Origin of the sequence: Occallatibacter sp., from assembly GCF_049582745.1 — a bacterium.
Taxonomy (GTDB): domain Bacteria; phylum Acidobacteriota; class Terriglobia; order Terriglobales; family Acidobacteriaceae; genus Telmatobacter.
This window is the reverse complement of sequence record NZ_JBAUUO010000171.1, coordinates 1-57,671: the sequence shown is the minus strand read 5'-3', so window position 1 is coordinate 57,671 and position 57,671 is coordinate 1. Positions and strand designations below refer to the sequence as shown.

Here is a 57,671-nt window from a genome sequence, read left to right as displayed (position 1 = left end):
CGACGCAATTCAGAAGGCACAGAAATCCGGCTTTCGCGCAACATCCGATTACTCCGAAATCGAGCGCATGGATGCGATCATCATTTGCGTCCCTACGCCCCTCAATGAGTACCATGAGCCCGATTTGAGCTACGTTACAGGCACCGTCGGGTCCTTCGCCCCGTATCTGCGCGAAGGACAACTCGTCATCCTCGAGAGCACGACCTACCCCGGAACCACAGAAGAGATCGTCGTGCCGCTGATTGAAAAAGGAAATCGCCACGGGTTGAAAGTCGCCCGCATTCACGACGATGTGGGAATTCACGTTGCATTCTCGCCGGAACGCGAGGACCCGGGCAATGAGACCGTCGCGCGCCACGACATCCCCAAGGTCGTTGGTGGCTGCGCCCCGGCTGCCGCCGAGCTCGCGGCGGCGTATTACGGCGCCATCTTCCGCCGCGTCATTCCCGTCAGCAGTCCCGCGGTCGCGGAGATGAGCAAGCTGCTCGAAAACATCTATCGCTGCGTCAATATAGCCCTCGTGAACGAACTCAAACAACTTTGTATGCGCATGGACATCGACATCCACGAGGTGATCGACGCCGCCAAAACCAAGCCTTTCGGCTTCCAGGCCTTCTATCCGGGCCCAGGCCTCGGCGGCCACTGCATCCCCATCGATCCCTTCTATCTATCGTGGAAGGCCAGGCAGTTCGACTTCCGGACACGCTTCATCGAACTCGCCGGCGAAGTCAATATCAACATGCCCTACTTCGTGATCGATCAGCTTGCCGATGGCCTCAACAAGCATCGCAAGTCCATCAACGGTTCGAAGGTGCTTGTTCTCGGCCTCGCCTACAAACGCGACATTGACGACCTGCGCGAATCGCCGTCCCTGACCATCATCGAGTTGTTGCGCGAAAAAGGCGCAAACGTTGCCTACAACGATCCGTACTTTCCCACAGTCGGCCAAGGTCGCCATTATGCGCTGAATATGACCAACACCCCGCTCGAAGATCTCAACCAGTATGACGCCGTAATGATTGTGACGGATCACTCCTCGTACAACTACCGCGCAATCGTCGAACAAGCGCAACTCGTTGTCGACACACGCAACGCCACCAAGGGCATCGACTCGCCCAAGATCGTGCGCTGCTGAAGCAAGCTGCGGAAAACTCAACCGAAGAGGCTTCGTAACAAGGGCACGGCCTTAGCCGGGCCAATAAAGAGGCTTTGTAACAAGGTCACGGCTCGGGGAACCCATTTATGGGTCGCGGGCCGATAAGGTCGGCAGAATAAGTCGGGCTTCAGCCCCTGCCAGGCATCCCGAGCTTAATTCGCTTTTCGTTTGGACTCTCGTCGCGCCGCTGAAGGCCGACGGTCACTATCGGGACACGATTAGAGCTCGCCATACGCGCCGCCAGAATTCTCTGTCCATGAATGTCGTTTATCCGCTAAACTCGGCAATCAAGCACTCAATCTCCCGCGAGGTCAAACCGCGTGAACGAATGGAAGCTGGTTCAGAAGGATTCCTCCGAAGCACTGGCGCGTTTGCATTTCTTTTCCGTCAAAAAGAGGCACGCCAGGGGCGAGATCGAAGCCCGCATCACCGTGAAAGAGTTTGCCACCGCGAAGACCAGTGACATGCAGTTCTATGCCACCGCCGATCTTGAGCTCAATCAGAAGGCGTTGCGATTCCAGCCCTGCGGATGGAGCGAAACCCTGGTAGGCGCGCTTGGCGAGTGTATGCGCAATCTTCGCAAATTCGATTACGAGGCCTTCGAGGACCCCTCTGCGTTACCATCCGATTGTGGCCGGTGACGGCCGCGCAAAGCACTACGCATCCACGCGCCGGAGCAGCACCGCAATGTTTACACCCAGAGCCATCGGATTTGTCCGCAGCCCCTACACTGACACCAAGTCCATTCCCAAGGGGCTCGGCGCAAAACACGACGCTGAGGGTGTGCTGGAGATTCTCCCGGAGTTCGAATTGGGTCTAACGGATGTCGAGGGCTTTTCGCACCTCTTTGTCATCTGGACCTTCGATCGATCGGAAGGCTTTGAACTCATCGGCAGTCCACCGTTTGACGAACGACCTCATGGCGTATTTTCCACGCGTTCTCCGCGCCGCCCCAATCCGATTGCTCTCACGGTAGTGGAGTTGCTGAGCCGCGAAGGCCGTCTCTTGCGTGTCCGCGGGGTGGATATGCTGGATGGAACGCCCATTCTTGACATCAAGCCGTACATGTCAAGCATCCCTGCGGAGAAGATTCGCCGAGGCTGGCTCGCCGAGGCCGAGGCGCGCACCCACAAATAGCCGGCTACGTTGAATCTCACGCCACCTTTCAGCACAGAGTCCTACAATGTGGCAGTTTCAACCCTGCTACCGCCTTCAACCAACAACTTCCCGCCCAGACCTCCCCTCTAAGTAGGTAACGGAAGAGAAATCTTCCTCAAAGGAGAGAGTCGACTATGGCCTTCAAGAGAATCGGCAACGAAACTCACGAATGGCAACAAGTACACTCGTGCATCAAGGGTTGTACAGGCCAAGGGAGGGAAACGCGGGCGGAGTCTCGAATGAACCACCCTATTTGTACGGTCCGAGTTGCGATCCGGCCACCGAACCGGATCTTCCAAAATTCGGAGAGCATGAGGGCGAGGTCTCGCAAGAGATCCCGCCCTTTTGCTTCGCAAGGCGTTCGGGGCGCTGTGCCATTCTGCATCTCCAGCGTCAGAAACCGACCTCATGCCCTCAAACCCGGTGGCGCGTCAACCTGCCGCCCAAGGGCCTGATCGTGTATCGTGAGTGAGTTCGGATATGGACTTGCTCACCGCCACGCTTGCTGAACCGCATAGCTTCTCGCCGTGGGAGAAGTTGCTCCTGGTGGCTTTGATTGTTGCTTCTGCAGCGCTGTTCTGGCGCAGATTCGGACCCATTCTCAAACGAATTCTCAATTCCAGAAAAGATCCGGACTTCAGCCTGACGCCTGTCGGGAAACGGGTCTGGGACTTCTTCTGGGAAGTGCTCTGCCAGGCCAAGGTCATCCGCGAACGTCCCCTCCCCGGCCTCGCTCATGCATTCGTTTTCTGGGGATTCTGCGCCTTCGCCCTCGTCACCTTGAACCACGTTGCCGTCGGGCTAGGTATTGGATTCCTGGACCCCCACGGCCTCATCGGGCGCTTCTATTTCTATTTCGCCGCAGCCTTCGCCATCGCCTGCTCTGTCGGCATCTTCGGCCTTTTCGTTCGCAGATTCTTTGTACGACCGCGCTGGCTTGGCGGCAAAGTCTCCTACGAATCAGGTGTGATCGCGCTCCTGATTTTCCTCCTCATGGTGACCTACCTCGCAGCGTTTACCGTCAGTGACGCCAGCCAGGCCGATCGCATTCTCTGGTGGACTCACACTCTTTCACTGCTCATCTTCTTGCCCATCATTCCCCACACCAAGCACCTGCATCTCGTTTTAAGCTCGGCCACCATCTTTCTATCTCGTGGCGGCTTCAGCAAAATTCCGCCCCTCGTCGGTGATGAAGACTTTGGCCTCGTCGCCGGAACCGACCTCACCCAACTGGTCAGCCTGCAGGCTTACTCCTGCGTAGAATGCGGCCGCTGCAGTGAACATTGCCCCGCCACTAACACCGGAAAAGAGCTGAACCCGAAGGAAATCATCCTCGGCCTTCGCGGCTACCTGAACGAATATGGCCCGGCCTCCCAGGAATCCCTGATCGGCAAATTCAACTCCATAACCGCCGACTTCCAATGCACCACTTGCGGTTCCTGCGAGTACCAGTGTCCGGTCGGCATCGAGCATCTTCCCATTCTCGTCGGCCTCCGTCGCGGCGCAGTCAACACCGGCACGTGGGAAGACGATCACGGCGCTAAGCTCTTCCTCGCTCTCGAGCGCGGATCGAACGCATTAGGGATGGGCGCACTCGAGCGCGACAAGTTCATCCAGAAACAGGAGCTTCCGCTCTTTGACGGTTCTCAAGAGTATTGCCTCTGGTTGGGCTGCATGGGTGGATACGATCCCAAAGGCCGCGAAATCATTGCCGACTTCGCCCGCGTGATGAATTTCCTCGGCACAAGCTACGGAGTCCTGCGCAAAGAGAAATGCACCGGCGATCCCGTCCGCCGCCTCGGCAACGACCTCCTCTTCCAGCAACTCGCCGAAGCAAATCTCGAGGCTCTCAGCCAGTCCAAAGTTAAAAAAATAGTCTCCATCTGCCCTCACTGCGTTCGCACCATTCAGGAAGATTGGAAGGAGTTCGGCACGCCGCCCGAGATCGAACACCATAGTGAGTTCCTCGCCCGCTTCGCCGACAAATTGCGGAACCAGAATGCACACATGTCAGGGCATGCCGACAGAGGTCTGCCGGAAAAGCATGAAGCATCAGGCCACCACGAAAAATCTCCTTTGGAAAAGCACGAAGCGTCTGGGCATGACTTTAGTCGTGCCGAAAACACTGCCAATGAAGGAGGGGCTTCAGCCCCTGAAATTCCAACTCCGCCAACCATCGTCTACCACGACCCCTGTTACCTCGGCCGCTATCGCAACGTCTACGATGAGCCCCGCACCGTCGTCTCGCTCGCCGGCGAACTCGTCGAAGCCCCACGCTCGCATCAACGCAGCTTCTGCTGCGGAGCCGGAGGCGGCCTCGCCTTCCTCGGCGAAGAAACCGGCGACCGCGTCAGCCACGTGCGCGCCAAAGAACTCGTCGCCACCGGTGCCTCGACCATCGCCACCGCATGCCCCTTCTGCAACACCATGTTCCGCGATGCCCTATCTTCCGCCGGCGAAGCCGCGCCGCAGCTTCTCGACATTGCACAACTAACCGCCCGCTGCCTACCTGTTCTCGAACAAGGGCCCACAAAACGAGACTCATGAAATCCTCACACGCCAGTTTTGAAAGGGCACGGCTTCAGCCGTGCCATAAACATCACAAAAGTACGACCGGCTTTCGCCGCTGAGGGACACTCCCTCCACGGTTTGCTTGGATACAAGCCATTGGAGCATCAATAAATGAAAATCATTGTCGCCATCAAACAAGTCCCCGAACGCGACGCGCAGGTTCGCATCTCGAGCTCCGGTAAATGGATCGAAGAGTCCGACCTGCAATTCGCCATGAACGAATCCGACGCCTACGCCCTCGAAGAAGCCCTGCAGCTAAAGGAGAAACACGGCGGCGAAGTCATCGTTCTAAGCGCAGGTCCTGAGCGCGCCGGTACCACCATTCGCGAAGCCCTCGCCAAAGGCGCCGACCGCGCCATTCACATCGAAGCCGACGACCTGACCCAGCGCGACGCCCTCGGCGTTGCGCAGCTGCTTGCTGCCGCCGCAAAGCAAGAGAACCCCGACCTCGTTCTCACCGGTCTGCAGTCCGACGACCTCGGCTACGGTCAGACCGGCGTCATCATAGCGGAACTGATGGGTGTGCCCCACGCATCCCTTATCCTCCATGTCGACAAGACCGACACCGGCCTCACGGTGAAGCGCGAACTCGAAGAGGGCTGGTTTCAGGACATCGACCTCCCGCTTCCTGCCGTTCTGATGATTCAATCCGGCGGCACCAAGCTGCGCTATGCCACCCTTATGGGCATCAAGAAAGCGAAGACCAAAGAGTTTCGCAAAATCAGCGCTGCCGATCTCGGTGCATCCGGTGCGCCAACCGCGATACTCGAAACAATCACGCTCCCGCAAAAACAGAAATCCACCCAGATCATTCCCGGTTCCGCCAAAGAAGCGGCGGCAACCTTAGTCGAGAAGCTGAAATTCGAGGTGCGCGTCCTATGAGCGGCGTATACGTAGTTCTTGAAGATCGCAACGGCCGCATCGGCCGCATTAGTTGGGAAGCAGTCGCAGCGGCCAATCTTCTTGCTGCCCAATCCGGCGACAAAGCAACCGCCATCGTCATCGGCGCGCAAACCGAAGCCCTCGCCAGCGAAGCCGGCACCAAAGGCGTCGCCAAAGTCGTCCGCATCGAGCATCCGCTGCTCGCCCAGTACACCTCCGACGGATACACCACGGCGCTCCAGCAATTCATCGCCGCCGAATCACCCGACTACCTCGTCTTCCCCCACACCTATCAGGTTCGCGATTACGCCCCCGCTCTCGCCGCCCGCCTCGGCCGCGTGCTCATCGGCGACGTTACCGCCATCACAGACGGTCCCGTTTTCATCCGCTCGCTCATGCAGGGACGTTTGAGTGGCAGCTATCGTCCCTCCGGCGCAGCACCATCCTTCATCTCTGTCCAGTCCGGCGCGTTCCGGGCCGGCGAAGCCCAATCCAGCGGTGCTGCGATCGCTGTCTTCACTCCGGCAATCGAAGCCGCGCAAATCCGAACGAAACCCGGCGAACCCTTCCGCGGCACCGCACAAGCCGTCGACCTTGGCTCCGCCCCATTGATCGTTGCCGTAGGCCGCGGCATCAAGGAAGCCGACAATCTTCCGCTCGTTCAAGATCTCGCCTCAGCTCTCGGCGCCGAACTCGCCGCATCCCGCCCCATCTGCGACAACGGCTGGCTTCCCATCGAACGCCAGGTCGGCAGCTCCGGCCAGACCGTCGCGCCCAAGCTCTACCTCGCCGTCGGCATCTCCGGAGCCATTCAGCACCTCGTTGGCATGAAGGGCTCGCAGTGCATCGTCGCCATCAACAAAGACGCCGAGGCCCCCATCTTCGAAGTAGCCGACTACGGCATCGTCGGCGACCTCTTCGAAGTCGTCCCCGCTCTAACCGAAGCGATCAAAACCGCCCGCCAGTAGAGTCTCGCCTTACCTATGAACCATGGGTGCCCCATCCATTCGACGTTTTTGTCGAATGGGTGGGAATCCACGAACCCAAATCACAATCTGTCATTTCGACCGAAGCGCAGCGAAGTGGAGAAGCCCGCAGTTGCTTTTCGCCAACGCCCCGCTTCGGACTGACCCCACCGAAATCGATCCCACCCATTTGCTTCCCACCCGCCACTCCGCGTATCGTTCTCAGTTGCACCAAAACACATACAGGGGCATCTGATGTTTCTCCCGGAAACATATCAAGTAACGCTCGCCCTCATGATCCTCAGCATGCTCTGCTGGGGATCCTGGGCAAACACACTCAAACTTTGCCCGAAATTCCGCTTCCAGCTCTTTTATTGGGATTACGCGGTCGGCCTCTTCGCAGGTGCGGTCCTGCTCGGATTGACGGCGGGATCCTTCGGCCGCTCCGGCACACCCTTCCTCGCAGCGGTTGTTGAAACCGCCCCGTCGCGTATTCTCTGGGCCATCTGCGGCGGAGCTATCTTCAATGTTGCAAATCTTCTCCTCGTCGCCGCCATTGATGTTGCCGGACTCGCCGTCGCCTTCCCCGTAGGAATCGGCCTCGCCCTCGTGGTCGGCGCAGTCTCCAGTTATCTCGTCAGCCCCGCCGCCAATCCCCTGCTTCTTTTCGGCGGAGTGGCACTTGTAGCCCTCGCGATCATCGTTGACGCCGCAGCCTATCGCAAACGCGAATCCACCGCAAAAGCCACCACAACCCGCGGCATCGTTCTCAGTCTTGTTGCCGGCCTGCTGATGGGCAGCTTCTATCCCCTGGTTGCTCACGCCATGCGCGGCTCCGGTTCTCCAGGACCCTATGCCATCGCGCTCTATTTTGCGATCGGCGTCCTTTTGTCGACCATCCCCGCCAATCTCCTTCTTATGTGGACACCCCTGGACGGCAAGCCTCGCGTCAACGGATTCGATTACTGGCGCGTTCCCATCGGCTGGCATTTGGCCGGCATCTTCGGCGGTGCCATCTGGTGTGTCGGCGCCGTCGCCAACTTCGTTGCCTCGGGCGCGCATTTTGTAGGACCCGCCGTGTCCTACTCCATCGGCCAGGGAGCCACCATGATTTCCGCCTGCTGGGGCATCTTCGTCTGGCGCGAATTTGCCGGCGCACCGCGCGCCGCGCACATGCTCCTCGTACTCATGTTCGTCTTCTTCATCCTTGGCCTGGGTGCTGTGGCCATGGCTCCCCTCTACTGAGGTCTTCATGCAAGAGGCTTGCAAACCGATTGTCGTCGTCGGCAGCGTCACCATGGATATGGTGACCTGCACTCCCCAAATCCCTCGCATCGGCCAGACCATCATCGGCACCAGCTTCTCCACCACGCCCGGAGGCAAAGGCGCCAACCAGGCCGTCGCTGCTGCCCGCCTTGGCTATCCAGTGCAATTCGTCGGCATGGTCGGCGACGATATTTACGGGCCCCAACTAATCCAGAATCTCGCCGACGCCGGCGTCGATACATCCGCAATGGAAACCACCTCCGGCCCTTCCGGACTCGCTCCGATATTCCTCGCCGCCAACGGCCAGAACGCCATCGTGGTCGTTCCCGGAGCAAACGGCAAGGTCGACTCCACATATGTCGACAAACACATCGACGTCATTCGCAACGCAGGCATGGTCCTGTGCCAGCTTGAACTGCCCATGGCGACCATCGACCACACTCTGAACGTCTGCGCGGAACTGGGCGTGCCCGTCATGCTTGACCCCGCTCCCGCAGCCGGGCTCAGCGACTCCGTTTGGAAACAGGTCGCATGGTTCACGCCCAACGAAACTGAAGCTGCCTTCTATCTCAACGATGGATCCTATCCTGAACTCATTGCGCAGGAGCTGCTCGAACGCGGCCTCCGCGGCGTCGTCCTCAAGCGCGGCGCCGAGGGTGCTTACGTTGCAATCGCAGGCGGCGCCGCCGGCTGGGTAAAACCATTCGCTGTTGACGCCATCGACACCGTCGCTGCCGGCGACTGCTTCAATGGCGCTTTCGCCGTCGCACTGCTCGAAGGCAAAAGCCCGCTGGCTGCCGCGCGGTTCGCCTGCGCAGCATCCGCTATCTCCGTTACACGTCGCGGCGCACAGGCCTCCATGCCCACATATGCAGATCTCAACGCCTTTTTGGCCGACCGCGGCGAGACCATGTAGTTCGATCCGCACTTCTCACGAAAACGCCCGGAGATGAGCCGAATGATCCAAAAGCTATTTCTATCAAGCATTCTTGGAGCACTGGCGGTTACCGCCGCCGCGCAGGACACCCTCTACCAGCCGCGCGGCCAGCAAATCCCTCCACCCATCTGCATGAATCTCCATAACGCCTGGGAAGGTCCGCAAATAATCTGTCTGCCCTTCGCCCATGAGCGTTGGCTGGCTGACCTGCGGCACTGGCGCACCGAGCGCCGCATCCGCATCGCTTACGATCCGTCCCGCTACGAATTGCCTGCGCTCAAGTGGACACAGTCCAGCTTCATGCAGCCCCAGATGATGGTCCACGATCGCTACTTCTACGATCCTGTGGCCGGCCGTTACACCGTCGATCGCTATCTTGACGATCTCGAAAAACGTTACGGCGGCATCGACGCGGTTCTCATCTGGTCCACCTACCCCAACATGGGAATCGACGATCGCAACCAACTCGAAATGGTTGCGTCCATGCCGGGAGGCATAGAAGGCATCCGAAAAATGGTCGCCGACTTTCATCGGCGCGGCGTGCGCGTCCTTTTCCCCATGATGATGTGGGATGAAGGCACACACCAGCCCCCGCAACCATGGCCGCAAGCCATTGCAGAGCTGATGAAACAGGTCGATGCCGACGGCATCAACGGCGACACGCAGGACGGCGTTCCGCTTGGCTTTTCGCTCGCTGCCGATGCCATCGGCCATCCTCTCGCCTTCGAGCCCGAAGGCGGCCCCAGCGACGAAGCGCTGGCGTGGAACGTCATGACCTGGGGCCAGTATGCGTTTCCCTTCGTCCCCATGGTCGACCGCTACAAGTGGATCGAGACGCGCCACATGGTCAACATCAGCGATCGCTGGGCGACCGACCATACCAGCGACCTGCAGTTCGCCTTCTTCAACGGCGTCGGCTGGGAGAGTTGGGAGAACATCTGGGGCGTCTGGAACGGTATCAATCCACGCGACGCCGAGGCCACGCGCCGCGTCGCCACCATCGAACGCGCCGTCGCTCCCTTTCTCGTCAGCTCCGACTGGGAGCCGCTCTACGCAATGCACAACTTCGGCGTCTATGCCAGTCGCTGGCCCCTCGGCGATCAGACCGTCTGGACCATCGTGAATCGAAATCCCTACGACATTCCCGGCCGCCAGATGGACGTAGAGCTCAAACCCGGCATGCGCTACTTCGATCTCTACCACGGTGTGGAACTCAAGCCCGAGACCGATGGTCCCGTCTCCGTCCTCAGCTTCAACATCGAAGCCAACGGCTACGGCGCGATTCTTGCCACACCCAACGAACCATCCGAAGCCATCAAGACGCTGATGCAGCGCATGGCCGTATTGACGGCCAGTCCGCTGGTCTCCTTTTCGCACGAACAGACCGTCCTGCAACAGCATCTCGTTGAAATCGCACCAACCAAACCGGCCACCGAAAATCCCGAAGGAATGGTGAAGATTCCCGCCGGCACTTTCGTCTTTCGCGTGCGCGGAACCGAGATTGAAGGCGGCTCCATGAACGGTGTCGACGTGCAGTATCCGTGGGAAGGTTCGCCGCGTCGCTTTCACGAACACACGATGACCATCAAACCCTTCTTCATCGACAAATTCCCCGTCACAAACGCGCAGTTCAAACAATTTCTCGACGCCACACACTATGCTCCACGTGATCCCGGCGACTTTCTCCGCGATTGGAAGAACGGCGCCTACCCGCAGGGATGGGACAATCGCCCTGTCACCTGGGTTTCTCTCGAAGATGCGCGCGCCTACGCTGCATGGGCCCGTAAGCGCCTTCCTCACGAGTGGGAATGGCAGCTCGCGGCGCAAGGCCCCGACGGCCGCGCCTATCCATGGGGCAACGACTGGAACCCGGCAAATGTTCCCACTCCCGACATCGGTCGCACCATGCGCGGTCCAGAGCCCGTCGGCGCGCATCCGCAGGGCGCGAGCCCCTACGGCGTCCAGGATCTTGTTGGAAACATCTGGCAGTGGACCGATGAGTTCGAGGACGATCACACGCGAGCGGCGATCGTACGCGGCAGCAGCTACTATCAGCCGCAAGGTTCTATCTGGTACTTCCCGCAGGCCTACCGCAACGACGAGCACAGCAAGGTTCTGCTCATGGCTCCCTCCTACGATCGCTCCGGCGGCGTAGGATTCCGTTGCGTCCGCGATGCGCAATGAGGCGTCAAACAACGCACCCAGCGAAATCAGGCAACCACATTCTCCAGCGTCCCGATCGGCTCGATTGTGATCCGTATCCGATCTCCGCTTGCCAGCGAAAACGTGCTCTGCGGCACAATCCCCGTCCCTGTCATCAGGAACACACCGGAAGGAAAGCTATTGTCGCGCAACAGATACTCGACCAGCGATTGCGGATCGCGCTTCAACTCCGCCAACTCCACTGATCCCGCAAACTCCACGCGATCGTTGCGCAGAATCTTCAACTCGATCTCAGTCGCATGCGCCAGCGGACTCGCTGTCACAAGGATTCCCGGCCCCAGCGCGCAGCTCCCGTTGTAAACCTTCGCCTGTGGCAGATACAGCGGATTCTCGCCTTCGATATCGCGCGAACTCATGTCGTTGCCAATTGTGTATCCGTTGATCCGACCCGCCGGACTCACCACCAGCGTCAACTCCGGCTCCGGAACCGACCAGTGCGCATCGCCGCGAATTCGCACCATGCCGCCAGTTCCCACGGTCCTGCTCGCAGTCGATTTAAAGAACAGCTCCGGGCGTTCTGCTGAATAAACACGGTCATAGAAGTTTCCGCCACCCGCGTCCTTCGACTCCTCCATGCGCGCGCCACGGCTCCGATAGTAGGTCACACCTGCAGCCCAAACCTCTTGCCCGGCGATCGGCGCCAGCAGATCTCCCTCACGAAATCCCGCCAGCGGTCTCGCCCGCTCCACAAAACCCGCCAGAAATTCCGGCAGATCGTCGCGCGAAAGCAGCCCGTCCCAGCCGTGCTCCGCAACCAGGTAATGCTGCCCACCCTCTTCGACGAAGACTCCGCCCGTAGTGCGAAAGAGCTTCATGCATCCCCCTCATTCGCTTTCATCCTACACGGCTACTCAGAAAATCCTCGATCACCACGAGATCCGGTGCCCCATTCATGCCGCAGTTTTATCGCGGCATGAGTGGGATACCACGATCCTCCGCGGCATCGATTCGCGCTATGCCGGGTGCCCCATCCAAGACGCGGTATCGTCGCGTCTTGGGTGAGAAAGCAACAAACCCTCCCAGCAACTACTCCCGCCACCCATCCAACTTCCCGCTCCGGATCGCCCCCGCCAACGCCTCGATATCCGGCGCCAGCACGCGATCCCGCTCCAGCCGCGGTACAACCTTGCGCACTGCATCGTGCGCCTCTTCGATCCGCGCACTGGACTTCAATGGACGGCGAAACTCCAGCGCCTGCGCCGCGCACATTAGTTCAATCGCAAGGATGCGCTCTGCATGTTCCACGATTTGTCGCAGCTTGATCGCTCCCGTCATTCCCATCGACACATGATCCTCTTTGCCGCCATCCGTCGGTATGCTCCCCGTTGACGACGGATGCGACAGCACCTGGCACTCGTTGATCAATGCCGCCGCAACAATCTGCGCAATCATGAACCCCGACGAGAGCCCCGGATCGGTGGAAAGAAACGCAGGTAGCCCTTCATTGATATCGGGATTCAGCAGCCTGTCGACGCGCCGCTCCGTGATGCCCGCCAGATCCGTCATTGCCAGCGCCCCGTAATCGAAAGCGTAGGACAGCGGCGCTCCATGAAAATTCCCACCGGAGATCACCGCACCGCCCGTACCTGATTCGCCCGGAAACACCAGCGGATTATCCGTCGCCGAACCCGCCTCCGTCTCAAGCACCGCCGCCACATGTTCCAGCACGCCGCGCACCGCTCCGTGCACCTGCGGCATGCAGCGCAGGCAATAGGCGTCCTGCACCCGCGAATCATGCTCGCGATGCGACTCGCGAATCTCCGACCCATCCATCAGCCGCAGTAAGTGCGCCGCCGATGCGATCTGTCCCGCATGCGGCCTGGCCTTGTGAATCCGTGCGTCAAAAGCCGCCGGCGTTCCCTTCAACGCCTCCAGTGACATCGCCCCTGAAAGATCGCAAAGCTCCACAACCCGTAGCGCGCGCGACGTTGCCAGCGCGCCCACCGCCGTCATCGCCTGCGTTCCGTTCAGCAGCGCCAGGCCTTCTTTCGCTGTGAGATGCAACGGCTTCAGCCCGGCGCGTCGCAGCGCCTCTCCGCCGACGATTCGTTCGCCCCGATAGAACGCCTCCCCCTCGCCGACAACCACCAGCGCCAGATGCGCCAGCGGAGCCAGGTCGCCGCTTGCACCCACCGAACCTTTTTCAGGAATCACCGGGTGTACGCCCGCATTCAGCAAGCCGACGAGTAACTCCAGCAGCTCCGCGCGCACACCGCTGAAGCCCTTCGCCAGCACGTTTGCGCGCAGCACCAGCATGGCCCGGGCCTCCGCTTCAGCCAGCGGCTCGCCTACCCCACCCGCATGGCTGCGCACGAGGTTGATCTGCAGTTCCGCAAGTTTATCCGCGGGAATGCGTACATCCGCCAGCTTGCCAAACCCCGTGTTCACCCCATACACGGTTTCACCCGCAGCAAGAATGCTCTCGATCAGGCTGCGACTCTCCGTCACCCGCCCGCGTGCATCTTCTGCCACTTCCACACGGCATCCACCCAACGCAACGGCTTCAATCTCGGCAAGCGTCAATGCCTGCCCATTCAGAATCAACGTATCCATATCTGCAATCTTAGGCGGCAGCACAGGTGAATGACAGACCAATTCACCGCCGTTTACGCCAAACACCGCGCTTTCCAACTATCATGGTTCATTATGGCAATGGATTCCACGGCTTTACTCGACATCTATGGACGAAAGCTGCTCCATGAACTCCAGGCGAATGCGCGCCTCAGCCTGGCCGAACTGGGCCGCCGCATCGGCCTCTCCCCCACTGCGACCGCGGAACGCATCAAGCAAATGGAGGAAACCGGCATCCTGCGCGGCTATACCCTCGACATCGACCGCGAAGCCCTCGGCCTCGATGTCCTCGCTTTCATCCGCATGAGTTGCGGAGGCCAGAATTACTACCGGCTGCTCGAATACATCCAGACCCTCGAAGAGGTTCGCGAGTGCCACCACCTGACAGGCGGTGACGACTTTCTACTCAAAGTCACTACGACGAGTCTCGCCGATCTCGAGGCTCTCATCGAAGCCCTGCTCCCTTACGGCAATCCCGTCACTAGCCTTGTCCTCTCATCTCCGGTCGAACACCGCAAGTACTCCGTCCTCGGCAAACTCACCACCGTAAGCAAAAAACGCACACACCGCCGGTAGACAGCGTGTACCTCATACAGTTTTGTACTGAAAGAACCGAAAAGCGGCCGCGCTCAGCCTTCCGCAGGTTTCTGGACGTCTTCTGACGCCGGTGCAGGTTTGGCCAATCCCAGGACCCTGCGATTCTTTTCTGCATCGGCCCCCGATCCGGCGAAATCGTCGAAGGCCTTGTCCGTCACTCGAATGATCCACTGCTTGATCAACGCAGCGCCTTCTGCCGCGCCGGCCTTGGGATGCTTGATGCAGCACTCCCACTCCAGCACCGCCCAGCCTGGATAGTCGTATTGCGCCATCTTGCTGAAGATTGCTTTAAAGTCAATTTGCCCGTCGCCCAGCGAGCGGAATCGTCCCGCACGATCGATCCAATCCTGGTATCCGCCGTAGACGCCCGACCTTCCGTTCGGTCTGAACTCCGCATCCTTCACATGAAACGCGCGTACCCGATCGTGGTAAAAATCCAGAAACTCCAGGTAATCCAGCTGCTGCAAAATCATGTGGCTCGGGTCGTAAAGAATATTCGCACGTTTGTGCCCGTTCACAGCTTTCAGAAATCGTTCGAACGTCACGCCATCGTGAAGATCCTCGCCAGGATGCAACTCGTAACAGACATCCACGCCCGCTTCATCAAAAAGATTCAGGATCGGCATCCAGCGGCGCCCCAGCTCCTCAAACGCATCTTCGATCAAGCCCGCAGGCCGCTGCGGCCATGGATAGAAATACGGCCACGCCAGCGCGCCCGAGAACGTTGCATGCGCAGTCAGTCCCAGCCTGCTGCTTGCCACCGCAGCCCACTCCAGTTGCTGCACGGCCCACGCCTGTTGCTCCTTCGGCCTGCCCGCCAATTCTGACGGTGCGAAACCATCGAGCAGCACATCGTACGCGGGATTAGAGGCGACCAACTGTCCCTGCAAATGCGTTGAAAGCTCCGTCAGCTTCAAACCGGCCGCGTCGAGAATTCCAAGAATTTCCTCGCAATAATCACGGCTCTCGGCCGCCAGCTTCAAATCGAAGAGACGCCGATCCCACGAAGGAATCTGCACCCCCACGAATCCAAGCTGCGTGGCCCAGTGTGCCATCCCTTCCAGTGAGTTGAACGGCGCCTGGCTATCCGCAAATTGCGCCAGAAATATCCCAGGTCCTTTGATCGTCTTCATCGCGTGCCCCCAAAATCAATTCTCATGTTTCAAAACTCAACCCAGCTCTCGCTTTTGCTGCTCGTGATAGCTCGATCGATAAATCGCATCCCGCGCACGCCGGCTTCGATCCCCGGCAGCGTCGACGGAGTTTCATTCGTTCGACTCTTTTGCCACGCAATCAGCACATCGGCAAATTCGCGATAGAGTACCGCAAACGCCTCCAGGTAACCTTCCGGATGTCCGCCGGGCAGCCTCGTTACCGCGCGCGCATCCTCGCTCAAATAGCCGCCCGCCGCATGGCGAATCTCCTCCGGCCCACCCAGCCATTTCACGCGGAGCCTATTCGGGTCTTCCTGTCTCCAGTCGAGCGATCCCCTCTCGCCATAGACGCGCAGGCGCAGCCCGTTTCCCTCGCCGGCTGCAATCTGGGAAGCCATCAGAACACCCCGCGCCTCATTGTCCATCCGCAGCAGCGCCGTACAATCGTCATCGAGTTTACGGCCCGCCACCACTGAAAGCAGCGATGCATTCAATCCCACAACCTTCAACCCTGTCACATACTCCGTCAGGTGAAACGCGTGCACTCCAATGTCGCCGATGCAACCACCCAGTCCGCTCTGCGCTGGATCGGACCGCCACGCCGCCTGCTTCTGCCCCGTCGCCTCAATCGGCTTCGTCAACCACCCCTGCAGATATTCGACAGCGATCTTGCGAATTCTCCCCAATTGCCCCGCCGCACACATCGCCCGCGCCTCGCGCACCAGCGCATAGCCCGCATAGGTGTGCGTCAGCCCATAGGGCAGCCCACTCCTCAGGACCGCTTCCTCGAGTTCTACCGCTTCCTCATAGGTCGCCGTGGCCGGCTTGTCGCTCATCACCGGGAACCCCGCCGCGAGCGAAGCAAGCGCAACCGGCAAATGCAGATGGTTCGGCGTAACGATGGCCACAAAATCGATCGCATCAGCCCGCTTGCGCTCCGCCTCCAGCATCGATCGGTAATCCGCATAGGCGCGATCGGGGTCGATCTTGTACGACTCGCCAGCCAGGCGCGACCGCTCCGCCGATTGCGAAAATGCTCCCGCAACCAGTTCAATCTTGCCGTCGAGTTCGGCCGCCATCCGATGTACCGGCCCTATGAAGGCGCCGGGGCCGCCGCCTACCATGCCCATGCGCAGTTTTCGCTGCCTGGCCATTTCAATCCCTCATGATCTGGATCATCTTGTTTTCAAAAGTCTCTGCCCGATGGGATCACCCGTCAAGATGCGATCTTTTCTCTATTCTGTATATCCGACAAACAGCCCGCCAGATGCCGAATACCGATGAATTCACGTTTCAATCATGACGATAGTCACGGAAGGCCATGAGAAAGTGCCGAGCTTTCCGCTGATTTGGCTGTTCAGTTGCCCGCCAGCTCCGCCCGCTTCAACCCCGGCGCCAGCGTTCTCAGCAGCACAAGCGCAATCAGGTATGCGCAGCCCGAGTAGATAAACAGGGGAACGAAGCCCGACTGCGTGTGCAACTCGTGCGCCCGCTGCAGAACGTCGCCCGCGATCGGCTGAAAGATTGCACCCCCAAGCGCGCCCGCCACTTGCCCGAAACTCACAACTGTCCCCACGTGCTCTGAGGGAAACATGTCCGACGCCGTCGTAAAGATATTCGCCGACCATCCTTGATGCGCCGCCGCAGCCAGCGAAAGCAACCCCACTGCAATCCACTCGGAGCTGAGGTTGCCCACCATCACAACCGGCAAAACACAGCATGCACACGTAAGCATCGCTGCAAGGCGCGCAGCCTTCAGCTTCATCCCCAGGCGAATATAGCCCTTCGGCAGCCATCCGCCGCACACGCTGCCAATCGTCGAGACTACATACACCGTGGCCAGCGGCGGCCCCATGTGCGTCAGATCGAGCCCAAACCGCGAGTGAAAATACTGCGGTAGCCAGAACAGGAAGAACCACCACACCGGATCTGTGAGGAACTTGCCGATCATGAATCCCCAGGCCTGCCGATGGCGAAGCAGATGCCACCACGGCAAAACGTCCGCCGATGGGGCCACCACCACCTGACCCCGCGTCCAGTCCATGGTTTCCTGCGGTTTGCGGTAGCGAATCGACCACCACACAATCCACACGACAGAAAAGAATGCAGTCACCAGAAACGCGGAACGCCAGCCAAAATGTATCGCCACCCATGGCACTACCAGCGGCGCAACAATCGCACCCACGCCCGCACCCGAGTTGAAGATCCCCGTCGCAAGCGCTCGCTCCTTAGGCGGAAACCACTCAGCCGTCGCCTTGATGGCCGCCGGAAAATTCCCGCTCTCTCCCAGCCCCAGAAAGAACCGCGCAATCCCAAAACCCATCACCGACTGCACCAGTGCGTGCGCCATCGCCGCCAGGCTCCACAGCCCCGTCACCAGCGGATAACCCCTGCGACAACCGAGCCTGTCCACCAGTCGCCCGGCGAACACGACTCCCAGCGCATACGCCACCTGGAATCCCGCCAGGATGTATCCATATTCCCTGTCGGTGACATTGATCGTGGTTTCCAGCGACGGCCAACCCGAAAACAGCGGCTGCAGGTGAATCACCTGGCCGTGCAAGATCGGCTTCAGGATCGACAGCACCTGACGATCGACATAGTTGATCGTCGTCGCCATAAACAGCATCGCGCAGATCGTCCACCGGCCTCGCAGCGCCGGCGGGTCGTCCGCGCCGTCCGTCGCATCTGCTCGCATATCCACCGGCTTCGTCGGGTCTGCCATGGCCCTACCAGTCTGTAAGAGTCCCGTCGAGTTTCCGGTTCACCGGCAGATACGCGCGCTGATACGGATACTTCGCCGCCAGTTTTTCATCCAGATCCACACCCAGCCCCGGCACATCGCCGGGGTACATCACCCCGTCTTTGAACGCATAGCGATGTGGAAACACCGCGTCCGTCTCGTCCGTGTGCGGCATGTGTTCCTGGATACCGAAGTTGTGAATCGCTGTGTCGAAATGCAGCGCCGCCGCCATCGTTACCGGAGACAAATCCGTCGCTCCGTGAAATCCCGTCCGCACGTGATACATCGCTGCAAAGTCCGCTGTCTTTTTCAGGTGCGTGATCCCACCGCCATGCACCACCGTCATGCGCAGATAGTCAATCCACTGGTTGCGAATCAGATCGTGCGCATCCCAGACGGAATTAAACACTTCGCCCACCGCAATCGGCGTCGTCGTATGCTCCCGGATAACCTTAAAGCCTTCCTGTAATTCTGCCGGCGTAGGGTCCTCCATCCAAAAGAGATGAAACGGTTCCAATTCGCGTCCAAGTCGCCCCGCTTCGATTGGAGTCAGCCGGTGATGGCAGTCATGCAGCAGGTGCAGTTCCTCGCCAAACTCCTCACGCACCCGCGCAAACAAGCTCGGCACATGCCGCAGATACAGTTCGCTTGACCACTCATATTCATGCGGTAATCCGCGCTCTGCCGGCTCGTATCTCCCCGCCCCCTTTGCCACGCCGTAGGTGCTTGCTAGCCCCGGAATCCCGCTCTGCACGCGGATCGCCTTGTAACCCAGCTCCTTGTGCTTCGCCACATCTTCAAGCGCCGCATCCACATCTTTGCCGTTGACGTGCGCGTACACCAGCACGCCTTCCCTGCTCTTGCCACCCAGCAGGTTGTATACCGGAGTATTCAGCGCCTTGCCCTTGATATCCCACAGCGCCACATCCACGGCGGCAATCGCCGTCATCGTTACCGCGCCGCGCCGCCAATATGCCCCGCGATACAGATACTGCCAGATGTCCTCACTCTGAAACGGGTCGCGCCCCACAATGCAAGGAATCACATGGTCGGTTAGATACGAAGCCACGGCTAGTTCGCGGCCGTTCAGCGTGCCGTCACCCAGCCCGTAAATTCCCTCGTCCGTCTCAATCTTCAACGTGACAAAATTCCGCCCCGGCGAAGTGATGTTGACGTATGCATTCGTAATCTTCATCGTTGGTTCGTCTCACCGGAACTGCTGTTCGCTCGTTTCTTACTGATCCCTGATCCCTGACCCCTGATCCCTTTCTTCATTGATTCACTCCGCTGGCCAGGAACCCGCCATCCACCGCAACAATCTCTCCTGTCACGTATGAAGCCGCTTCAGACGCCAGAAAAATGGCAGCCCCGGCCAATTCGCTTGCTTTGCCGAACCGCCCCATCGGGACACGCATGTGAAGTTCCTCGCCGCGCGGCGTCCCGGTAATCAGCTTGGCATTCAAATCCGTCGGAAACATTCCCGGCGCAATCGCGTTCACATTCACGCCCGTCTTCGCCAACTCCACTGCCAGCACCTTCGTCAGCGAACCAACCGCCGCCTTCGATGCTGAGTAAGCCGCCACCTGGTAGAACCCCACAAACGTCGTCAGTGAAGCAATGTTGACAATCCGCCCATAACCCGCCTTTACCATCGTCTTTCCGAAAATCTGGCAAGCCCTCAACGTTCCTGTCAGGTTCGTCTCAATCACCCGCGACCAATCTGCTTCCGCAGTCTCCAGCGTTGGCGCTTTGTAGGTCACGCCGGCCGCATTGACTAGGATGTCCACCTTGCCAAATTCCTTGATCACCGCATCATGCAGCTTCTCCAGAGAACTTCGATCCAGCACATCGCTTGTCACGCGCAGCGAACGCCTGCCCAGCGCTTCAATCTCCGCCGCTGCCTTATCCACCTGCTCCGCGCGACGCGAACTCGGCACAACGTCCGCTCCCGCTTCTGCTAACCCCAGCGCGATCGCGTGGCCAATGCCCGTTGTCCCTCCCGTCACCGCCGCAACTCTTCCGGTCAAATCGAAGAGACTCTTACTCATCGAATTCCCTCGCAAAGCGTCAGGATTTGCAGACTTTCCCATTTACCCGCGCACTATCCCGTCAATTTCCTGACCCCCAAAATCTATCACGCGCCCTCCTTCATCATCCGGGCCGCTCCAATGCCGCGTCTCCACCAGCGGTACATCGCGACTCTCCGCTGGCCCCAATGCGTTACAGTTTCATTGGATCGAATATGGAACCTCTACTGCTTCCGGATGCGAACCGGCGCTGGGATTGTCTCAGTCTCGGTGAAGTCATGCTCCGCCTCGACCCCGGCGAGGGCCGCATTCACACCACCCGCCACTTCGCTGTTTGGGAGGGCGGCGGCGAATACAACGTCGCCCGCGGTCTCCGCCGTTGCTTCGGCCTCCGCACCGCCATCGCCACCGCGCTCGCCGACAATGCAGTCGGCCGTCTCGTCGAAGACTGCATCCTACAGGGCGGCGTCGACACCTCCCTGGTGAAATGGCTCCTCCTCGACGGCGTCGGCCGCACTGTTCGCAACGGCCTCAACTTCACCGAACGCGGATTCGGCATGCGCGCCGCCGCCGGCTGCAACGATCGCGGACACACCGCCATCAGCCAGGTCAAACGCGACGAATTCGATTGGGATTCCATCCTCGGTTCCAACAACGGCGCGCGCTGGTTCCACACCGGCGGCATCTTCGCGGCGCTCTCCGCATCCACCGCCGACGTCGCCTCTGAAGCCATGGACGCAGCCCACCGTTACGGAACCCCCGTCTCCTACGACTTGAACTACCGCGATTCTCTCTGGCGCTCCATCGGAGGCAAAACCAAGGCCCAGGAGGTCAACCGCGCGCTGGTTCGCAAAGTCGATCTGCTCCTCGGCAATGAAGAAGACTTCTCCGCCACGCTCGGTGTCGGGGTCAAGGGCGTCAGCGAGGACTTCGCCGACCTGCCCATTCCCGCGTATGAAGAAATGCTCCGCGAAGTCGCCGCCGCATATCCGAATCTGAAACTCATCGCCAGCACTCTCCGCACTGCGCGCACGGCCAGCCGCAACGCATGGGGAGCGATCGCGCTCTGTCAGGACAAAATCGTTCACGTGCCGCAACAGGAAATCGACATTCTCGATCGAGTCGGTGGCGGAGACGGTTTCGCCTCCGGTCTCATTTACGGAATCCTTGCCGGCAAACCTATCGATTGGGCCGTTCGCTGCGGCGTGGCCCACGGCGCCCTCGCCATGACCACCGCCGGCGACACCAGCATGGCAACCCTCGCCGAAGTTGAACGAGCCATGAAAGGCGGCAGCGCAAGAATCGCCCGCTAGTTGCTTAACATTTGTCATCCTGAGCAGAGCGCAGCGGAGTCGAAGGACCTGCTGTTGTTTTTGAGTTTTGAAGTGACACGACTTATAGTCACGCATAATGCAAATTCAAAACGAAGGACCTACGACCCCAGAGGAAGAAGATGTCCAACCCAATTGCAGAAATCATCGAACGCGTCGGCCTGATCCCCGTTCTGCGCGCCAAGAATTCGAAGCAGGCTCACGCCGTTGTCCAGGCCATGATTGCCGGCGGCGTCACCGTCGTCGAAGTCACCATGACCGTCCCCGGCGCCATTGACCTCCTCAAGGAACTCAAGAACGAGTATGGCTCCAAACTTCTTCTCGGCTCCGGCACCGTCACCAGCGCCTCCGAAGCCCAGGCCACCATCAACGCGGGCGCCGAGTTCGTCGTCAGTCCCAGCCTTCACACTGAAGTCATCAACACCACAAAAACAAACGGCAAGCTCTCCATCCCCGGAGCGCTCACACCGACCGAAGTTATCACCGCATGGCGCGCAGGCGCGGACTACGTCAAAATCTTCCCCTGCTCCGCGATGGGCGGCGCCAGCTACCTGAAATCGCTGCTCGCTCCATTCCCGTTTCTCAAATTGATTCCCACGGGCGGCGTCACCCTTGAAACTGCAGCGAGCTTCATCGGCGCCGGCGCGCGCGCACTGGGTGTGGGCAGCGACCTCGTCAACCTCGCCGCAATCGACGCCGGCCACCCCGAAACCATCACCGACACCGCCCGCGCCTATCTCAAAATCCTCGCCGGTCTCCACGAAAAGTCCGATACGAATCATTAGAACGGGTCTGATCAACCCCTATCCTGCGCCGCAGGCATCTTCAATGGTGGCTTTGGCCGCATTCAGTGTTGCCTGTGTCTCGCGAGCAATCTTACCCTTCGCGATTAAATTGAGGAGCTTGGCTTTCAGTGTTGCCGTCGAGTAATAGTGGCTGATCTCCACCTTGGTTGACCGATGCCCAAGCGTTTGGAACGTCGTTTCCACTCTGTAATCGTTGAGAATCTTGCTGATGCCGAATGTGTCCTGCGGCAACACAGTGACGATCTTCTGCAGCGGGATGATCTCGATGTCCTTCTCGATACACGTGTGCTTCCCACCCGCAAGATGACATTGATATGACACGCCTGGTTCGCGGATGGTCTTGCCAGAAAGGAAATCAACCTTGACCACGCGCGGATGGAACTCCGGGATCCTCGTGAGATCCATACTGAACGACCACACAGCTTCCAAAGGCGCGTTGATAATGACTCCCTGCTTGGATCGGAACGGTGGCAGCAAATCTTGCCTCCAAACTCGTGGGTCAGCCTTCAATCGGAGTCGCTCGGACGCGACGAACTCGCCAAATCCTGTCATTGTGCCCCGATGAGAGGAATCGTCCTACTCCTTACTCCTTACTGCCTCCAGCTTGTACGCCTTCCTCACCAACCCCACCGTCAGCTCCTGCGCCAGTTCCACCGCCTCGTCTTCGTCCAGCAGATGCTCCGCCACCATCCGTGCCAGAAACGCCGCATCCGACCTCCGCGCCACATCGTGCCGCGCTGGAATTGACAAGAACGCCCGCGTGTCGTCGTTGAAACCCACCGTGTTGTAGAAGCCCGCAGTCTCCGTCACCAGCTCGCGGAAGCGCCTCATCCCCTCCGGGCTGTCAAAGAACCACCACGGCGGCCCCAGTCGCAGGCAGGGATAATGCCCTGCCAGCGGCGCCAGTTCTCTGCCGAATGCCGTCTCATCCAGCGTGAACAAAATAATCGACAACCCCGGCTCATTTCCAAATCGATCCAGCAACGGCTTCAGCGCATGCACATAATCCGTCGGCATCGGAATGTCCGCGCCCATGTCGCGTCCATATTTTGCATACAACTGCGCATTATGGTTGCGTACCGACCCCGGATGAATCTGCATCACCAGCCCATCCTCCAGGCTCATCCGCGCCATCTCCGTCAGCATCTGCGCGCGGAACAGTTCTTCGTGCTCCGCATCGGCCTCGCCCGCTAAAACCTTGCCGAAAACCCATTCTGCTTTCGATTCGCTAAGGTCGGCTGTTCGCGCGGTTGGATGCCCATGGTCCGTCGCCGTTGCACCCATCGATTTGAAGTATTGCCGTCTCACCGCAAGCGCCCGCAGATATCCGCTCCACGAAGCCGTATCCTCGCCCGTCAACTTTCCCAGCGCCGCCACATTCTCTTGAAATCCCGGGACCGCCGGATCCACCGTCGCATCGGGTCGGAACGTCGGTAAAATTCTTCCCTTCCATCCCGATTCCCGAACCGCCTTATGATCCTCGAGCGAATCGAGCGGCGAATCCGTGGTTGACAGCACTTCGATTCCGAATCTCTCGTACAACGCTCGCGGTAAAAAATCCGGCGTGCGCAGTTTCGACTCGATTGTGTCGTAATACATATCCGCCGTCTTGGCCGACAACCGCTCCGTCAATCCGAACAGCTTCTCAAATACATAATCCAGCCACAGCCGCGAAGGAGTACCGCGAAACAAGTGATAGTTGCTTGCAAAAATGTGCCAAACCTTGCGCGGATCTTTAACCGGTGTCTTACCACCGGGGTCCCCGGCGACAGGTCTTAGTCGCTGGGGTGGAATCTCAAGTTCGTCCAGCGAAATCCCCTGGCTATACAACATGCGAAAGATGTAATGATCCGGCTGCACCAGCAGCGTCACCGGATCAGGAAACGGTTCGTTCCGCACAAACCATCCCGCCTGTGTATGTCCATGCGGACTCACAATTGGCAGGTCTTCGATTCCCTCATATATCCGTCTCGCAATCGCCCTCGTAGCCTCATTAGCCGGAAACAAGCGGTCTTCGTGCAACAACGCCACTGCATCCTCCTTGTACATCGACCTTCCAGTATCGTTCATCGCGGCGGCAAGCGGTATACTGCGGCTGCCGCCTGATCTGGTCGCGTCTTGTCATGGACCATTCAAGTAAGGGAACCCACAAAAGTCTATCCTTCCTGCTGGAGGCCGCATGAGCCAACTGCGCATCATCCTCCGCAACTACGCTGACTTCGAAAACGCCCTCACTGAAGAGGCCCGCCTCTTCGAAGCCCGTCATCCCGGAACGAAGATAGAACTCATCTCCGTCGGCATTCACGAGCTGTACAAATCCGCCGTCACCGACGGCGGCCTCCGCGACGGCCACTTCGATCTGGCCCTGCTCGTCACCGACTGGCTCGCCGAAGCCCAAGCCGCCGGCGCTCTCGAAGACCTGCATCATTGGCAGCAGCTCATCCCCATGCACGATTGGCCCTCTGGATGGCCGCACTCTCTCGTTCAGTCCCTCCTCTTCGGCGATCACCTCAGCTCCATCCCCTGGCACGATGGCCCCGAGTGCCTTGTTTATCGGACTGACCTCTTCGAAAATCCCGATACGCGCGCCGCGTTCCGATCGCAGTTCTTCCACGACCTCGCACCACCCACCACGTGGGAAGAATTCGAGCAGACGGCCCGCTTCTTCACCGACCACGCCGCCGGGCGCTACGGAACGGTCTTCGCAGCTTTTCCTGATGGCCACAACACCCTCTACGACTTCGCTCTCCAGCTCTGGAGCCGCGGCGGCGAGCTCACCGATTCCACCGGGCGCCCCTTCCTCACCACTCCCATCGCGCTTTCGGCTCTTGCATTCTATCGCCGCATCGTTCGTGACCCTGAACTCTGTCATCCCCGCTCTCCCCAGCTCGACTCGACCCAATCCGGCGATACCTTCCTCGCTGGCAACGTCGCGATGATGGCCAACTGGTTCGGCTTCGCTGCGCGCGCCGCCCGCGAAGGCTCGCCTCTCGCCGGCAAAGTCGCCATCGCTCCCATTCCCACCGCGGGCTTCGCAGCACCCTCTTCGCTCACCGTCTTCTGGGCCCTCGCCATGGGCCGCGGCTCCCGGCACAAAGAACTCGCCTGGCAATTTCTCCGTTTCGTCTCTACACCCGAGCGCGATCTCGGCATCACCCGCCACGGAGCCGTCGGCACACGCCTCTCCACCTGGCGCAATCCCCAGCTCCAATCCCGCATCCCCGTCTACCGCGAGATCGAATCCATCTCCCTCGGCGCGCGCCAGTTGCCCTCCGGCCCCGCCATGGCCTCCTTTGCCGCCATCATCGACGACGTCATTTCCCGCGCTCTCACCACCAGCGAACCCTCCGCCGCTATCCTTGAATCAGCACAGCGCGAGATCGACAGCAAAGGAATTCTTTTCAAATGACTCCTTCCAAAGATTCGCCGGCCGCACAGCCCTTCCGCCTCGAAGGCCGTCACGCCCTCGTCACCGGCGGCGCCAGCGGCATCGGCGAAGCCACCGTAAAAGAGCTCGTCCGCGCCGGCGCCTTCGTCTGGATCGCCGACATCAATCTCGCGGCGGCCACAGCTCTTTCGAACTCCCTCGGCTCCTCGCGTGCGCTCCATCTCGACGTCACCAGCCCCGAATCCATCGCTTCTGCCCTCTCGCACGTCGGCCCCCTCGACATCCTCGTCAACAACGCCGGCATCGGCCACGTAGGTTCTATTCAACAAACTGAACCCGAGGATTTCGACCGGCTGCTCAACGTCAACGTCCGCTCCGTCTACCTCGTCACCCGCGCATTTCTTCCCCTCCTGCTCGCTGCGGGCGAATCCGGCAGTCCCGTCGGCGCCATCGTCAACATCGCTTCCGTCGCCGGCCTCGTGGGCATTAAGCAGCGCTTCGCCTACTGCGCCACCAAGGGCGCCGTCGTCGCCATGACGCGCCAGCTCGCTGTCGAATATCCCAAAACACTCCGCGTCAACGCCATCTGTCCCGGCACCGTAGAAACACCCTTCGTCGAGGGCTATCTCGAAAAATTCCACAAGGACAACAAGGAAGAAGTCCGCGCCGAACTTCGCGCCCGCCAGCCCATCGGCCGTCTCGGCCGGCCTGAAGAAGTCGCATCCATGGTCCGCTACCTCGCCTCCGACGAAGCCGCCTTCATCACCGGCTCCCTCCTCAACATCGACGGTGGCTGGACTGCCGCATGAGAAGCTGTGAGCAATAGCATCCGCTGACCTGCTGCATTTGTCCTAAACCTATGTCTGGAGAATCCCTGTTATGAAGCTGATTTCTTTCTCGACCGCCAACGGCCCCATCCGCCCCGGCATCCTCTTCGACGACACCAAAACCGTTCTCGACCTCTCCCCAAACGGCTTCAAGTCAACGCTGGAAGTCATCGCGAGCGGAACAGGCAGCACGCTGGCAACATCGAGACTCTCGCTCGCTGACGTCAGGCTCCACGCCCCGCTCTCCAATCCCCCCCGCATCTTCGCCATCGGCCTCAACTACCGCGACCACGCCAAAGAATCCGGCATGGAAATCCCCACCACGCCCGTCGTCTTCTTCAAGCTGCCCACCGCGATCGTCGGCCCCGGCGAACCCATCGTTCTGCCCAAAAACTCCACCCAGCCCGACTACGAAGCTGAATTCGCCTTCGTCATCGGCAAAGGCGGCTATCGCATACCCGCCTCCGCATGGCGCGATCACGTCTACGGCTACACCATCGTCAACGACGTGAGCGCCCGCGACGTGCAGTTCGCCAGCACGCAATGGTCCATGAGCAAGTGCTTTCCCACGTTCTGCCCCCTCGGTCCTGCCATTGTTACCGCAGACGAAATCGCCGACCCTCACGCCCTCTCGATCAGCCTCTCCATTGACGGCGAAACCTTGCAAAACTCCAACACTCGCGAACTCGTTTTCAAAATTCCGGAGCTGATCGAATATCTCTCCTCCATCACACCGCTTCTCCCCGGCGACATCGTCTCCACCGGCACACCTCCCGGCGTCGGCCTCGGCCGCAATCCCAAACGCTGGCTCAAACCCGGCGAAACCGTCACCGTCACCATCGATGGCCTCGGCTCCCTCACCAATCCCGTCGTCGCCGAACAGTAAGCACTGGCACTGGGTCTCCGGCAGATCCCTGACACCTGAACCCTGGACCCTGGATAATGGCCTTGTTATGGAACTCACCGGACTCTCCTTCATCGGCTCTCACCGTGGCTCACGCGACGGTTCCAGCTTCCAGGCCTTTGCTCCGCAAACCGGCGAACCAATCCAGCCCGTCTTTCGCTCCGCTACCTCCCAGGAATTGGAGCGCGCCGCGCGGCTTGCCCATGAAGCCTTTGCAAGCTACGCGCAGACCACCGGCACAACCCGCGCCGCGTTCCTGCGCCGCATCGCCGAAGGCTTCGAATCTCACCGCGAAGAACTCGCCCAGCGCGCACATCTTGAAACCGCGCTGCCCCTTCCGCGCCTCACCGGCGAAGTCACCCGCACTGCCAACCAGCTCCGCATGTTCGCCGCGGTCGTCGAAGAAGGCTCCTGGGTCCAGGCCCGCATCGATCCCGCTCTCCCCGACCGCCAGCCACTCCCGCGCCCCGACATCCGCTCCATGCTGCGCCCGCTCGGCCCCGTCGTCGTTTTCGGCGCCAGCAACTTCCCGCTCGCCTTCTCCGTTGGCGGCGGAGACACCGCCTCGGCCCTCGCCGCCGGATGCCCCGTCATCGTTAAAGCCCACCCCGCGCATCCGGGCACTTCCGAGCTCGCCGCCGCCATCATCAGCGAAGCAGTCATCGCGCGCGACCTGCATCCCGGCGTCTTCTCCATGCTCTTCGACTCCGGCGTCGCCATTGGCTCCGCTCTCGTCCAGCATCCCCTCATTCGCGCAGTCGCGTTTACCGGCTCACTTCGCGGCGGCCGCGCCCTCATGGACCTCGCCGCCGCCCGTCCCGATCCCATCCCCTGCTTCACCGAGATGTCGAGCGGCAACCCTGTCTTCATTCTTCCCGGCGCACTGCGCAAAGGCCCCGCCGCGCTCGCCCAAAGCCTCTTCGGTTCTTTCACTCTCGGAGCAGGTCAGTTCTGCACCAAGCCCGGCATCATCTTTGTTGCCGAAGCGCCTCAGAGTTTGGCGTTTCGCGACGAACTCAAATCCTTTGTCGAGCAGGCCCACCCGTTCACACTTCTTACCGGCGGGATCGCTCGCGAATACCATCGCGCCACTGGTTCCCGCGCGAATCAGGTTTCCCTCACTGCCGAAGCGCACTTGTTGTCGGAAGGTGAAAACGGGACCGAGCCCTTTCATGCACAGGCAAAACTTTTCACCATTGCGCTCGACGAGCTTCTACGCCAGCCCGACCTGGCCGACGAAATTTTCGGCCCCGACACACTCATCGTCCGCTGTGGTTCAACACAGGACTATCTCCAGGCCGCCCGCGCCCTCGATGGCCATCTCACCGCCACCATCCTCGGCGACGAAGAGGATCTCGCCGCCAACCGCGAACTCATCCACATTCTCGAACAGAAAGCCGGCCGCCTCATCTTCAACGGATTTCCCACCGGCGTCGAAGTCACCCACGCCATGGTCCACGGCGGGCCGTATCCATCGACGTCCGACCCACGCTTCACATCCGTCGGCAGCCTCGCCATCTACCGCTTCGCCCGCCCCGTCTGCTTCCAGAACTTCCCGCAGCCCATGCTCCCACCCGAACTCCAGGACGAAAACCCGCTAAACATCTCCCGCCTCCGTGACGGCAAGCGAGAATAGAAAGCAAAGTGAACCAACACTGCTGTTCCCGGCTTTTCTTCGTCGTGCCTTAAGATTCCGATCTACTTCGGCGCTTGTGGCGGCGGATTCTCACTCGTCGGCGGCACAAGCCCCTTGAGCCGCATATAGGTCACCATGTTCCCGTAGTGCTCATCGGTGTGAGCCGTGTTCAGCGAGAACACCGTGAGCTTCGCCAGGTTAAAGCCGAAAAGCTTCACCATCTCGCTGCCCTTGGCATCGGTCATTCCGTCGAATGCCTTGTCGCAATACGCAACGGCGTCCTTGACAGCGGCAACCAGATCGGCCTTCGATGTCTTCGTCTTCTCAACGTTCTTCATCGGATTCGCCTCACCCGATGCTTGCGAGCAGAACATGTAGTTGGCATCGGCAACATGGCCAACCAGGTGCCCAAAGCTGCGAACCTCCGGCGTCGGTTTGAACGAGTAATTCTCTTCCGGCATCTTCTCGGCGGCCTTGACCACGGCACCGCTCAGAAACGAATAGAGTCCCTTCTCGCTCAACGTAATCGGATTTGCGGGCGGAGTTGCCGGCGTTTGTGTCTTCTCCTGTGCAGAAACACAAGCAGGAGCCATTGCCATTACCGCAAAGAAAACACACAGCTTCTTATCCACTGAAAAACCTCCAGTGAGATCATGCCACATCATGAACGGCTCAACTACCGAAAACTGCTGAGACAGGGCCTGAAGGCTTAAAGGTGAGAGCTGAAAGCTGTCTTACTCATAACACCCTCGCCAGCCACTCCCCCGTGTACGAGTGCAGATTGCCGGCGACTTCTTCCGGAGTTCCCTCCGCCACAATCTGTCCTCCGCGTTCGCCGCCCTCCGGCCCCAGGTCGATCACCCAGTCCGCGCTCTTGATCACGTCGAGATTGTGCTCAATCACGATCAGCGATCCGCCGCCGTCAATCAACTTGCGAAACGCCGTCAGCAGCTTCGACACATCGTCGAAATGCAATCCCGTCGTCGGCTCATCCAGGATGTACAGCACCCGGCTCGCCTGCGATGGCTTGGCACTCGCATTCGCCGCACGCACCTGCGACAGGTGCGCCGCGAGCTTGACGCGCTGCGCTTCACCGCCCGAGAGTGTTGTCGCCGACTGCCCCAGCCGCAAATATCCCAACCCAATCTCATCCAGCACCGCCAGCTTCTCCAGCAGCCGCGTCTGTCCCGCAAAGAACCGCAGAGCCTCCTTCACCGTCATCTGCAGCACTTCATGTATATTCTTTCCCTTGTACTGAACCTCGAGAATCTTGGCCTGGTAACGGGTTCCGTTGCAGTCTTCGCACGGCAATTCCACATCGGCCAGGAACTGCATCTCCACCGTCACCGTGCCGTCTCCCTCGCACGTGTTGCAGCGCCCGCCCGGCACATTAAATGAAAAATGTCCCGGCGTCAGCGACAGCTTTTTCGCATCCGGTTGCGACGCAAATAACTCGCGCACCAGGTCAAATCCCTTGATATACGTAATCGGATTCGACCGCGGCGTCCGTCCGATCGGCGTCTGATCAACGAGGACAACATCGTTCAATCGCTCCACACCCGCCAATGAACGAAACACTCCCGAAGGGTCGCCTCCATCCGTCTGCCCCAGCGCCCGGGCCACCGCGCGATACAGCACCTGGTGTACCAGCGTCGATTTTCCCGATCCTGACACACCCGTGATCGCCACCAGCATGCCCAGCGGAATCTCCACGTTCAGCCCGTGCAGATTGTTCGCCTCCGCGCCTTTCAGCACCAGCTTCTCCCGCCCCGGCGCACGCCGCCGCGTCGGCACCGGGATCGAAATCTTTCCGGAAAGATACTTTCCCGTCAGCGAATTCGGATTCGCCTCAATCTCCGCGAGCACTCCCTCCGCCAGCAGCTTGCCGCCGAACTCACCCGCACCCGGCCCAAGATCCAGCAAATGATCCGCCGCGCGCAGCACATCCGCGTCGTGTTCCACCACGATGATCGTGTTCCCCAGGTCGCGCAGCTTTTTCAGAATGCGAATCAGCCGCGCCGTGTCCCGCGTGTGCAGGCCGATCGAAGGCTCATCCAGTACATACAGCGTCCCCACCAGTTGCGAACCGAGCGAAGTCGCCAGTTGAATCCGCTGCGCCTCACCGCCCGACAACGTTGAAGCCAGCCGGTCAAGTGTGAGGTATTCAAGCCCCACCGCATCCAGAAAGCTCAGCCTCTGCTGCACCTCTTCCAGGATCGACCCCGCAATCTCCGCCTGCATCGGCGTCAGCTTCAGCACTGCAAAGAAATCTTTCGCCTTCGCAATCGTAAGCGCCGCGGCTTGGCAGATATTCAACCCGTTAATCCGTACCGCGCGCGCCTCTGCCCGCAGCCTCTGCCCGCGGCACTCCGGGCACTCCGCATATCCGCGATACTTGCTCAGCATCACGCGCACGTGCAGCTTGTACTTCTTCCGCTCCATCTGTGCGAAAAATCCATGTACGCCCTCGAACGCGCCTTTGCCCCGCAGCACAATCTCCCGCGCCGCTTCGCTCATTTCGCGCCACGGCACGTCCATCGGAATCCCCAGCGCTGCCGCCTGCTTCTTCATCTCTGTAAACCATGACCGATACTTCGGCCGGTTCCATGGATCGATCGCGCCATCGTTCAGGCTCAAGCCCTTGTCGGGAATCACGAGATTCAAATCGTAGTCCACCGTGTTTCCAAAACCCTGGCAGCGCGGACAAGCGCCAAACGGGTTATTAAAACTGAACAGCCGTGGCTCCGGCTCCTTCCCCGGCCGATGACAATGTGTGCATTCATACTCACCCGAAAACCGATGCCGCCTTCGCTCCGCGTTTTCGTCCCGTGGTACCTCTTCAACGATCACCTCGCCCGCTTCGCGATACGCAATCTCCGCCGCGTCCACAATCCGCGCGCGATTGTCAGCGCTAACCATAATCCTGTCCAGCAGCACAAACAACGGAGCCGTGAAGTCGATATCGATCAATGACTCCGGCGTCGAAAATTCATAGATCTGTTCGTTCTGATAAAGCCGGTTGAAACCCGAACCACGCAGCTCCACGAGCCGCGCCTTCAACCCTTCGCTCATCGGATCGAGAACGGCTGCAACCGCGGCAGCTTTCCCACCGGCCTTCACCTTCGCGCCGCGCTTAGCGGGCTTTGCCGCTTCCGCAGCCGGCATTTCATGGCGCACGGGAAACAGCGCATTCAACCGCGTTCCTTCCCCCAGCGCCAATACGGCCTCGGCAACCTCGTCGATCGATTCCCGCTTCACCAGCCCGTCGCAGTAGATGCAATGCACCTCGCCGCACCGCGCATACAGCAGCCGCAGATAGTCGTAGATCTCCGTCGCCGTCGCAACCGTCGACCTCGGATTGCGCGTCGTGTTCTTCTGCTTGATTGCAATCGCCGGAGCCAGCCCGTCGATCTCGTCCACATCCGGCTTTTCGATCCGCTCCAGAAACTGCCGCGCGTACGCCGACAGCGACTCGACATACCGCCGCTGTCCCTCGGCATAGATCGTGTCAAAGGCGAGCGAGCTCTTGCCCGATCCCGAGACGCCGCTGACCACCGTCAGCTTCCCGTGAGGGATTTCGCAGGAGATGTTTTTCAGATTGTGGGTCCGCGCGCCGCGGATGACGATCGCGTCGTTCGATGAAGTCAATGGGAAGACACCGGGATAAAGAATTATTCCGGCCGCGCCATTGACGCCTCAGAGAGGCTCAGGGCGCAACCAGCCATTCTTCATTATAAAGCGCAAGCCGGCCGCATCGTCGCGAACACACGCCCGCGGATCGGGTCCCATCGGTGTCCTGGTAATATCTGCCTGAAATAAGTGGGAAAGTGGTCGCGCGCCTCACGCTGAAACCCTTCAGCATCCCCGACGTTCATTCAATCCCGGGCCGGGCGCGCACACACAAGAGAAGCAGAATCCTAGGCAGCTAAAGCCGATCCCGCGTGAACCGAAGCCACCGCAAGAACCGGTAAAGATGAATATTGCGATTCAATCATTGTTTCGTTGGAGCGGTTCAGTACAGCCGAGAGGCTCATCAGAACCTCCGAAGCACACGCAGGACATTGATTGGCGTTGTTCCCAATCGAATTACAATCCTGGCAAAGATACGCGCTAGTTAACGGGAAGTGCTGGAGCATCAGGTACGATGCAACATCGCCCGGTCGTCTTGTAGCGGTGGAAAGCATATGTCACCTGGTGTTCTGGGGATTTGCGGGGTCCAACTTCACCTCGCATGTACTGGTAGAAGGATGCCCCAGTTGGGGCGAAGATGCTCCACCCTTCAGTGATTGCAGAATCACGAAAGTGGAATTTTCAGGGTTACTACCACAGTCGCAAGAGTTACTTATGGCCATGAGACCTTCGTGTTTCACGATGCCCCGAAGGTACTCGTCGGTTCTTGCAAACCAAACCAGCCAGCGAGTTTACAAATCAATTTATTGTTCGGCCATCTGTGACGTAATGACACACAGCAACCCCGGCGGGAAGGTTACCCGCCGGGAACGCCGCACTGTACGGTTCCCTACTTAGTAAACGGCTTCTGCTGATCGTCGAACTCGTGTTCGCGCTCGGCGCCCTTGTGCGCCAGTTTATCGGCTTCCCGTTCCGCCCTTTCCTTCTCGGTGGGCACTGGATTGATACGTTTGTCCATCGGCGTCGACTGCGGACGGTCAGGGATATTCATATTCGTTTCATTTGCCATGGCTTCACACTCCAGGCAACTTCGATGCGCCGTCCACTTCACACGGATGCACGCCGATGCTGACCCAAGCGCATTCACACTAGCCGGTTTGTCGCCGCCACCCGCCCGTACCACAGCCCCGAATCCTTAACCGTGCGCTTCTGATCGCGATAGTCCACGTAAATCAGGCCGTAGCGCTCCGTGTGGCCGTTCGCCCACTCAAAGTTGTCGATCAGGCTCCATGCGTGAAATGAACGGACGCGGGCTCCGTCGGCAATCGCTCGAGCCAGTTCGGCCAGCTCCTGGCGAAACCATTCGATGCGGCGCGTGTCGGGCACGCGGCCATTCTCTTTTTCGTAAGGCGCGTCGAGATAGCCGCATCCGCTCTCAGTGATTTCGATCATGGGATTGTTGTACTCGCGCGAGATCTGCGTCACCAGGTCGTACATGCCGCGAGGCCACACTTCCAGTCCAGACTCGGTGAGCGGGCCTTCCGTTGGCATCTCCGCCCGAAAGCGTGTGTACGGATCGCGCCCGGTTGCAGGGTCGGCCTCAATCTCGGTGCCGCTGAAACCTCCGCCGCTAAACGCCTGCACGTGGCTCGCGTCGGAAACGATGCGTCGCGTGTAGTAATGGAAGCCGACCCAATCCAGCGGCGCGTGCATAATCTCCTCGTCCCCAGGCTTGACCCCCATCCGGTCAAACGGAGGCTCTCCCACAAACGCCTTGGGATAGCTGCCCTTCATCGCAGCTTCCAGGAAGAACACGTTGTTCATCGCGTGATAGCGAGCCGCGGCTGCGCGATCCGCGTCTGAACCCGTCTTGGGATACGCCGGGCACATCCCGTAAGCACTGCCCACTGTAGCTTTCGAAGACGCCGCTTTGATGGATCGAAGTGCCTGCGCCTGTGCAAGCGTCAGCGTGTGCGCTGCTTTGAGAAAGTCGTCGAAGTTGGTGCGGCAAGGCGCAAGCGCGCCTACGCCATACCCCATGTAAGCAACCGTCCATGGCATATTGAACGGCGCCCAGATGGTAATGCGATCTCCAAGATGCTTGGCGAGGATGCCCGCGTAGTCGGCGAAATATCCGGCCAGGTCGCGGTTGGGCCAGCCGCCCTTATCTTCCAACGCTTGCGGCAGGTCCCAATGATAGATGGTGCAAAACGGCCGCAGCCCTCTCTCCAGCATGGTGTCGACGAAGCGGCTGTAGTGATCGACGCCTTTCATATTCGGCGCACCGGTTCCGGAGGGCTGGATTCGCGGCCACGAGATGGAGAAGCGATAGCTCTTCTGGTTGAGCCTTTTCGCCAGGTCCATGTCCTGCGGATAGAGATGGTATTGATCGCAGGCGACATCGGCGGTTGTTCCGCCTTTTACCTTGCCTGGCGTGTGTGTAAATCGATCCCAGATCGACTCGCCCTTGTCGTCTTCTTTCCATGCGCCCTCAACCTGGAAGGCAGCAGTAGCCGTGCCCCACAGGAAGCCATCCGGAAAGCGCGCACGTTCAGTCTCCGCCTGCGGCACCACGCCCGGAACCTGCGCCGGCTCAACCATCTCGCCCCTTGGCCCAGAGCCCGCAGCGTGAAGACCTCGACCCGACAGAACTGCTCCGCCCGCGGCAGCCAATGAACTACCCAGAAATCGACGGCGATCCATCACAATCCCCTCCAGTCCGCACACGGTACCATCCGCCGACGTCCATAGTCAAACGTTTGACTAGGGTACGCGACCGGATCTCCCTCTCCTCTCCAAGGAGAATGTCATTCCGAGCGAAGTCGAGGAATCTGCAGTTGTCTTTCTAATCCTTCGTATCGAAAAAGTGCCAACTTCCGAGAAGGCGGTTTAATCACCAACAACAAAACTGCTAGTCATGTTGAGCGCACCCTGAGTGCAGCGAAGGGGTAGTCGAAACATCGGTGGTTGTTCCTGGCAAGCCTTCCAGCCACAAAAAATGCTAACTTCCGAGTTCTGCATGGGTCTGCGACCCACCTATATGAATGAAACTCATCTGGAGTCGATGAGTTTCGACGGAGTTGACGGTCAATCGCCCATAACCCCTCAATGAGAGCATTGCCATTCTTCAACCGCTCGGCTGAGCTCGGATCGAACCGAAGAATCTCTATCACTCAACGGCATCGCAAGATCGAGACAGGATCCAGTCCACAGCGCTGCCGAGCGACTCTGCCACGAAAGGCCCGTAAGGCGTTGCACGCTCTACTACCGCAGGATTCTCGGCCCATCCTGTGCGGACCAAGCAGCCCTGACCGCCGAACTGACGAGCTGCGCGGACGTCCTCCATCGAATCTCCGATTACGAAGGAGCGTTGAAGATCAATTCCATGGTCCTTGGCGGCCTGTTCATACAAGAAAGTAGAAGGCTTCTTGCACTGGCATGGTTCCCGAAAACGGTGCGGGCACACATAAGGCCCAAGAATCTCGGCACCACAATTTCTAAGATCGCGGGCGAAATCTTTGAACCACTGTTGGAAATCTTCCAGCGAGAAGACGCCCTTGTTAATCCCGCTCTGAATGGTGACAACCGGACACAATAAACCCGCTTGCGAAAGTCGAGCAATCGCTTGCCCCACATTATCAATCAGCGTTAGCTCGCTCAGACTCTGCGGCTTAATGGGCAATACCAAAGTGCCGTTCAGGTCTAGAAAAACTGCACGTCTTCTCATTCGTAACAAGCCGTGACTCGATTTTTCGAAGCAAGACAGCCCGACTCGACAATCACATTTCGTTGTCTTTCAACGCCAACACTGCCGTTGAAGTTATGAGGGTCAATTCGTCTGAAGTGTTGAGCTGCGCATTCGGCTTCTTTTCGTTGTTCCGAGTGTATCGTGGCCAACTCGTGCCTTTGCCAAACCTCCGTTCACCGGCCCGCGCGCACCCCTCCGAACCACCGCCACGATCCCCACTTCTGTCAACCCCCGCATCCCAAATTATTTTCCAACCCCCATACCTTTCAGCAGCTTCCAGCCACCCCCGTTTTGCAGGTAATTTCCCCCTCCCGGCGCACAATGAAATTGCAATCGAATCCTCTCGCTCGAGGAGCAACCGAATGTATCCCGCCGTCGCGTCTGTGACTCCCTGCCCCCTGATCCCTGTCCCCCAGTACCTCCGCTCCTTCCCCTAAGCCATTTGCTGACTGATATTTGCGGCCAACTCCCTGCATAGGAAATATTTGCGGGCCACAGCCCAACCTAAACCGCTGAAAACACTCCCTCCAGGTTCCAAATACCGGGTGGGGGGATACAGGAGAAAACCATGTTCCATGAATGCCGGCACATCAAGACCGACGGATTGCGCTGCCACGCTGCGGCCCTTCGCGGCAAACCCTGGTGCTATTTCCACGACAGACTCCATCGCATGCACAGAGCGAATCTCCCCGATAGCCAGAAGTTCCAGCTGCCGCCCATCGAAGATTCGTCTTCCGTCCTCATCGCCATCGGCCAGGTCATCCGGTCTCTTAATTCCCCATACATGGATTCACGTCGCGCCGGTCTCTTCCTCTACGGGCTGCAGATCGCCGCACAACTCACAAATCGCGCCAAGACCGCCAAACCCTCCGAATCCGTACGTACCCTCTACAACCTCGCGGGCGCTCCCGTCGACCCCTCTTCCACCGCATTCGACGATGACGCCGAATTGCTTGCTCCCGACAAAACCGTCTGCGAGCCTCCACACGACTGCCCCAACTGCCCCCGCCAGGAAACCTGCGACAACTACCAGGAACCCGACGACGATGACGAGGAGGATTCCGAAGACGAGCAGGACGAAGATGCGCTTGAACTCGACGAAGATGATCCCGATCCCGACGACGACGAGGACGACGACGACGAATCAGACGATGATGACGACGAATCAGGAGATGATGACACGGACGATATGGAAGACGATGACTGACAACGATGAAGAGAAATCTTTCTTGTGAAACGGTCGCAAAAACGAATGAGTCCCGCCGAAAATCTGCCACTTCGCACTGACTCAGCTCTTGTTCCGTCTAATCCTCAGCCGTCCCGTTAAACTGATCCTTGAGGTTCTTGTGCGTCGATTCGTTTTCGTTTGCGCTCTCTTTTGCTCGCCCTTTGTTTTCGTCCCATCCCATGCACAGGAGCATCCACAGCCCGCACCGGATGCTCCGCAGGCCGCCGATCAGGCTTTGCCGTCCGAGCTCGCCGATGCCGAAGCCTCCATCGCGAAATCCGACTGGAAAACCGCCGCTGCCAAACTTGACGCCTACCTCGCCTCCCACTCCACCGACGCGCGCGCTCTCTTCGACGCCGGATATGTCGCCGACCACCAGGACCATCTCGACGAGGCTGCGGGCTTCTATCGCCGTGCCATTGGAGCCAACCCGAATTCCTTCGAAGCCCATCTCGCGATCGGCCTCTTGCTCGCGCGCCAAGGCAACAAGTCCGAAGCCCATACTGAATTGCTTGCCGCCACTACGCTCGATCCCGGCGAAGCCGGTCCCGCCCTGAAAGCTCGTGCCTGGCGCGCCCTCGCTCGTCTCGACAGTCCCAGCCCCGACGGCGAAGGAAACCCTGAGCTGGCCTCCAGCGAATTACTCGAAGCCCTCAAGATCACTCCCGAAACTGCGAGCGACACGCTGTTGGCCGCCGATCTCGCAGAGGCTTCAGGCCAGCACGATGCAGCCGAGGCTGCCTACCGTCGCGTGCTCGCCGGTGATCCAAAATCCGTCGCGGCCAACTCCGGCCTTGCCCACGTTCTCATCGAAAGCAAACACTACCCCGAAGCGGAAAAACTTGTCCGGACCGCGCTCGAGCAAAGACCCGACGATCCCGCTCTGAACGCGCAACTCGCCACTGTGCTCGCCGCGCAGAACGATGCCGATGCCCTTCCGCTCCTACAGAAACTCCACACGGCGCACCCCCAGGACCCAGCAATAATGCGGATGCTTGCTGACGTTCTCGCCCAGGCCGGAGAGTTCGACGCTTCGAATAAGCTTTACCTCAGCCTGTTGACCAAGTCTCCCGACGATGTCGACCTGCTCGTCGCCCACGGCCAGAATTTGATTCGTCAACAGCACTTCGCTGAAGCCATGGCTTCCTTCGACAAAGCCAGCAAACTCGACTCCGCCAACCCCGATGCATGGAGTGGAATTGCCTTCGCCGCGTCCAAACTTCATCAGCCCGCCGTCGCCGTCCACGCCCTCACCATGCGCTCAAGATATCTTCCTGAAGTGCCTGCAACCTACTTTCTTTGGGCCACATCCTATGACTCATTGAACGATCGGAACGCGGCAATTACCTACTATCACCACTTCCTGGATTCGTCCGGCGGCAAATTCCCAGATCAGGAATGGCAGGCGCGCCAAAGGCTCCAGGTGCTTGAAAGAAAATAGGGTCCCCTTAAACAGAAAGACAATGCTGTGACATCTTTTTGATCGCTTCGAATTAAAGTTACTGACGAGACGGTCTTTTCACTTGCACGTTCTCTTAAAATGTCCCTATAGTCGCTTAACTGCATTGGGAAGTGTCGGCATTATTCTTTTGAAGTAGAAGCAACGAAAGCTTTTGGGCTATTCTCTCTAAGAAAAACCGGCGAGTGTGCATTACAGCACAGCACGGGACCTTTAGGTTTTGCTTTAATTCCGCTCCAGCGGAGGTTCCTTATGCGGTCTCAAGGTTGGTCGACCATCCTCCTGGCATTCGCAGCTATCTCCATCCCTGCCTGCGCATCTTCCCCCGACGACAAAATTATCGACCAGGATACGATTACCGCCCTCGAAGCCCGGATTCCTCAGGCCCAGCCGCGCGAACAATGCTTTCTCTATGCCGAACTCATTCACGACATGACTGAATTCAGCGTTAAGCAATACGCCGCCGGTGACGTCGACAAGGCAAATTCTCTCCTCAAGCAGATCCAGACGCTGACCCACAAAATGCACCTCAGTATCGCGGATAAGGATAAGCGCCTCAAAAACGCCCAGATCCTGCTGCGTCACACCGCCTTCCGGCTCACCGAGATGCTCCACAGCAGCAGTTATGAAGATCGTCCTCTTGTCCAGGCCACTCTCGCCCAGGTGAACAAGGCCCAGGACGAAACTATGCTCGAAGTCTTCCGCAAATAAGTCGGCCTCGCCTCATTTAATTTCGCACGACGTCTGAGCCTTTCCGCAGCGCGCAGCTTCTCGCCTCTTGCTCATTTGTGATTCAATGAGATGCAGGTGCATTCGCCTATGCGTCCCCGCTTCTGCCCGTCCGTCCATATAGCCCTTCTCTCCGCAGCCATACTCACTCCGACGTTCGGCCTCGCACAAAAACAGCAGCACGACGTGCTGACCGACGCCCAGGTCGAAAAAATCCGCGAAGCCGGAATCGACCCCAACGAGCGCATCAAGCTCTACACCGAATACCTCAACGACCACGTCAATACTGTCAAAAGCCTTACCAATCGCCGTACATCCGATGCACGCGCCCAACATCTTGACCGCGAATTGCAGGATGTCGCTGACCTGATGGACGAACTCGGCTCCAACCTGGACGAGTACTCCGACCGGCACGCCGATATGCGTGGAGCGCTCAAAATCCTCGCCGACGAATCGCAACACTGGCTCATCTCACTTAAAGCGCTCGCCGGCGAGGAGCCCTTCGATCTCTCCCGCAAAGAAGCCATCGAAGCCGGCGAAGATCTGACCGACCAGGCCCAGCGTCTCCTGCGCGAACAGACCGACTACTTCGCCCTCCACAAAGACGAAAAGGGCCAGGAACGCGCCGAACCCAAACCCCAATAAGCAGTTTCGAGTTAGTGTTCGCAGTCCCGATGTCCCTCTGTCCCTATGTCCCTATGTCCCTCTTGTCCCTATGTCGCTTGTTCTCTTGGTCCCTGCCTCTAATGTGCTACCTTCGATTTTGGTGGCTGCTGATCTTATCCCTATCTTTCAGGAGGAATATCGTGCCTTGCGTCCGCGAGCGCCGATGCCTCCCTTCGCCGTTCGCTTTCGCCGCTTCACCTCGCTGAACACCACCATCCGTCTGCGCGAAGGCAAGATCTTCGTCAGCCTCTCCGACCTCATCGAAGGTGCTCCTGAGAGCGTCATCCGCGCTATCGCCCACATTCTGCTCGCCAAGCTCTACAAGAAAACCATCGACCCATCGCACAACGTTCGGTTCAAGCGCTTCACCACCAGCGCCGCCGTCGCTCGCCAGACAGAACTCATCCGTCACGCCCGCGGCAGCAAGCGCTACTCCGGCCCGCAGGGCCACTTCTACAACCTCGAAGAAGTCTTCGACTCCCTCAACACCCGCTTCTTCGGCGGACTCCTCGGCCGTCCCGAACTCACCTGGAGCGAAGGCATGGCCAAGCGCTCGCTCGGTCACTACGACGCCGCCCACAACACCATCGTCGTCAGTCGCGTCTTCGATCGCCCCTCAAGCCCGCGCTACGCCATCGAATACCTGCTCTACCACGAGATGCTCCACCTCAAGCATCCCGTCAAGATGCGTGGCCTCCGCCGTTGCGTCCACTCCCGCGAATTCAAAGCCGACGAAGCCCTCTTCCCCCAACTCCACCAGGCCCTCGCATTCCTCAAACGCCTCTAGGCAGACCCAAGCGTTATCATTCTCCCCGGCATCTTCAAGCCCATTTCCGGGAGCCCCAATGACCGCGCCATCCTTCGACTCCGCAATCACCCGTCGCAAATTCATCCAGTCCGCCGCCGCTGCCGCCGCCATCTCCGCCAGCCCATTTGCCCGCGCCCGCCGCGTCCCGGCGCACGAGCGCATCACCATCGGCGTCATCGGATGGGGCATGATGGGTCCCGCCAATACCAAGTCCTTCCTCGGCTTTGACGATTGCCAGGTTGTCGCCGCCTGCGACATCGAGAAGAACCACCTCCAGCAAGCCGTCGACACCGTCAACGCCAAATATGGCAACAAGGACTGCGCCGCCATCCACGACTACCACGAGATCATCGCGCGCGACGACATCGACGCCATCATGATCGCCATTCCCGATCACTGGCACGCCATCGTCGCCACTGAAGCCGCTGCGCGCAAGAAAGACATCTACGGCGAAAAGCCTCTCGCTCGGACCATCGCCGAACAGCAGGCCATCGTCCGCGCCGTCCACCAGAACAACATCATCTGGCAGACCGGTTCCTGGCAGCGCTCCGTACCGCCATTCCACAAAGCTGCGGAAATCGTTCGCAACGGCCTCATCGGCAACGTCACCCACGTCGAAGTCGGCCTCCCCGGCGCGCCGCACGACTTCCCCAACACCGTTCCCGGTTTCCTCAAGCGACTCTCCACGGTCTCTGACAAGATCAAGGATCCCTCTCAGGTCGTTCCCGGCACGCCGGCATGGGATCTCGCCGTCACTCAACCTCCGCCCGATCTCGATTACGACACCTGGATCGGCCCCTCCAAAATGGAGCCCTACATCGACGCCCGCGTCTATCAGAATTGGCGCTGGAACTACAACACTGGCGGCGGCCAGCTTCTCGACTGGATCGGCCACCACGGCGACATCGCTCACTGGGGACTCGGCTTCGACCTCACCGGCCCCTCAGAGGTTCAGGGCTTCGGCGAATTCCCGCCCGCCAACGCCGTCTGGAACGTCGCGCAGAAATACACCGTCGAGTGCACCTATCGCAAAGAAGTCACCGGCTATCCCAATGACGTGTCGTTTGCAATCAGCGGTGGCTCTCCCGCCATCAGCATGGGCACCAAGTGGATCGGTACTGACGGATGGGTCTGGGTCGATCGCAGCGGCTTCGACGCCTCCAATCCCGATTGGGTCAAGATGGATCGCCTTCCCGAAGCGCAGCGCAAGATCCCGCTCTACGAATCCTCAGAGCATCGCCGCAACTTCCTCGACAGCGCCAAGTCGCGCAAGCCCACCATCACGCCCGTCGACGTTGCCCATCACTCGCTGATTCCCGGCCATCTGGGACTCATCTCCATGCTCGTCGGCCGTAAACTCCACTGGGATGTAAAGCAGGAGAAGATTCTCAACGACCCCGAAGCCACCGCCCTCATGACCCGCGAATACCGCGCCCCCTACAAGCTCGCTTAGAGTAGGGCGCAAGGCCTAGCGAACACTGTATCCAGCGATCCGCCGATAATGCCGGACTCAGCAAAGCCATCTTCATGATTGATCCGGTAGTTCACGCGAAGGGCGGCAGGTTGTCGGAAAGTCCTCTTCACGTCCTCCTGGAGATCGAACCAAACATCGAGAACTTTCGTGGCCTTCGGCGTCACCCTCAAATGATACGTTTCGGTTCGTTTGTTTTGGTATGTTATTCGACCTGCAATCAACTCGACCGATGTAACCGTAACCGGTGCACCGGACGGGTTGGTGATCTCGACTTCCGGCGCATACCACGTCGCTCCGGTGAAGGAATGGCTAGTCTTGATGTGAATGGATAAGCTGGCTCCGCTTGATGCATGAGGCGATGGGCTTTGACGGATCATCATTCCCGGATCGCATGCAGTTGTCAGAACGAGCATCGCCGTCAAAAGAGCGCATGCTATCCTCTTCACCCACATCTCCTCCGCTCGGTGCAGCCTCACCGGATTCGGCAATTCTTCAAATGCTGCCGATGCGCGGCGCTGCGGATTTCATAGGCACAATCCGCTACTGATCCGCTACATCCCATTTTCGCTGAAAACCTCACTTCAATATCAACTTACACAGATCAAATCCTACCCACCCCAAGCCCGATTATTGCCACGTTAGATTCCCGAGCGAGACTCTTTCCGAGAATCCGTGTCTGTAGAGAAGAATAAAACTCAGGCTTTCCCTGACGCCCGTAGAGTCAGATCGAAATGAGCTCGAAATAGGCAAAGGATCCCGATTCTCACCGATAAGAGGCGCTGTGACGTTCATGCAAGGATGAGAGAATCTCAACAATTCCAGGCACCTTGCGTGTCGGCTCTCTGCCAGAAAACAACGCCTGTTCAATGCCAGGTCAACTCCTGTGTCAATCAAACCGCCGACACGATCGTGCCGGATGGTTTAAGTACGATGTCTCGCTAAGCTGTTTCCTTCGAGGTTCCATGCGCCGAGCACGACAAAGAACGGAGACGACCATGACTGGTCCCACCGCACAGCGGGTGCTCGTCCTCGACGATGAGCGGGTGATTGCCAATACTTTGGCCCTCATTTTGAACCGCAGCGGCTATGAAGCACGCGCCGTCTATACCGCTGAAGCCGCAATCAAAACCGCCCGCGAGCTTCTGCCGGATTTCCTCATTAGCGATGTCATTATGGAGGGCATAACCGGCATCGACGCGGCCATCCGCATCACCGAAATCGTTCCCCAATGCCGCATCATCCTGTTTTCAGGTCAGGCAGCGACCGCCGACCTGCTCGAAAGCGCCGAAGCCAACGGCCACCGCTTTGAATTGCTCACCAAGCCCGTGCATCCCCGCGTCCTCCTCGACCGCCTCAAGGAGATCCAATAGACCCGTCGCGCACAAAGCGACCGATCCCATCGCGCTTCAACCCAAATTGTTCTCAGAAATTCCACCGGCCGCTCGACAATGCGTCGCCGGTTAAGCCGCCTTCGAGAGCCGCTCCCGCACTGCACCCGGATCGCGTGATGGCTGGCGCGATGCCCACCACACCAGGCCCGCTCCTACGACCGCAGACCCCAGGCTCGCCAACTGCGCGTTCGACAATCCCCAAATCACCTTGGGGTTGCGCCGGATAAACTCCACCAGGAACCGTGCAATGCCGCTAAGCACCAGGTACTCGCCGACAATCGCCCCCGTTCCGTGCTTTTTCCCGCCGCGCCACCACAGGTACCACCCAATCAACAGTCCCATCCCAAGCTCATACAGCGGCGTGGGATGCACCCTCACGCCCGGCGCCGTCGGCTCAATCCCATTAGGAAAGCTCATCCCCCAGGGCAGCTTCGTTTCAATTCCATAGCACCCATCGCCGGATAAGAAACATCCGATCCGTCCGATCCCGTACCCAATTGCCGCAGCAGGCGCCGCAAGGTCCAGCGTTCGTAAAGCGCCAATCTTCGCCCACCAGCCCTGAAACAGCAGCGCTGAAATCCCGAACACCAGCCCGCCAAACCACGCGAACCCCGCCGTATCCCATAGCACCCGCCATCCCATCTCGCGGAATTCGCTAGGTGTATCAATCACATGCCAAAGCTTCGCGCCCACAATCCCGGCCAGAACGGCAATCGCCACCATCCCCACCGCATCGGCGTCGATGCTCGCCCGCTTGAATCCGCGATCCATCACAAAAGCCGCCAAAACGGCCGCCAGCCACAACATCAGCCCAAAAGTGGGAATCTCAGGATGAAAGAAATGAAGGTTCAGATGGAGATAGGGAATCATTCTCTCCCAGTATAGACGGCCACCGGATTCAAATGGTTCTCAAACCTCCGGTCGAGCCTCTCGCCAGATTCGAACACATTTTTCACAGATCCTGATCCGGCCCTTGTCTCAACGCGCGATACTGTTTCCATGGCCACCATCACTTACCAGGGACTTGAGGTTCTCTATACGCGTCAACAGATTGCCAGCCGCGTCGCCGAGATGGGTGCGCAAATTACCCGCGACCTCAATGAAGAAAAACTGGTGATGGTCGGCGTCTTGAAAGGCGCAGCCATCTTCCTCTCCGACCTCGCCCGCTCCGTCAACGTCGACACCACCTTCGATTTCGTCGCCGTCTCCAGTTATGGCAAAGGTCAGCGCTCCTCCGGCGCCGTCAAACTCATCAAGGATCTCGATGAGCCCATCGAAGGCAAGCATGTCCTCATCGTCGAAGACATCCTCGACACCGGACTCACCCTCGCCTACCTCCGCAAAATATTTCTGCAGCAAAAGCCCAAGACCCTGCGCATCGCCGCTTTGCTCGACAAGCCCTCGCGCCGCATCGAGAAAATTGACGCCGATTATGTTGGCTTCTCCATACCAAACTTATTCGTCATCGGATATGGAATGGACTATGCCGAGCGTTATCGCAATCTGCCCGACATCTGCCTGATGGCTCCGGACCACCCCGAATAGCTGACTGGCGGTGGACAGACTCATTCGAATTCGAGTCTTGTAACAGGGCATGACTCGGGGTACCCTCTGGATCGCGTGCCGAAAAGAGGCAGGACAAGCGGTGGGCTATATAGCCCCTGGGTCTGTTTTGCGACTTCCTGATTAATATGATGTACGCACCAGTCCAAGCTCTCCAAGGAAACCAAACTCCATGACCAATGAGCGCGAAATTCTCCAAAACGCCTACCGCGATTTCAATGCCCGTAACATTGATGCGGTAATCTCGCGCATGCACCCCGATGTCGATTGGGCGAACGGAATGGAAGGCGGCCACGTCCATGGAAAGGATGATGTTCGTGCCTACTGGACGCGCCAATTCACCACGCTCAATCCCCATGTCGAACCAATTCGTATCGAACCCGATGAACATGGGAATTGGGTGGTTGAAGTGCATCAGGTTGTCCACGATACACAAGGCAACCTGCTGCTCGACACTACCGTCTACCATACGTACCAATTCCGCGACGGCCTGATTGCCCGCATGGATATCGAGCAATAGGAAGCGCACGCCGCAAAAACCAATGAGCCGGCCCGGTATGCCTTTCGTCATCCCCGCGTATCGTGTGCCATTGGCTCAATCGAACGCGAAGGGCTATACTCAACAACCGGAAACAACCCACCAAGCCGCCCATCCATAGAGCGGCGTAGGAATGAAGGAGCAAGAAAATGCCAGCAATCACCCCCATTCGGGACGAAGATCTTGAATTCGATCATGGAACATTCGATTCGGACGCATTCACCAAACAGGCCCTTTCCTCCTGGCAATCTCTTGCACAAGTCATTGACCACACCCTGCTGAAACCCGAAGCCACCCGCGAACAAGTCGAAAGCCTCTGCGACGAAGCCATCCGCTATCGTTTCGCCTGCGCCATGGTGAATCCCGTGTGGGTGCCCGCCGCCGTCGAGATCCTTTCCGGCACTGGCATCCCCGTCGGCGTCGTCATCGGATTTCCCTTCGGCGCATCCCTCGTCTCCACGCTCCGGCAAGAAGCCGCCGCTCTCGCCCGCCTTGGCGCCAAAGAACTCGACATGGTTATCCCCATCGGCCAGCTCAAGAGCGGCAACCACCACGCCGTGCAGCACACCGTCCATGCCGCCGCCACTGTCGCGCATCACAATGGCGCTCTCCTCAAGGTCATCCTCGAAACAGCGATGCTCACCGTAGAAGAAAAACTCCGTGGAGCAGAACTCGCCATCCAGGCCGGAGCCGACTTCATCAAGACCTCCACCGGCTTCGGCGGAGGCGGCGCCACCGCGGCCGACGTAGCCCTCATGCGCGGCGTTGCCGGCGGACGCTGCGGTGTCAAAGCCTCTGGCGGCATCCGCACTCTCGCCGACGTCAAAACCATGCTCGAAGCCGGCGCCAACCGCATCGGCGCATCCGCCTCCGTCACCATCGTCCGTGAACTGGGCGCCGAATAAATTCTGCCGCGCCATCCCAAGCAAAACGAAGGACCTGCTTGTCCTTCCGCCGCCATTCGTCGTAAGTCTCCCGATTCCCTATGTCCCTCTATCCCCATTTGCGTGAGCCCCTATGTCCCTATGTCCCTAGTCCCTGTCCCCATTCCCCGCTCTTGTATCATCGACTCCAGTCCCCCCATGCCCTCTACCCCGCCCATCACCCGCCCGGAACCCGAGTATGAAGGAGATTACCGCCCCGCCGACCCCGAAAACCCGCACGCTCACATCGATCCGCAAAACGCTCGCATTGAAACCACCGACCTCGCGTACCTGTCCCAGATGGCAGACACGCTTAATACCACGCTCGACCTCCAAACCCTTCTCAATCGAACCTCCGAGCTCGTGCGCTCCATCATCCCCTATCGCATCTTCGCCATCTTCCTCCTCAACGACCGCGCCAACGACTTGCGTATGCGCTTCCAGATCGGCCACACCCCTGAAGCGGCACGCTTGCGCTTCCCGCTGGGCAAAGGCGTCATTGGCCAGGTTGGCCTGACCCGTGAGCCCATCTTGCTCAATGACGTCACAAGCAACGAACACTACATTCCCGCCAGCCCCAACGTCCGCTCTGAACTCGCCATTCCTCTCATCGCCAAGAACCGCCTCATCGGCGTCCTCGATCTCGAGAGCGAACAACCCGACTTCTTCAAGCCAGAGCACCTCCATCTGCTCACCCTCACCGGTTCGCGCATCGCGCAGGCCATCGAGAACGCCCGCCTCTACACGCGCATCTCCCGTCAGGCCGAGACCCTCTCCGTCCTCAACGAAATCTCCACCGAACTCACCTCGATCCTCGATCTCGATCCGCTCCTCGCCAAGGTCGGCCAGCTCCTCCGCCGCCTCATCGACTACCAGATGTTCACCATCATGCTTCTCGATGAAAAAGGTGACACGCTGATCACGCGCTACTCCTGGCGCTTCGGCTACGCGCAGGCCCCCATGCGCCGCATCGCCGTCACCAGCGGACTCGTCGGCGCAGCCGTGCGCGAGTGGCGCCCCATCAACGTTCCCGACGTCCGCAAAGATCAGCGCTATCTCCCCATGAACCCCGAAACGCGCTCCGAACTCGTCGTGCCCCTCTTCTACAAAGAACGTGTCATCGGCGTCCTCGATCTTGAACACACGCGCACCGCCTTCTTCAATGAAGATCACGTACGCACTCTCACCACCATGGCCGCGCAGGTCGCCATCGCCATCGAGAACGCGCGTCTCTACCAAAGGGTCAAGCGCCAGGAGCAGCAACTCGAGCGCGATATCGCCATGGCCCGCGAAGTCCAGCTGCGCCTGTTGCCCACCACGCCGCCCGTCCACAAGCACGCCGAATTCGCCGTCAGCTTCCTCCCTGCCCGCACCATCGGCGGAGACCTCTACGACTTCCTCGAATACTCGCCCGATCAGACGGCCATCGTTCTCGGCGACGTCAGCGGCAAGGCCGCTCCTGCCGCCCTTTTCGCCGCACTCGTCAGCGGCATCATGCGTTCCGCCGCTCAGCAAAAGCTCGCGCCCGCCGCAATGCTTGCGCTACTCAACGACGCGCTTCAGGAACGCCGCCTCGATTCGCAATACGTCGTCATGCTTTTTGTTCTTTGGAATGACGAGAACCAGACGCTGCAAGTCGCTAACTCCGGCGCTGTGCAGCCCGTCTTCTGCCGCGGCGGCGAGTCCATCACCGTCAAAGCCGAAGGCTTTCCCCTTGGCATGTTCCCCCATGCCACCTACGAGGAATTCAACGTCGCTACACAACCGGGCGACGCCATCGTCTTCGTCTCCGATGGAATCCTCGACGCTGAAAACGAAAAAGGCGAAATGTACGGCGAAGAACGTCTCGCCACACTGCTCTGCGGCAGCCGCGATCTCCCCGCCCAGCACATCGCCTCCGCCATCCTCTCTGACGTCACCCAATTCCAAGGCGCCCAGGACCGCTTTGACGACGAAACCATCATCGTCCTCCGCGTACGATAGGCCTTATCCTGTGTCCTTGTATCCCTATGTCCCTTCGTTCCAATGTCCCTTCGTCCCTTCCCTTCTTAGTAAACTAAGAACGACCCCAACCGCCCCGGAGATCCATTGTCTACGACCACGCATGAACGCATCATCCGCCCCGCGCGCAACATCCTCGGCACTCTCCGTCTCCCCGGCGACAAATCCATCAGTCATCGCTACGCCATGCTTGGCGCATTCGCAGAAGGCACGTCGCGCTTCTCCAACTTCTCCACCGGCGCCGACTGCGCATCCACGCTCTCCTGCATGCAGGCCCTCGGCGCAAGAGTCCGCAACCTCGAAGACGGCCGCATCGAAATCGACGGCGTCGGCGGCCGCGTCACTCCCGCCAATCTCCCGCTCGATTGCGGAAACTCCGGCTCCACGATGCGCATGATCTCCGGCCTTCTTGCGCCGCAGCAAGGCAGCTTCACCCTCATCGGCGACGCATCGCTAACGAGCCGTCCCATGGACCGTATCCGTAAGCCTCTTGCCGAAATGGGTGCGCACCTCACCCTCACCGACGGCCACGCGCCGATCACCATCGAAGGCGCCCCACTCCACCCCATCGACTTCACCACACCCGTCCCTAGCGCCCAGGTCAAAACCTGCATCTTGCTCGCCGGCCTTCAAACCACCGGCGCCACCACCATCCACGAAGCACTGCGAACCCGCGATCATAGCGAACTCGCCCTCCGCGCCTTCGGGGCCAGCCTCGCCCGCTCCATCGACTCCATCAACATCACCGGCCCGCAGACCCTTCACGCCATCGACGCTTCAGTCCCCGGCGACATCTCCTCCGCTGCATTTTTCCTCTGCGCCGCGTCGCTCTTCCCCAACTCCGGCCTCATCCTCGACGGCATCGGTCTCAACCCCACCCGCGCCGCGCTTCTCGACGTCCTCACCACCCTCGGCGCGCGCATCGCCGTCCTTCAAATCGAGGAATCTCACGCCGAGCTCGTCGGCACCGTCCAGATCACAACCGACCCCGAAGGCCTCCGCTCCACTGAAATCAGCGGTGCCCTCGCCGCCCAACTTATCGATGAACTCCCCGTCCTCGCCGCCATCGGTCCCTACACCAGCGGCGGCATCCGCATCCGCGACGCCAGAGAACTCCGCGTCAAGGAATCCGATCGCATCGCCCTTGTCGCCCGTAATCTCCGCGCGATGGGCGCCGAAGTCGAAGAATTCGAAGATGGTCTCGATGTCCCCGGCGGCCAGCAACTCCATGGCGCCGTCATCGACTCCGGCGGAGACCACCGCATCGCCATGGCCTTCAGCATCGCCGCTCTCCGCGCCGAAGGCGAAACCCTGATCCAGGGCGCCGAATCCGCTGCCATCAGCTTCCCCGAATTCTTCGACCTCCTCGATCTAGTCGCCGAACGCTAGCAAATCGGGCCTTCCCGAACGGAAGATCGAGTCTTCCCGGACGGAGCAGGGGTCTTCAGACCCCTGAATAAGCGCTCGTAAATTACGAGGGCTTCAGCCCTGAGGATTTTCCCAAACAAAAAGGCCCGGCTTCACGCCGGGCCTCTCTCGCACAAATAATCTACCTGCTCGATGGCGGAGGCGTTGGCTGCGCCGGCATCGGCGTTGTCGTCGGCTGCGGCATCGTACTCGCCGGCTGCACACCCTGTATCGCCGGCGCCGTATTCACCGTTCCCTTCGCCGCATCCTGCAGGTTGATGCCGTAGTGTTGCAGCGTCGTCGCCAGAATCTGGTACAGTCCCGCACGGTCCTTTGCAAATGCCGCGTTCGCGGCAATCAAATTGTTCTCCGCGGTTGCGAGATTGCGCTCCTGCAATAGCACATCGGCTGTCGTCGAAGCACCAAGATGCAGCTTCTTCTGCGCCGCATCCAGGCTCTGCTGCGCATAGTCCCGCGCCGCCAGCGACGACTGCACTTCCGCGCGATCGTTCGTCAACGCAAACTGCGCGTTCACCACTTGCATCCGGATCTGCGTGTAGAGCTGAGCTAGCCGCAGCTCCGCCTGGCGATACTCCATCAGCGATCGTGCCTGCTGCGCCTGCGCCGAACGGTTCCGGATAGGAATCGTCATGCTGAACCCGAGGCCCTTATCCGGCGCCGTGCTGTTAAACAGATTCGTAAGCACCGTCCCATATCCACTCGATGGAATCGTGCCCGGCGGGTTGGGTTCCCCCGTTTGGAAGTTCGTCCAGTTCGGGCTCTGCGATCCACCCAGTGCGCTCGATCCATAGTAACCGTAGACATCCAGCGCCGGCAGCAACTGGTTCCGCGCACCTTTCAGCGTAATTTCATCGTTGCGCAGCGTCAGTGCAGCCTGTTCCAGCTCAGGCCGGTTCTTGAACGCTGTCTGCACCAGTTCTTCTACCGGCTGGCTCTCTTCCTCAATCGTGTCGAGACCGATGCGATCCGTCGGAATCACCGGGGCCGTCGCAAGCGCCGGATCGTTCAGGTTGCGCGCAATCGCCTGCTTGATGACCTGCTGCTGATAGTTCAGCACATTCTCTGAATTGATCAGCGCCTGTTTGTCCGTTGCCACCGTCGAGTCGGCCTGCACCACGTCCAGCGGCGCCATGGTGCCGATCTCCAGTTGCTTGTGCGTGTCCGACGAGAGCTTCGTGCTCTGATCCAGAGCGCGCTGCCTCGCCTGTACATCTTCGTACGCGCCCACCAGCCCCCAGTAAATGCTCTCCACCTGGTTCACCGTGTAAAGGATCTGTTCCCGGAACGACGAGTCTGCGATGCGCCGGTCGTTCATCGCCTGGTACATGAACCGCTTGTTGATCCAGATCCCCGCCCCTTGTAGCAGGTGCTGCGTCACCGTAGCCTTGAAAACCGAACTTAATTCCGGGCTATACGACGTGAAAGGGTTGTCGGTGGTGATCCGGTCGTTTGTGATTGTTGCCTGCAGCGCCGTGCCGGTAACAAAACCCTGGTTGTAGCCGAACTGATAAAGGTCCGTGTTCGTCGTCAGCGAAGTCTTGCCGCCAGAAAACAGCGTGTTGGACTGCGGCTGCCGCGCGCGCTGAAAATCAATCGTTCCCGTGACGTTTGGATCAAGAAGTTCCGGCGCTGGTCCTGCGCCGCCCGTTGTCAGCGACAATCCTTGCGTGCCCGATCCCGCGCCGCCCGACCCGCCCGTCGTTCCGCCAGGTCCACCACCCGTCGTCAACACTGAAGCCGATCCGCCCAGCGTGCCGCTCACCACTCCCGAGGACACACCCAGCGGCGAAAATCCCGCCTTGGTCCGCAAAATATCCGTATCTGCAATGTCCAGGTCGTAGCGCGCAATCGCGATGTCGTAGTTATTCTCGATCGCCAGCGCAATCGCATCCGACAAGCTCAGATAAATCTTCTCATCCTTCACCAGGTTGTCGAGCCGTACCGAATTCGCAAAACTCGCCTTCCCGATCGATGTCGGCCGGTACATATTGATCGGATTGCCCAATAGCGGCCCAAACGGCTTCGAGAAATTGCGGCCGCTTGGCCGCAAATCCAGCGGCATTGTCAAAACCGGCGCTGGAGCCGCGGGCAACTGCGATGCCTGCTTCTCCGGCTGCTTCGCGCCCGCTCCGCTCACCCCACCCGTTTGCTGTTGCCCAAATCCCGGCGGAACTCCCGCGGTCAATGCCAGCATCACCGCTGCAATGGCCCTCAATCGCTGCGTTCCATTCCGCTTCACTTGCCTGCCGGCTGCTGCTTGATCCTCAAACACACGAATACCGAACAATTGCATGTTTCCTCTCCACGAGTCGCTGAGGCATGTGGGGTGCCGTTCTACATGACGTCCAGAGAGCCCCTCCGGACGCAAATTTGTGCTCTTGCGCGGTGCTTTCCGTTCCCTTGCTTCACTTGACCGTATGGTCATCAAGCATTACGCGCTACGCAGGCCGTTCGTTCCATTGATTCCAGACCGCCCGCGCGCACTCTGACACGAAAAGCTGAGTATATCCCACTCGCTGTCCCTGACCGGATCGTCGCTTTTGGTCAATTATCCTGTTGATTGCCCTGTTATCTACACTGGTACCCGTGACTCAAGCTTTCCAGGCCGCGTCGCAACAAAGCCGCGCGTGGAGATTGACCCTCGCCTACGACGGCACCGACTTCCGCGGCTGGCAAATCCAGCCCGGCGAACACACTATCCAGGGCGAGTTGCAGTCCGCCCTCGGCCGCGTCGTCGGCGAATCCCCCCTGCCCCAGGGTTCAGGCCGCACCGACGCCGGCGTACACGCGCTCGCCCAGGTCGCCAGCTTCCAACTTCAAGCGCGCATCCCGCCTCCCAATCTTCTCCGCGCCCTCAACCGCACCCTGCCGGGATCAATCCGCATTCTCGACGCCCAGATCGTTCCCGACACCTTCCACGCCCGCCACTCCGCCGTCGCCAAAACCTACGAGTACCGCGTTCTTCCCATCGAGCCCGCCTGTCCTCAGATCTGCCCACCCTTTCTTGCGCGCTATGTCTACCCCTACTCCTGGCGCTTGAATCTCGCTGACCTCAATGCCGCCGCTTCAGCCTTGGTCGGCGAACACGACTTTCGCAGCTTCGCCGCCACCGATCCCGATCTTGCAACCCGCTCGCAAGACTACGCCGAAGAGAGCGCCTTTCAAACCCTGCCCAAGGGTCCCCAGCGACAGGTCTTTCTCGATGGGGTTGAAGCCCGCACCGCCATCCGCACCATCTACTCCTCCGCGTGGCACCAACAAATCACCGACGGCTTCAACCTGCTCATCTATCGCGTGCGCGGCAACGGATTCCTTCACCACATGGTGCGCAATCTCGTCGGAACCATGCTCGACGTCGCCCGCGGCTACAGGCAACTCCACGACATTCCCGCAGTTCTCTTGGCGCATGATCGCGCTCTCGCCGGTCCAACCGCGCCTGCGCGCGGCCTCTTGCTCCACTCTGTCGAATACAACGAGACAAATCTTCTTTCTCACGCTCCATGAACTTAGGTCACAAAGTCCTCGCCGTCCCTCCTGCTACTCTGAAGGCAAATGGCAATCTTCTCGCGCAGCACGGCTTTCACACGCGTAACGGCAATCGCCGCCCAGCGCGCCGTACATTCTGCGTTCACCTGGATGCACAACAATCCCAAAACCCTCATCGATCGCCAGGCCGAACTCGTTGCCATCCCCGCGCCTCCCTTCGGAGAAGAAGCGCGATCCAAATGGCTCGCCGCACGCTTTGCCGAAATCGGTCTCACCAACGTCCAAGTTGACGCCGTCTGCAACGTCATCGGATTCATCCCCGCCGCCCATCTTCCAGCCGACAGCACCGGACCCGTCGTCGTCCTCTCCGCGCATCTCGACACCGTCTTTCCCGCCGCCACGCCGCTTTGTCCCAGGCTCACCCGCGACGATGGGGCCAGTCGCCTCACCGCTCCCGGTGCATGCGACAATGCCGCAGGCGTCATCGGCATGCTCGCTCTTGCGCAAGCCATCATCCACTCCAAGGTCAAACTCGCCGTCCCCCTCGTCATTCTTGGAAATGTTGGCGAAGAGGGCGAAGGCGATCTGCGCGGTATCCGTCATTTCTACGAGCAGCGCGCCCTTGCCGGCCGCATCGCAGCCCACATCGTGCTCGATGGTGCGGGCGCCGACTCCGCCGTCATGCAGGCCCTTGGCAGCCTGCGCTTCCAGGTCACGATTTCAGGTCCCGGCGGCCACAGCTTCACCGATTCCGGTACGCCCAATCCCATCGCTGCAATGGCGGATGCCCTCGCGACTGTCGCGCGCACGCCGCTGCCTGAGAAACCCAGCACCACTCTTAACCTCGGCACCATCTCCGGCGGCACCAGCGTCAACTCCATCCCCGAGAGCGCCACAGCATCCATCGACTTCCGTTCCACCAGTCCCGACGAACTTCTTCGTCTCGAAGTCGCTCTCCACCGCGCCGTTGAGGATGCCGTCGATCAAACCAACGCTGCTGCAAAACATCTAAACGTCCGTAGTCGCGGCCCGCTTACATTCACCATCAAAAAAATCGGCGACCGCCCCGCTGCGCAACTCGCCGTTGACTCTCCCATTCTTGAAGTTCTGCGCGCCGTCGATCGCCATCTCGGAATTCGAACCGATCCGCGCCTCGGTTCCACCGACGCCAATATCCCTATCTCCCTCGGCATTCCCTCTCTCTCCATCGGCGCGGGCGGCGATGGCGGCGGCGCCCACACTCTCTCCGAGTGGTACAGCGACAAAGACCGTGAAACCGGCCTGCGGCGCATCCTCCTCCTCACCGTTGCCATGACGGAATGGGCCGCTGAGCAATAACAATTCGGCTTCCGGTGTCTCTGCTACACCGCGGTGCCCCAGGTCTGGATTTTCAGACGTGGGAGAGCACAAACCCACTCCAAAAAAATCTGCTGTCCTGCGGTCTGGCGATCTACTCCACCACCAATTTGCAGTCTGTTAAACTGCGCCCATGCGCACATTCCCATCCCTCGTTGCCACGGCTCTCGCCGCCTCAATGTTGTGCTCAGCCCAGACCGCACCCACCCCGGGCCACCCGTCGAAACGCGCCAAATCCTCGCGTTCCCCCAAAACCAAACCGATCGCCGGAACCCCCGACGTCATCTATTTCGACGGCGTCATTTACACGGGTGTTGGATTTGCCGAAGACAAGCCGCAAACCGTCGAAGCCATGGCCATTGGTGGCGGCAAGGTCCTCGCCATCGGCACCACCGAAGAGATCACCCGCCTCGCTGGACCCAAGACCGTCCTCAACGATCTGGATTCCGCCAACACCAGCACCTTCATCTTTCCCGGCTTCAACGATGCCCACACGCACCTCGGCAGCGCTGGACGCACCAAGCTCAACGTCGACCTCACCGGCGTCAAATCCCTCTCCGAAATGCTCGCGAAGATCCAGTCTGCCGCAGCCGCTGCGCCCCCAGGCCACTGGCTCACTGGCGGCAATTGGGATCACACGCTCTGGAAACAAAAGGCTCTCCCCACGCGCCAGGACCTCGACAAAGTCACGGGCGGCCACCCCACCTTCCTCGATCGCATCGATGGCCACATCGCCATCGCCAACTCCGCCGCCTTGGCCGCCGCCGGCATCACCGGCAAGACGAAGCCGCCCCAAGGCGGAGCCATCGACCTCGACGCCAGTGGCGAACCCACCGGCATTGTCCGCGAATCCGCAAAGAGCCTCGTCTACAAAGTCATCCCACCGCCCTCACCTGAAGAGCGCCGCAGAGGCGATGAACTCGCCATCTCTGATGCGCTCAAGCACGGCGTCACTAGCGTGCAGGACTTTAGCGACTGGCAGGATTTCCTCGTCTTCGAGCAAATGGAGAAGGAAGGCAAGCTTCATCTGCGCATCAGCGAGTGGCTCCCCTTCAAAGACTCCCTCGACGAATTGAAAGCCCACCGCGCGCATCACGACGCCAACGATCCCCTGCTCCACACCGGCATGCTCAAAGGCTTCATGGATGGCTCGCTCGGCTCCCGCACCGCCGCGATGAAAGCCCCTTACGCCGACGACCCCGGTAACACCGGTCTCCCCCAATACACGCAGGGCCAGCTCAACAAGATGGCCGTCGAACGCGCCGCTGCGGGCTTCCAGCTAGGCTTCCACGCCATCGGCGACAAGGCCACATCGATGGCCCTCGACGCCTACTCACAGCCCGGCATCTCCACCACTGCACGCAATCGCATCGAGCACGCCCAGGTCGTCGATCCCGCCGATATCCCGCGCATCAAGAAACTCGGCGTCATCGCCAGCATGCAGCCCAACCATCTGCTCACCGACATGAACTGGGCCGTCGATCGCCTCGGTCCCAAGCGCGCTGCCTACTCTTACGCGTGGAAAGCCTTCCTCGACGCCGGCGTCCCTCTCGCCTTCGGCACCGACTATCCCGTCGAGCCCATCACGCCTTTTCGCGGACTCCACGCTGCCGTCACCCGCATGAACGAAGCCGGAACCAAATCCTACTACCCTGAAAACAAGCTCACCCGCGGCCAGGCTCTCTACGCCTATACACAAGGCTCGGCCTACGCCCAATTCGCCGAGAAGCACAAAGGCAAACTCGTCCCCGGCTACGACGCCGACTTCATCCTCGTCGACCGCGATCTCTACAAAGTCGGTGCGCCCGCGCTTCTTTTCACGCAGGTCCTCCAGACCTTCGTCGCCGGCCAGGACGCCCTCGCAACCTCAGACCAATAGAATTCAGTTCGCCGGCAAATCTGGGTGCCCCAAGTCTCGATTCTGAGACCTGGGAGCAATGCATCGATACGACCCACAGTCTTTCGCACCTCAGGGTGTCATCCTTGTATCTCTGAATAGGCGGCAGTTTCATTGAGACTGTTGCAGTGGGGGAGCCGAGTTATCGGCTCCCCCGCGGGCGGACGGCTCCCGTTCATCCTGCGGTCTTGACGACCGGCGTTC

General features: G+C 59.6%; 48 protein-coding genes (1 of these 48 running past the window's edge). 31 read left to right on the top strand and 17 right to left on the bottom strand.

All coding sequences use genetic code 11. The features are described 5' to 3' along the window. The 9 genes from WCA10_RS24390 to WCA10_RS24350 form a co-directional block, all read left to right on the top strand. Positions 1-1,135 carry the 3' portion of a nucleotide sugar dehydrogenase gene (locus WCA10_RS24390; RefSeq protein ID WP_472825151.1) on the top strand. Its footprint begins 221 nt before the window's first position, so the window shows 1,135 of its 1,356 coding nt (coding positions 222-1,356); its start codon lies off the left edge, out of view; its stop codon occupies positions 1,133-1,135. A 341-nt stretch (positions 1,136-1,476) separates the two neighbouring features. Then, complete coding sequence (locus WCA10_RS24385; RefSeq protein ID WP_472825150.1) at positions 1,477-1,797, top strand: hypothetical protein; 321 nt, start codon at positions 1,477-1,479, stop codon at positions 1,795-1,797. Positions 1,798-1,843: 46 nt separating this feature from the next. Beyond that, positions 1,844-2,293, top strand: coding sequence for a tRNA (N6-threonylcarbamoyladenosine(37)-N6)-methyltransferase TrmO (tsaA, locus tag WCA10_RS24380; protein ID WP_472825149.1), 450 nt, complete (start codon positions 1,844-1,846; stop codon positions 2,291-2,293). A gap of 501 nt (positions 2,294-2,794) precedes the next feature. Then, positions 2,795-4,861, top strand: a complete 2,067-nt coding sequence (locus WCA10_RS24375) for a (Fe-S)-binding protein (protein ID WP_472825148.1) — start codon at positions 2,795-2,797, stop codon at positions 4,859-4,861. A gap of 135 nt (positions 4,862-4,996) precedes the next feature. Continuing rightward, positions 4,997-5,767, top strand: coding sequence for an electron transfer flavoprotein subunit beta/FixA family protein (locus WCA10_RS24370; protein WP_472825147.1), 771 nt, complete (start codon positions 4,997-4,999; stop codon positions 5,765-5,767). Beyond that, entirely contained in the window at positions 5,764-6,735 is a 972-nt protein-coding gene (locus WCA10_RS24365; protein ID WP_472825146.1) for an electron transfer flavoprotein subunit alpha/FixB family protein, read from the top strand. The genes WCA10_RS24370 and WCA10_RS24365 overlap by 4 nt, the downstream gene beginning before the upstream one ends. A 252-nt stretch (positions 6,736-6,987) precedes the next feature. After that, on the top strand, positions 6,988-7,977 hold the full coding sequence (locus WCA10_RS24360; protein ID WP_472825145.1) for a GRP family sugar transporter: 990 nt from the start codon (positions 6,988-6,990) through the stop codon (positions 7,975-7,977). A 7-nt stretch (positions 7,978-7,984) separates the two neighbouring features. After that, complete coding sequence (gene rbsK / locus WCA10_RS24355; RefSeq protein WP_472825144.1) at positions 7,985-8,914, top strand: ribokinase; 930 nt, start codon at positions 7,985-7,987, stop codon at positions 8,912-8,914. A 42-nt stretch (positions 8,915-8,956) separates the two neighbouring features. Further along, on the top strand, positions 8,957-11,119 hold the full coding sequence (locus WCA10_RS24350) for a formylglycine-generating enzyme family protein (RefSeq protein ID WP_472825143.1): 2,163 nt from the start codon (positions 8,957-8,959) through the stop codon (positions 11,117-11,119). 26 nt (positions 11,120-11,145) lie between these two features. On the opposite strand, the gene WCA10_RS24345 is transcribed toward WCA10_RS24350, so the two are convergent. Together WCA10_RS24345 and hutH are read right to left on the bottom strand one after the other, a co-directional pair. Continuing rightward, positions 11,146-11,973: a fumarylacetoacetate hydrolase family protein gene (locus WCA10_RS24345; RefSeq protein WP_472825142.1), complete on the bottom strand. Its 828-nt coding sequence runs from the start codon at positions 11,971-11,973 to the stop codon at positions 11,146-11,148. 211 nt (positions 11,974-12,184) lie between these two features. Then, positions 12,185-13,711 carry a histidine ammonia-lyase gene (gene hutH / locus WCA10_RS24340; protein ID WP_472825141.1) on the bottom strand — a complete coding sequence of 509 codons (1,527 nt, stop codon included), beginning with the start codon at positions 13,709-13,711 and terminating at the stop codon, positions 12,185-12,187. A gap of 30 nt (positions 13,712-13,741) precedes the next feature. Here hutH and WCA10_RS24335 point away from each other — a divergent pair, with 30 nt between their 5' ends. Further along, positions 13,742-14,305, top strand: coding sequence for an Lrp/AsnC family transcriptional regulator (locus WCA10_RS24335; RefSeq protein ID WP_472825140.1), 564 nt, complete (start codon positions 13,742-13,744; stop codon positions 14,303-14,305). 53 nt (positions 14,306-14,358) lie between these two features. On the opposite strand, the gene WCA10_RS24330 is transcribed toward WCA10_RS24335, so the two are convergent. The 5 genes from WCA10_RS24330 to WCA10_RS24310 form a co-directional block, all read right to left on the bottom strand. Continuing rightward, entirely contained in the window at positions 14,359-15,459 is a 1,101-nt protein-coding gene (locus WCA10_RS24330) for a sugar phosphate isomerase/epimerase family protein (RefSeq protein WP_472825139.1), read from the bottom strand. A gap of 29 nt (positions 15,460-15,488) precedes the next feature. Continuing rightward, positions 15,489-16,634, bottom strand: coding sequence for a Gfo/Idh/MocA family protein (locus tag WCA10_RS24325; protein ID WP_472825138.1), 1,146 nt, complete (start codon positions 16,632-16,634; stop codon positions 15,489-15,491). A gap of 203 nt (positions 16,635-16,837) precedes the next feature. Further along, positions 16,838-18,205, bottom strand: a complete 1,368-nt coding sequence (locus WCA10_RS24320; RefSeq protein ID WP_472825137.1) for an MFS transporter — start codon at positions 18,203-18,205, stop codon at positions 16,838-16,840. A gap of 4 nt (positions 18,206-18,209) precedes the next feature. Next, complete coding sequence (gene manD, locus WCA10_RS24315) at positions 18,210-19,418, bottom strand: D-mannonate dehydratase ManD (RefSeq protein WP_472825136.1); 1,209 nt, start codon at positions 19,416-19,418, stop codon at positions 18,210-18,212. Between the two features lie 76 nt (positions 19,419-19,494). After that, a complete protein-coding gene (locus tag WCA10_RS24310; RefSeq protein ID WP_472825135.1) occupies positions 19,495-20,271 on the bottom strand; it encodes an SDR family NAD(P)-dependent oxidoreductase in 777 nt (258 codons plus the stop codon). Between the two features lie 194 nt (positions 20,272-20,465). On the opposite strand from WCA10_RS24310, the gene WCA10_RS24305 reads away from it, so the two are divergent. Then, positions 20,466-21,563 carry a PfkB family carbohydrate kinase gene (locus tag WCA10_RS24305; protein WP_472825134.1) on the top strand — a complete coding sequence of 366 codons (1,098 nt, stop codon included), beginning with the start codon at positions 20,466-20,468 and terminating at the stop codon, positions 21,561-21,563. Positions 21,564-21,703: 140 nt separating this feature from the next. Beyond that, positions 21,704-22,366, top strand: a complete 663-nt coding sequence (locus WCA10_RS24300; protein ID WP_472825133.1) for a bifunctional 4-hydroxy-2-oxoglutarate aldolase/2-dehydro-3-deoxy-phosphogluconate aldolase — start codon at positions 21,704-21,706, stop codon at positions 22,364-22,366. Between the two features lie 18 nt (positions 22,367-22,384). Here the strand turns inward: WCA10_RS24300 and WCA10_RS24295 are convergent, their stop codons facing one another. Continuing rightward, positions 22,385-22,792, bottom strand: coding sequence for a hypothetical protein (locus WCA10_RS24295; protein WP_472825132.1), 408 nt, complete (start codon positions 22,790-22,792; stop codon positions 22,385-22,387). A gap of 171 nt (positions 22,793-22,963) precedes the next feature. After that, positions 22,964-24,412, bottom strand: a complete 1,449-nt coding sequence (gene uxaC, locus WCA10_RS24290) for a glucuronate isomerase (protein WP_472825184.1) — start codon at positions 24,410-24,412, stop codon at positions 22,964-22,966. Positions 24,413-24,566: 154 nt separating this feature from the next. On the opposite strand from uxaC, the gene WCA10_RS24285 reads away from it, so the two are divergent. From WCA10_RS24285 to WCA10_RS24270, 4 genes are all read left to right on the top strand, one after another. Beyond that, positions 24,567-25,796: an extracellular solute-binding protein gene (locus WCA10_RS24285; protein WP_472825131.1), complete on the top strand. Its 1,230-nt coding sequence runs from the start codon at positions 24,567-24,569 to the stop codon at positions 25,794-25,796. After that, positions 25,793-26,584 (top strand): SDR family NAD(P)-dependent oxidoreductase, encoded by a 792-nt coding sequence (locus tag WCA10_RS24280; RefSeq protein WP_472825130.1) that lies wholly within the window; start codon positions 25,793-25,795, stop codon positions 26,582-26,584. Before WCA10_RS24285 ends, WCA10_RS24280 begins: the two co-directional genes overlap by 4 nt. A gap of 70 nt (positions 26,585-26,654) precedes the next feature. Continuing rightward, a complete protein-coding gene (locus WCA10_RS24275) occupies positions 26,655-27,488 on the top strand; it encodes a fumarylacetoacetate hydrolase family protein (RefSeq protein ID WP_472825129.1) in 834 nt (277 codons plus the stop codon). A 67-nt stretch (positions 27,489-27,555) separates the two neighbouring features. Further along, the gene (locus WCA10_RS24270; RefSeq protein ID WP_472825128.1) at positions 27,556-29,142 is read left to right on the top strand and encodes an aldehyde dehydrogenase (NADP(+)); all 1,587 of its coding nucleotides are present in this window, start codon (positions 27,556-27,558) and stop codon (positions 29,140-29,142) included. A gap of 62 nt (positions 29,143-29,204) precedes the next feature. Here the strand turns inward: WCA10_RS24270 and WCA10_RS24265 are convergent, their stop codons facing one another. From WCA10_RS24265 to WCA10_RS24245, 5 genes are all read right to left on the bottom strand, one after another. Continuing rightward, positions 29,205-29,774, bottom strand: a complete 570-nt coding sequence (locus WCA10_RS24265; protein ID WP_472825127.1) for a DinB family protein — start codon at positions 29,772-29,774, stop codon at positions 29,205-29,207. 106 nt (positions 29,775-29,880) lie between these two features. Further along, on the bottom strand, positions 29,881-32,790 hold the full coding sequence (uvrA, locus tag WCA10_RS24260) for an excinuclease ABC subunit UvrA (protein ID WP_472825126.1): 2,910 nt from the start codon (positions 32,788-32,790) through the stop codon (positions 29,881-29,883). 871 nt (positions 32,791-33,661) lie between these two features. Next, on the bottom strand, positions 33,662-33,841 hold the full coding sequence (locus WCA10_RS24255; RefSeq protein ID WP_472825125.1) for a hypothetical protein: 180 nt from the start codon (positions 33,839-33,841) through the stop codon (positions 33,662-33,664). Positions 33,842-33,915: 74 nt separating this feature from the next. Then, entirely contained in the window at positions 33,916-35,475 is a 1,560-nt protein-coding gene (locus WCA10_RS24250) for a glycoside hydrolase family 1 protein (protein ID WP_472825124.1), read from the bottom strand. A 466-nt stretch (positions 35,476-35,941) separates the two neighbouring features. After that, entirely contained in the window at positions 35,942-36,499 is a 558-nt protein-coding gene (locus WCA10_RS24245; RefSeq protein WP_472825123.1) for a D-glycero-alpha-D-manno-heptose-1,7-bisphosphate 7-phosphatase, read from the bottom strand. Positions 36,500-37,088: 589 nt separating this feature from the next. Between WCA10_RS24245 and WCA10_RS24240 the strand changes: the two genes are divergently transcribed. From WCA10_RS24240 to WCA10_RS24215, 6 genes are all read left to right on the top strand, one after another. Beyond that, complete coding sequence (locus WCA10_RS24240) at positions 37,089-37,727, top strand: hypothetical protein (RefSeq protein WP_472825122.1); 639 nt, start codon at positions 37,089-37,091, stop codon at positions 37,725-37,727. Between the two features lie 139 nt (positions 37,728-37,866). Further along, entirely contained in the window at positions 37,867-39,189 is a 1,323-nt protein-coding gene (locus tag WCA10_RS24235; RefSeq protein ID WP_472825121.1) for a tetratricopeptide repeat protein, read from the top strand. 270 nt (positions 39,190-39,459) lie between these two features. Beyond that, positions 39,460-39,918 (top strand): hypothetical protein, encoded by a 459-nt coding sequence (locus tag WCA10_RS24230; RefSeq protein WP_472825120.1) that lies wholly within the window; start codon positions 39,460-39,462, stop codon positions 39,916-39,918. A gap of 108 nt (positions 39,919-40,026) precedes the next feature. Further along, complete coding sequence (locus WCA10_RS24225; protein ID WP_472825119.1) at positions 40,027-40,581, top strand: hypothetical protein; 555 nt, start codon at positions 40,027-40,029, stop codon at positions 40,579-40,581. 184 nt (positions 40,582-40,765) lie between these two features. Then, positions 40,766-41,389 carry a SprT-like domain-containing protein gene (locus WCA10_RS24220; RefSeq protein WP_472825118.1) on the top strand — a complete coding sequence of 208 codons (624 nt, stop codon included), beginning with the start codon at positions 40,766-40,768 and terminating at the stop codon, positions 41,387-41,389. 58 nt (positions 41,390-41,447) lie between these two features. Continuing rightward, a complete protein-coding gene (locus WCA10_RS24215) occupies positions 41,448-42,863 on the top strand; it encodes a Gfo/Idh/MocA family protein (protein ID WP_472825117.1) in 1,416 nt (471 codons plus the stop codon). Here the strand turns inward: WCA10_RS24215 and WCA10_RS24210 are convergent. Continuing rightward, a complete protein-coding gene (locus tag WCA10_RS24210; RefSeq protein ID WP_472825116.1) occupies positions 42,860-43,306 on the bottom strand; it encodes a hypothetical protein in 447 nt (148 codons plus the stop codon). The genes WCA10_RS24215 and WCA10_RS24210 overlap by 4 nt on opposite strands. A 573-nt stretch (positions 43,307-43,879) precedes the next feature. On the opposite strand from WCA10_RS24210, the gene WCA10_RS24205 reads away from it, so the two are divergent. Next, positions 43,880-44,254 carry a response regulator gene (locus WCA10_RS24205; RefSeq protein WP_472825115.1) on the top strand — a complete coding sequence of 125 codons (375 nt, stop codon included), beginning with the start codon at positions 43,880-43,882 and terminating at the stop codon, positions 44,252-44,254. Positions 44,255-44,344: 90 nt separating this feature from the next. On the opposite strand, the gene WCA10_RS24200 is transcribed toward WCA10_RS24205, so the two are convergent. After that, complete coding sequence (locus tag WCA10_RS24200) at positions 44,345-45,145, bottom strand: prolipoprotein diacylglyceryl transferase (protein ID WP_472825114.1); 801 nt, start codon at positions 45,143-45,145, stop codon at positions 44,345-44,347. A gap of 129 nt (positions 45,146-45,274) precedes the next feature. On the opposite strand from WCA10_RS24200, the gene hpt reads away from it, so the two are divergent. The 5 genes from hpt (at position 45,275) to aroA (ending at position 50,689) form a co-directional block, all read left to right on the top strand. After that, entirely contained in the window at positions 45,275-45,820 is a 546-nt protein-coding gene (hpt, locus tag WCA10_RS24195; RefSeq protein WP_472825113.1) for a hypoxanthine phosphoribosyltransferase, read from the top strand. 190 nt (positions 45,821-46,010) lie between these two features. Next, entirely contained in the window at positions 46,011-46,358 is a 348-nt protein-coding gene (locus WCA10_RS24190) for a nuclear transport factor 2 family protein (protein WP_472825112.1), read from the top strand. Between the two features lie 167 nt (positions 46,359-46,525). Beyond that, on the top strand, positions 46,526-47,281 hold the full coding sequence (gene deoC, locus WCA10_RS24185) for a deoxyribose-phosphate aldolase (protein WP_472825111.1): 756 nt from the start codon (positions 46,526-46,528) through the stop codon (positions 47,279-47,281). A gap of 177 nt (positions 47,282-47,458) precedes the next feature. Next, positions 47,459-49,282 carry a SpoIIE family protein phosphatase gene (locus WCA10_RS24180; protein ID WP_472825110.1) on the top strand — a complete coding sequence of 608 codons (1,824 nt, stop codon included), beginning with the start codon at positions 47,459-47,461 and terminating at the stop codon, positions 49,280-49,282. 105 nt (positions 49,283-49,387) lie between these two features. Then, positions 49,388-50,689, top strand: coding sequence for a 3-phosphoshikimate 1-carboxyvinyltransferase (gene aroA / locus WCA10_RS24175; protein WP_472825109.1), 1,302 nt, complete (start codon positions 49,388-49,390; stop codon positions 50,687-50,689). A 160-nt stretch (positions 50,690-50,849) separates the two neighbouring features. Here the strand turns inward: aroA and WCA10_RS24170 are convergent, their stop codons facing one another. Further along, positions 50,850-53,021 (bottom strand): TolC family protein, encoded by a 2,172-nt coding sequence (locus tag WCA10_RS24170; RefSeq protein ID WP_472825108.1) that lies wholly within the window; start codon positions 53,019-53,021, stop codon positions 50,850-50,852. A gap of 293 nt (positions 53,022-53,314) precedes the next feature. Here WCA10_RS24170 and WCA10_RS24165 point away from each other — a divergent pair, with 293 nt between their 5' ends. From WCA10_RS24165 to WCA10_RS24155, 3 genes are all read left to right on the top strand, one after another. After that, complete coding sequence (locus tag WCA10_RS24165; RefSeq protein ID WP_472825107.1) at positions 53,315-54,232, top strand: tRNA pseudouridine synthase A; 918 nt, start codon at positions 53,315-53,317, stop codon at positions 54,230-54,232. Between the two features lie 48 nt (positions 54,233-54,280). Further along, on the top strand, positions 54,281-55,552 hold the full coding sequence (locus WCA10_RS24160) for a M20/M25/M40 family metallo-hydrolase (protein ID WP_472825106.1): 1,272 nt from the start codon (positions 54,281-54,283) through the stop codon (positions 55,550-55,552). A gap of 151 nt (positions 55,553-55,703) precedes the next feature. Continuing rightward, positions 55,704-57,449, top strand: a complete 1,746-nt coding sequence (locus WCA10_RS24155) for an amidohydrolase (protein ID WP_472825105.1) — start codon at positions 55,704-55,706, stop codon at positions 57,447-57,449. Positions 57,450-57,671 lie beyond the last annotated feature (222 nt).

Bases quoted from the DNA above. Each gene is read 5' to 3' on its own strand.
- tsaA (WP_472825149.1), top strand. From the start codon at position 1,844: ATGTTTACACCCAGAGCCATCGGATTTGTCCGCAGCCCCTACACTGAC.
- WCA10_RS24375 (WP_472825148.1), top strand. From the start codon at position 2,795: ATGGACTTGCTCACCGCCACGCTTGCTGAACCGCATAGCTTCTCGCCG.
- WCA10_RS24370 (WP_472825147.1), top strand. From the start codon at position 4,997: ATGAAAATCATTGTCGCCATCAAACAAGTCCCCGAACGCGACGCGCAG.
- WCA10_RS24365 (WP_472825146.1), top strand. From the start codon at position 5,764: ATGAGCGGCGTATACGTAGTTCTTGAAGATCGCAACGGCCGCATCGGC.
- WCA10_RS24360 (WP_472825145.1), top strand. From the start codon at position 6,988: ATGTTTCTCCCGGAAACATATCAAGTAACGCTCGCCCTCATGATCCTC.
- rbsK (WP_472825144.1), top strand. From the start codon at position 7,985: ATGCAAGAGGCTTGCAAACCGATTGTCGTCGTCGGCAGCGTCACCATG.
- WCA10_RS24350 (WP_472825143.1), top strand. From the start codon at position 8,957: ATGATCCAAAAGCTATTTCTATCAAGCATTCTTGGAGCACTGGCGGTT.
- WCA10_RS24345 (WP_472825142.1), bottom strand. From the start codon at position 11,973: ATGAAGCTCTTTCGCACTACGGGCGGAGTCTTCGTCGAAGAGGGTGGG.
- hutH (WP_472825141.1), bottom strand. From the start codon at position 13,711: ATGGATACGTTGATTCTGAATGGGCAGGCATTGACGCTTGCCGAGATT.
- WCA10_RS24335 (WP_472825140.1), top strand. From the start codon at position 13,742: ATGACAGACCAATTCACCGCCGTTTACGCCAAACACCGCGCTTTCCAA.
- WCA10_RS24330 (WP_472825139.1), bottom strand. From the start codon at position 15,459: ATGAAGACGATCAAAGGACCTGGGATATTTCTGGCGCAATTTGCGGAT.
- WCA10_RS24325 (WP_472825138.1), bottom strand. From the start codon at position 16,634: ATGGCCAGGCAGCGAAAACTGCGCATGGGCATGGTAGGCGGCGGCCCC.
- WCA10_RS24320 (WP_472825137.1), bottom strand. From the start codon at position 18,205: ATGGCAGACCCGACGAAGCCGGTGGATATGCGAGCAGATGCGACGGAC.
- manD (WP_472825136.1), bottom strand. From the start codon at position 19,418: ATGAAGATTACGAATGCATACGTCAACATCACTTCGCCGGGGCGGAAT.
- WCA10_RS24310 (WP_472825135.1), bottom strand. From the start codon at position 20,271: ATGAGTAAGAGTCTCTTCGATTTGACCGGAAGAGTTGCGGCGGTGACG.
- WCA10_RS24305 (WP_472825134.1), top strand. From the start codon at position 20,466: ATGGAACCTCTACTGCTTCCGGATGCGAACCGGCGCTGGGATTGTCTC.
- WCA10_RS24300 (WP_472825133.1), top strand. From the start codon at position 21,704: ATGTCCAACCCAATTGCAGAAATCATCGAACGCGTCGGCCTGATCCCC.
- WCA10_RS24295 (WP_472825132.1), bottom strand. From the start codon at position 22,792: ATGGATCTCACGAGGATCCCGGAGTTCCATCCGCGCGTGGTCAAGGTT.
- WCA10_RS24285 (WP_472825131.1), top strand. From the start codon at position 24,567: ATGAGCCAACTGCGCATCATCCTCCGCAACTACGCTGACTTCGAAAAC.
- WCA10_RS24280 (WP_472825130.1), top strand. From the start codon at position 25,793: ATGACTCCTTCCAAAGATTCGCCGGCCGCACAGCCCTTCCGCCTCGAA.
- WCA10_RS24275 (WP_472825129.1), top strand. From the start codon at position 26,655: ATGAAGCTGATTTCTTTCTCGACCGCCAACGGCCCCATCCGCCCCGGC.
- WCA10_RS24270 (WP_472825128.1), top strand. From the start codon at position 27,556: ATGGAACTCACCGGACTCTCCTTCATCGGCTCTCACCGTGGCTCACGC.
- WCA10_RS24255 (WP_472825125.1), bottom strand. From the start codon at position 33,841: ATGGCAAATGAAACGAATATGAATATCCCTGACCGTCCGCAGTCGACG.
- WCA10_RS24250 (WP_472825124.1), bottom strand. From the start codon at position 35,475: ATGGATCGCCGTCGATTTCTGGGTAGTTCATTGGCTGCCGCGGGCGGA.
- WCA10_RS24245 (WP_472825123.1), bottom strand. From the start codon at position 36,499: ATGAGAAGACGTGCAGTTTTTCTAGACCTGAACGGCACTTTGGTATTG.
- WCA10_RS24240 (WP_472825122.1), top strand. From the start codon at position 37,089: ATGTTCCATGAATGCCGGCACATCAAGACCGACGGATTGCGCTGCCAC.
- WCA10_RS24230 (WP_472825120.1), top strand. From the start codon at position 39,460: ATGCGGTCTCAAGGTTGGTCGACCATCCTCCTGGCATTCGCAGCTATC.
- WCA10_RS24225 (WP_472825119.1), top strand. From the start codon at position 40,027: ATGCGTCCCCGCTTCTGCCCGTCCGTCCATATAGCCCTTCTCTCCGCA.
- WCA10_RS24220 (WP_472825118.1), top strand. From the start codon at position 40,766: ATGCCTCCCTTCGCCGTTCGCTTTCGCCGCTTCACCTCGCTGAACACC.
- WCA10_RS24215 (WP_472825117.1), top strand. From the start codon at position 41,448: ATGACCGCGCCATCCTTCGACTCCGCAATCACCCGTCGCAAATTCATC.
- WCA10_RS24205 (WP_472825115.1), top strand. From the start codon at position 43,880: ATGACTGGTCCCACCGCACAGCGGGTGCTCGTCCTCGACGATGAGCGG.
- WCA10_RS24200 (WP_472825114.1), bottom strand. From the start codon at position 45,145: ATGATTCCCTATCTCCATCTGAACCTTCATTTCTTTCATCCTGAGATT.
- hpt (WP_472825113.1), top strand. From the start codon at position 45,275: ATGGCCACCATCACTTACCAGGGACTTGAGGTTCTCTATACGCGTCAA.
- WCA10_RS24190 (WP_472825112.1), top strand. From the start codon at position 46,011: ATGACCAATGAGCGCGAAATTCTCCAAAACGCCTACCGCGATTTCAAT.
- deoC (WP_472825111.1), top strand. From the start codon at position 46,526: ATGCCAGCAATCACCCCCATTCGGGACGAAGATCTTGAATTCGATCAT.
- WCA10_RS24180 (WP_472825110.1), top strand. From the start codon at position 47,459: ATGCCCTCTACCCCGCCCATCACCCGCCCGGAACCCGAGTATGAAGGA.
- WCA10_RS24170 (WP_472825108.1), bottom strand. From the start codon at position 53,021: ATGCAATTGTTCGGTATTCGTGTGTTTGAGGATCAAGCAGCAGCCGGC.
- WCA10_RS24160 (WP_472825106.1), top strand. From the start codon at position 54,281: ATGGCAATCTTCTCGCGCAGCACGGCTTTCACACGCGTAACGGCAATC.
- WCA10_RS24155 (WP_472825105.1), top strand. From the start codon at position 55,704: ATGCGCACATTCCCATCCCTCGTTGCCACGGCTCTCGCCGCCTCAATG.